At 65.8% G+C, this 52,059-nt stretch carries 50 protein-coding genes; 28 read left to right on the top strand and 22 right to left on the bottom strand.

Annotated features, from left to right (window positions below; all coding sequences use genetic code 11):
- Positions 1-54: 54 nt before the first annotated feature.
- The 4 genes from HX774_RS10500 to lspA all read right to left on the bottom strand — a co-directional run bounded on the left by HX774_RS10500 (position 55) and on the right by lspA (position 3,614).
- On the bottom strand, positions 55-1,989 hold the full coding sequence (locus HX774_RS10500) for a cytochrome c/FTR1 family iron permease (protein ID WP_178826592.1): 1,935 nt from the start codon (positions 1,987-1,989) through the stop codon (positions 55-57).
- 57 nt (positions 1,990-2,046) lie between these two features.
- Complete coding sequence (locus tag HX774_RS10495; RefSeq protein ID WP_178826590.1) at positions 2,047-2,481, bottom strand: helix-turn-helix domain-containing protein; 435 nt, start codon at positions 2,479-2,481, stop codon at positions 2,047-2,049.
- A 66-nt stretch (positions 2,482-2,547) separates the two neighbouring features.
- On the bottom strand, positions 2,548-3,033 hold the full coding sequence (locus HX774_RS10490; RefSeq protein ID WP_178826588.1) for an MAPEG family protein: 486 nt from the start codon (positions 3,031-3,033) through the stop codon (positions 2,548-2,550).
- Positions 3,034-3,086: 53 nt separating this feature from the next.
- Complete coding sequence (gene lspA / locus HX774_RS10485; protein WP_218650374.1) at positions 3,087-3,614, bottom strand: signal peptidase II; 528 nt, start codon at positions 3,612-3,614, stop codon at positions 3,087-3,089.
- Between the two features lie 397 nt (positions 3,615-4,011).
- Here lspA and HX774_RS10480 point away from each other — a divergent pair, with 397 nt between their 5' ends.
- From HX774_RS10480 to HX774_RS10460, 6 genes are all read left to right on the top strand, one after another.
- A complete protein-coding gene (locus tag HX774_RS10480; protein ID WP_003165001.1) occupies positions 4,012-4,629 on the top strand; it encodes a cation transporter in 618 nt (205 codons plus the stop codon).
- A 139-nt stretch (positions 4,630-4,768) separates the two neighbouring features.
- The gene (locus HX774_RS20405; RefSeq protein ID WP_003165000.1) at positions 4,769-5,056 is read left to right on the top strand and encodes a hypothetical protein; all 288 of its coding nucleotides are present in this window, start codon (positions 4,769-4,771) and stop codon (positions 5,054-5,056) included.
- Positions 5,053-5,454: a RadC family protein gene (locus HX774_RS10475; protein ID WP_370523477.1), complete on the top strand. Its 402-nt coding sequence runs from the start codon at positions 5,053-5,055 to the stop codon at positions 5,452-5,454. The genes HX774_RS20405 and HX774_RS10475 overlap by 4 nt, the downstream gene beginning before the upstream one ends.
- Before the next feature lie 688 nt (positions 5,455-6,142).
- Entirely contained in the window at positions 6,143-7,411 is a 1,269-nt protein-coding gene (locus HX774_RS10470) for a Swt1 family HEPN domain-containing protein (RefSeq protein WP_178826586.1), read from the top strand.
- A gap of 281 nt (positions 7,412-7,692) precedes the next feature.
- Positions 7,693-8,295, top strand: coding sequence for a DUF4433 domain-containing protein (locus tag HX774_RS10465; RefSeq protein WP_081461864.1), 603 nt, complete (start codon positions 7,693-7,695; stop codon positions 8,293-8,295).
- A 10-nt stretch (positions 8,296-8,305) separates the two neighbouring features.
- On the top strand, positions 8,306-9,355 hold the full coding sequence (locus tag HX774_RS10460; protein WP_003164995.1) for a macro domain-containing protein: 1,050 nt from the start codon (positions 8,306-8,308) through the stop codon (positions 9,353-9,355).
- A gap of 189 nt (positions 9,356-9,544) precedes the next feature.
- Here the strand turns inward: HX774_RS10460 and arsH are convergent, their stop codons facing one another.
- The 5 genes from arsH to HX774_RS10435 are packed head-to-tail and all read right to left on the bottom strand — an operon-like array spanning position 9,545 to position 12,578.
- Entirely contained in the window at positions 9,545-10,291 is a 747-nt protein-coding gene (gene arsH / locus HX774_RS10455; protein WP_040345443.1) for an arsenical resistance protein ArsH, read from the bottom strand.
- Complete coding sequence (arsN2, locus tag HX774_RS10450) at positions 10,288-10,728, bottom strand: arsenic resistance N-acetyltransferase ArsN2 (protein WP_178826584.1); 441 nt, start codon at positions 10,726-10,728, stop codon at positions 10,288-10,290. Before arsN2 ends, arsH begins: the two co-directional genes overlap by 4 nt.
- Positions 10,728-11,813, bottom strand: a complete 1,086-nt coding sequence (arsB, locus tag HX774_RS10445) for an ACR3 family arsenite efflux transporter (protein ID WP_178826582.1) — start codon at positions 11,811-11,813, stop codon at positions 10,728-10,730. Before arsB ends, arsN2 begins: the two co-directional genes overlap by 1 nt.
- On the bottom strand, positions 11,813-12,235 hold the full coding sequence (gene arsC, locus HX774_RS10440; protein WP_076222555.1) for an arsenate reductase (glutaredoxin): 423 nt from the start codon (positions 12,233-12,235) through the stop codon (positions 11,813-11,815). The genes arsB and arsC overlap by 1 nt, the downstream gene beginning before the upstream one ends.
- Before the next feature lie 7 nt (positions 12,236-12,242).
- Positions 12,243-12,578 (bottom strand): helix-turn-helix transcriptional regulator, encoded by a 336-nt coding sequence (locus tag HX774_RS10435; RefSeq protein WP_076222553.1) that lies wholly within the window; start codon positions 12,576-12,578, stop codon positions 12,243-12,245.
- A 282-nt stretch (positions 12,579-12,860) separates the two neighbouring features.
- Between HX774_RS10435 and HX774_RS10430 the strand changes: the two genes are divergently transcribed.
- A complete protein-coding gene (locus HX774_RS10430; protein WP_076222552.1) occupies positions 12,861-13,295 on the top strand; it encodes a CBS domain-containing protein in 435 nt (144 codons plus the stop codon).
- A gap of 47 nt (positions 13,296-13,342) precedes the next feature.
- On the opposite strand, the gene HX774_RS10425 is transcribed toward HX774_RS10430, so the two are convergent.
- Positions 13,343-14,521 carry an MFS transporter gene (locus HX774_RS10425; protein WP_255500363.1) on the bottom strand — a complete coding sequence of 393 codons (1,179 nt, stop codon included), beginning with the start codon at positions 14,519-14,521 and terminating at the stop codon, positions 13,343-13,345.
- Positions 14,522-14,848: 327 nt separating this feature from the next.
- Between HX774_RS10425 and HX774_RS10420 the strand changes: the two genes are divergently transcribed.
- Complete coding sequence (locus HX774_RS10420) at positions 14,849-15,511, top strand: isoprenylcysteine carboxylmethyltransferase family protein (RefSeq protein WP_178826580.1); 663 nt, start codon at positions 14,849-14,851, stop codon at positions 15,509-15,511.
- A gap of 295 nt (positions 15,512-15,806) precedes the next feature.
- A complete protein-coding gene (locus HX774_RS20085) occupies positions 15,807-15,935 on the top strand; it encodes a hypothetical protein (RefSeq protein WP_255370621.1) in 129 nt (42 codons plus the stop codon).
- 48 nt (positions 15,936-15,983) lie between these two features.
- On the opposite strand, the gene HX774_RS10415 is transcribed toward HX774_RS20085, so the two are convergent.
- The gene (locus tag HX774_RS10415; RefSeq protein WP_076222546.1) at positions 15,984-17,303 is read right to left on the bottom strand and encodes a HipA domain-containing protein; all 1,320 of its coding nucleotides are present in this window, start codon (positions 17,301-17,303) and stop codon (positions 15,984-15,986) included.
- Positions 17,296-17,889 carry a helix-turn-helix transcriptional regulator gene (locus tag HX774_RS20080; RefSeq protein ID WP_225910408.1) on the bottom strand — a complete coding sequence of 198 codons (594 nt, stop codon included), beginning with the start codon at positions 17,887-17,889 and terminating at the stop codon, positions 17,296-17,298. Before HX774_RS20080 ends, HX774_RS10415 begins: the two co-directional genes overlap by 8 nt.
- A 372-nt stretch (positions 17,890-18,261) precedes the next feature.
- On the opposite strand from HX774_RS20080, the gene HX774_RS10405 reads away from it, so the two are divergent.
- Both HX774_RS10405 and HX774_RS10400 read left to right on the top strand, forming a co-directional pair.
- Positions 18,262-19,194 (top strand): HEPN domain-containing protein, encoded by a 933-nt coding sequence (locus HX774_RS10405; RefSeq protein ID WP_076222544.1) that lies wholly within the window; start codon positions 18,262-18,264, stop codon positions 19,192-19,194.
- 122 nt (positions 19,195-19,316) lie between these two features.
- Positions 19,317-19,667: a DUF3147 family protein gene (locus HX774_RS10400; RefSeq protein WP_076222542.1), complete on the top strand. Its 351-nt coding sequence runs from the start codon at positions 19,317-19,319 to the stop codon at positions 19,665-19,667.
- 61 nt (positions 19,668-19,728) lie between these two features.
- Here the strand turns inward: HX774_RS10400 and HX774_RS10395 are convergent, their stop codons facing one another.
- Positions 19,729-20,151, bottom strand: coding sequence for a helix-turn-helix domain-containing protein (locus tag HX774_RS10395; protein WP_178826578.1), 423 nt, complete (start codon positions 20,149-20,151; stop codon positions 19,729-19,731).
- A 69-nt stretch (positions 20,152-20,220) separates the two neighbouring features.
- Between HX774_RS10395 and HX774_RS10390 the strand changes: the two genes are divergently transcribed.
- The 10 genes from HX774_RS10390 to HX774_RS10345 all read left to right on the top strand — a co-directional run bounded on the left by HX774_RS10390 (position 20,221) and on the right by HX774_RS10345 (position 33,392).
- Positions 20,221-22,368: a heavy metal translocating P-type ATPase gene (locus HX774_RS10390; RefSeq protein WP_370523475.1), complete on the top strand. Its 2,148-nt coding sequence runs from the start codon at positions 20,221-20,223 to the stop codon at positions 22,366-22,368.
- A 111-nt stretch (positions 22,369-22,479) separates the two neighbouring features.
- Positions 22,480-22,836, top strand: coding sequence for a hypothetical protein (locus HX774_RS10385; protein ID WP_178826576.1), 357 nt, complete (start codon positions 22,480-22,482; stop codon positions 22,834-22,836).
- A gap of 53 nt (positions 22,837-22,889) precedes the next feature.
- Positions 22,890-24,143 carry a TolC family protein gene (locus tag HX774_RS10380; RefSeq protein WP_178826574.1) on the top strand — a complete coding sequence of 418 codons (1,254 nt, stop codon included), beginning with the start codon at positions 22,890-22,892 and terminating at the stop codon, positions 24,141-24,143.
- Positions 24,140-25,321: an efflux RND transporter periplasmic adaptor subunit gene (locus tag HX774_RS10375; protein WP_370523474.1), complete on the top strand. Its 1,182-nt coding sequence runs from the start codon at positions 24,140-24,142 to the stop codon at positions 25,319-25,321. Before HX774_RS10380 ends, HX774_RS10375 begins: the two co-directional genes overlap by 4 nt.
- A gap of 12 nt (positions 25,322-25,333) precedes the next feature.
- The gene (locus tag HX774_RS10370; protein ID WP_178826572.1) at positions 25,334-28,555 is read left to right on the top strand and encodes an efflux RND transporter permease subunit; all 3,222 of its coding nucleotides are present in this window, start codon (positions 25,334-25,336) and stop codon (positions 28,553-28,555) included.
- Positions 28,552-29,154 carry a cation transporter gene (locus HX774_RS10365; RefSeq protein WP_178826570.1) on the top strand — a complete coding sequence of 201 codons (603 nt, stop codon included), beginning with the start codon at positions 28,552-28,554 and terminating at the stop codon, positions 29,152-29,154. Before HX774_RS10370 ends, HX774_RS10365 begins: the two co-directional genes overlap by 4 nt.
- A gap of 85 nt (positions 29,155-29,239) precedes the next feature.
- Entirely contained in the window at positions 29,240-29,839 is a 600-nt protein-coding gene (locus HX774_RS10360) for an isoprenylcysteine carboxylmethyltransferase family protein (protein WP_178826568.1), read from the top strand.
- Positions 29,840-29,984: 145 nt separating this feature from the next.
- Positions 29,985-32,531 (top strand): heavy metal translocating P-type ATPase, encoded by a 2,547-nt coding sequence (locus tag HX774_RS10355; RefSeq protein ID WP_178826566.1) that lies wholly within the window; start codon positions 29,985-29,987, stop codon positions 32,529-32,531.
- A gap of 23 nt (positions 32,532-32,554) precedes the next feature.
- Positions 32,555-32,971 carry a DUF305 domain-containing protein gene (locus HX774_RS10350; protein ID WP_225910412.1) on the top strand — a complete coding sequence of 139 codons (417 nt, stop codon included), beginning with the start codon at positions 32,555-32,557 and terminating at the stop codon, positions 32,969-32,971.
- Between the two features lie 4 nt (positions 32,972-32,975).
- Entirely contained in the window at positions 32,976-33,392 is a 417-nt protein-coding gene (locus HX774_RS10345; protein WP_178826562.1) for a hypothetical protein, read from the top strand.
- Between the two features lie 118 nt (positions 33,393-33,510).
- Here HX774_RS10345 and HX774_RS10340 read toward each other — a convergent pair whose 3' ends face one another.
- Complete coding sequence (locus tag HX774_RS10340) at positions 33,511-34,320, bottom strand: universal stress protein (protein WP_178826561.1); 810 nt, start codon at positions 34,318-34,320, stop codon at positions 33,511-33,513.
- Between the two features lie 333 nt (positions 34,321-34,653).
- On the opposite strand from HX774_RS10340, the gene HX774_RS10335 reads away from it, so the two are divergent.
- The 6 genes from HX774_RS10335 to HX774_RS10310 all read left to right on the top strand — a co-directional run bounded on the left by HX774_RS10335 (position 34,654) and on the right by HX774_RS10310 (position 42,455).
- Entirely contained in the window at positions 34,654-35,562 is a 909-nt protein-coding gene (locus HX774_RS10335; RefSeq protein WP_178826559.1) for a cation diffusion facilitator family transporter, read from the top strand.
- Between the two features lie 457 nt (positions 35,563-36,019).
- Positions 36,020-38,710 (top strand): TonB-dependent receptor, encoded by a 2,691-nt coding sequence (locus HX774_RS10330; RefSeq protein WP_255500358.1) that lies wholly within the window; start codon positions 36,020-36,022, stop codon positions 38,708-38,710.
- An 81-nt stretch (positions 38,711-38,791) separates the two neighbouring features.
- Positions 38,792-39,502, top strand: a complete 711-nt coding sequence (locus tag HX774_RS10325; RefSeq protein ID WP_178826557.1) for a PepSY domain-containing protein — start codon at positions 38,792-38,794, stop codon at positions 39,500-39,502.
- Between the two features lie 10 nt (positions 39,503-39,512).
- Positions 39,513-40,232 carry a PepSY domain-containing protein gene (locus HX774_RS10320; RefSeq protein ID WP_178826555.1) on the top strand — a complete coding sequence of 240 codons (720 nt, stop codon included), beginning with the start codon at positions 39,513-39,515 and terminating at the stop codon, positions 40,230-40,232.
- 111 nt (positions 40,233-40,343) lie between these two features.
- Positions 40,344-41,069: a histidine utilization repressor gene (gene hutC / locus HX774_RS10315; RefSeq protein WP_035285203.1), complete on the top strand. Its 726-nt coding sequence runs from the start codon at positions 40,344-40,346 to the stop codon at positions 41,067-41,069.
- Between the two features lie 159 nt (positions 41,070-41,228).
- Positions 41,229-42,455 (top strand): NAD(P)/FAD-dependent oxidoreductase, encoded by a 1,227-nt coding sequence (locus tag HX774_RS10310; RefSeq protein ID WP_178826553.1) that lies wholly within the window; start codon positions 41,229-41,231, stop codon positions 42,453-42,455.
- 54 nt (positions 42,456-42,509) lie between these two features.
- Here HX774_RS10310 and merA read toward each other — a convergent pair whose 3' ends face one another.
- The 3 genes from merA to HX774_RS10295 all read right to left on the bottom strand — a co-directional run bounded on the left by merA (position 42,510) and on the right by HX774_RS10295 (position 44,857).
- On the bottom strand, positions 42,510-43,886 hold the full coding sequence (gene merA, locus HX774_RS10305) for a mercury(II) reductase (RefSeq protein WP_280523757.1): 1,377 nt from the start codon (positions 43,884-43,886) through the stop codon (positions 42,510-42,512).
- Between the two features lie 238 nt (positions 43,887-44,124).
- A complete protein-coding gene (locus HX774_RS10300; protein WP_223850727.1) occupies positions 44,125-44,427 on the bottom strand; it encodes a heavy-metal-associated domain-containing protein in 303 nt (100 codons plus the stop codon).
- A gap of 19 nt (positions 44,428-44,446) precedes the next feature.
- Complete coding sequence (locus tag HX774_RS10295) at positions 44,447-44,857, bottom strand: mercuric transporter MerT family protein (RefSeq protein WP_003164984.1); 411 nt, start codon at positions 44,855-44,857, stop codon at positions 44,447-44,449.
- A 74-nt stretch (positions 44,858-44,931) separates the two neighbouring features.
- On the opposite strand from HX774_RS10295, the gene HX774_RS10290 reads away from it, so the two are divergent.
- Entirely contained in the window at positions 44,932-45,375 is a 444-nt protein-coding gene (locus tag HX774_RS10290) for a helix-turn-helix domain-containing protein (RefSeq protein ID WP_003164983.1), read from the top strand.
- Positions 45,376-45,836: 461 nt separating this feature from the next.
- Here the strand turns inward: HX774_RS10290 and HX774_RS10285 are convergent, their stop codons facing one another.
- The 5 genes from HX774_RS10285 to HX774_RS10265 form a co-directional block, all read right to left on the bottom strand.
- Entirely contained in the window at positions 45,837-46,484 is a 648-nt protein-coding gene (locus HX774_RS10285) for a hypothetical protein (RefSeq protein WP_003164981.1), read from the bottom strand.
- A 15-nt stretch (positions 46,485-46,499) separates the two neighbouring features.
- Complete coding sequence (locus HX774_RS10280; RefSeq protein WP_003164980.1) at positions 46,500-47,231, bottom strand: HupE/UreJ family protein; 732 nt, start codon at positions 47,229-47,231, stop codon at positions 46,500-46,502.
- Between the two features lie 77 nt (positions 47,232-47,308).
- Positions 47,309-50,512 carry an efflux RND transporter permease subunit gene (locus tag HX774_RS10275; RefSeq protein WP_178826551.1) on the bottom strand — a complete coding sequence of 1,068 codons (3,204 nt, stop codon included), beginning with the start codon at positions 50,510-50,512 and terminating at the stop codon, positions 47,309-47,311.
- A gap of 14 nt (positions 50,513-50,526) precedes the next feature.
- Complete coding sequence (locus HX774_RS10270; RefSeq protein ID WP_046652901.1) at positions 50,527-51,789, bottom strand: efflux RND transporter periplasmic adaptor subunit; 1,263 nt, start codon at positions 51,787-51,789, stop codon at positions 50,527-50,529.
- Positions 51,786-52,059, bottom strand: a 274-nt coding sequence (locus HX774_RS10265; RefSeq protein ID WP_178826549.1) for a TolC family protein, incomplete at its 5' end; no start/stop codon positions are given. The genes HX774_RS10270 and HX774_RS10265, both read right to left, overlap by 4 nt.

Here is a 52,059-nt window from a genome sequence, read left to right as displayed (position 1 = left end):
CCCCCCGAGTGAAGCCGCTGGTCCTCTCGGTCCGATACATTCGGAGATAACCAGCTAGGCCTTGGCCGAGCCCTGCCGTTTCGAACCGGAGGTACGCGCAAACCCGATTGCCAGCACGACGAGCGTTAGAAGCTGGACCCCGACGCCTTCCACGGTGGGGTAGAGGCCCAAAATCTCGATACGCGGCGCCCAGGTGATCGGGTGGACATCGAGCCAACCCGCTTCCTGAAGCGCCGCCACGCCTTTCCCGACAAGAACGACCGACAGGACGGCCATGAGGATTGAGCTCAGCGAGAAGAACCGACCGATCGGCAGATGTTTGCTGTAGGCGAGCAGCGCCCAGGCCGCGAACGCCAGGATCGCCACTGCGGTGAGCGCGCCGGCCAGCATGCCGACATGGCCGCCCTGGCTCCAGATCGCCGCATAGAAGAGGATCGTCTCGAAGACCTCCCGGTAGACCACGACGAAGGCCAACAGGAAGAGGAACCATGCCGATCGCTTCGAGAGCGCCTTGGAGAGCTTGGCGCGAATATAGGTCTGCCAGGCGTCGGCATGCGACTTGCCGTGCATCCAGATGCCGACGGAAACGAGCACGACCGCCGCCAGAAGCGAGCCAAACCCTTCAGTGAGCTCTCGGCTGGCCCCGCTGATGGAGATGAAGAAGGTCGCGGCCGCCCAGGTGGCGCCGCCGGCGACCAGAGCCGCCACCCATCCTCCGTGGACGTAACGCAACACCTCAGGCCGGTCGGCCTTCCTGAGGAAGGCGATCATCGCCACCACAATGAGCAGCGCCTCCAGTCCTTCGCGAAGCAGTATCGTGAAGGCGCCGATGAAGCTGGCGAGATTGTCCGCCTTCTGGGGCGCCAGGGCCCGCTCGGCGGTGTCGAACAGGGCGTTCAGACGAGCGATCCGGTCCGCGACCTCCGTCTCTGCCGCGCCCTTGCTGATCGACACGCGGAGATCGGTCATGGCCGTCTCGATGCGACGTAGAAGGGCGGTGTCTCGCGCGCCAAGCGCCGGCTCGACCGGCTCGACGCCGTCGAGATAGGCCGACAGCGCCAGGTCGGTCGCGGCCTTTCGGTCTCCCCGACGATAGGCGGCTTCACTCTCCGCCAGACGCGTCCGAGCCAGGGTGAGGGTCGATCCCTTGGGGCGAACCGCCGCCTCCGGGTGGCGGCGCAGATAGGCCGTCACCGCCCGCGCCTTCGTCTCGCCGATGCGGGCCGCCAACTCCGCCGGCGTCGCCTGCGTGACGGCAGCCAGATCCGGGTAGCCGGTGCGGATCGCCGGGTCGCTCTCCCAAAGACGCCGGCCTTCGACCGCTTCGGCGTCAGTGAAGGCGAAACGGCCGACGTAGAAGGCCAGAGCCCAGCGGTCCTCAGCCGGTAGATGGGAAAAGCTGGCCATCGCCGTGCCGTCGAGCCCCTGGTCGATCACCTGGTACAGGCCGAAGACGCTGCGTTGGCGGGCGCGCTCGACGTCTGCGAATGCAATAGGAGCAGGATCAAGTCCTTGCGCGCCCGCGCCGTCGGCGCGCCCTGTGGCGCCATGGCAGACAGCGCATTGCGCGTCATAGAGGGCGGCCCCCTTGGCCAGGTCGGGCGGGAATGACGGCGCCAGCGGACTTGGATAGGCCGCCAGAACCGCGGCGGCCAAGCTTTTGGCCTGGCCGGCGACGGTGCGCGGATCGCTCCTGTTCCGGATAGCGACTTGAAGAGCGAGAGCGTCCCGGACCAGATCGGCCTTGGTCTGCGTGGAGGGCAGGGCTTCCAGGCGGGTGAGGATCTGGCCGCTGAATTCGACCATCTCTCCGTATTCGGCGGGATTGGTCACCTGGCCGTTCTCTACCGCGCCGGCGTAGTCGACCGCCACGTAGTCGAGCAGCCGCCACGCGACCTGTGCCTCCGAGGCCGAGGCCGTCTGGGCCAGTGCGGGGGCGGTCAGGCCAAGGGTGAGCAGGAGGACGATCAGGCTGAGCAGAGGGCGCATCGGAAACCTAGTTGTGAGCCGTTCGCATTAGCATTCGAACGGCGCGTGTGTCGTGCATTATTGTGGGGCCGAATGATCGTGCAGGGCCTCAATCACCTTGCAAGCCGAGACCCGTCCGCCCGCGCATTCAGCGGTCATGCGCGAAAGCGCGCGCCGGAGGGCCTGCAACTGGGTGATCTTCTGCGTCACTTCGGCGAGATGACGTTCGGCTATGGTGTTGGCTTCGTCGCAGGCGCGGTCGGGATGATCGGAGAGATCCAGCAGGGACCGGATCGAATCCAGGTCGAAGCCAAGTTGGCGTGCATGCCGGATGAAGGTCAGCCTTTGTTCGGCGTCATCGTCATACATCCGGCGGTCGCTGGCGGTTCGGGGCGGCGCCGGCACCAATCCGATCTGCTCGTAGAATCTGATCGTCGGAATTTTTATGCCGGTGGCGGCGGCGAGTTTGCCGATGCTGCGAGGTCCGGACGAAGTGGGCGAGGGGCGTGTCATCGCTCAAACATGGGTCGAAGTCCTGGAGACTGGGGCGGAAAGACGGGCATGAGGCGCGCTCGGATACTACCGGCCGAGAATCAACAGGACGATGGCGATGACCATGGCGGCAAGCGTCGAGGCGCCGGTAAGCGCCATGCCGAAAGCGCGTGCGGCGGCGCCCTTGGCGTAGCCGATCGCGAACATTACACGACCGAGGAGATAAAGCGTCACCAGAGCGGGGATCAGGATCAACTCCTCGCCTCGCAAAACAACGGCGAGGATCAGATGTGCGCCGACGGCCAGGACGGTCTGCTCAAGGGAATTCTGCAACACGGCCGCAGGCACGGCGAGCCGAGCGCTGGGCGGGCCGTAGGCGGCTCCTGGTCGGTCCTCATCCGACCGATACCGAATGCTGGCGACAAGCCGCAGGCAGCCGGCGAGCCACACGAGCACCGGCAACTCCCACTTGAGGGCGTAGGCCAGGCGATCGGCCGTCGCCATGTCGGTCTCGACGCCGAATGGCGCGGGAGGAATCCACAGCCAGGTAGCCGTCAGGCTGCTTGCGGTCACGCCTATGGCCAGGGCGGAGCGAACGGCTATGGACTTTTTTTCGGGGGGCCCCGTCATCGAACGGTGGGTTCGATCGTGGGGGACGACGTCCCGGGTTCGGCCCCGCTTCGCGAAGCCAACAGAAGCAAGCCGATGCCGCAGACGATCGCTGCATCGGCAAGGTTGAAAGTGGGCCAGTGCGCATCGCCCCAGTGAAGATCTATGAAATCGGTCACGTGCCCGAAACGCAGGCGATCCAGCAGGTTCCCGAGCGCGCCGCCGACCATAAGGCTCAGGCCGGCGGCAAGAAGAGGTCTGCGTGTTCGCCAGGCCCAGATCGACAGCACGGCGATGATCAGCAGCGAGACGATGCTCAAAACCCAGCGCCCCATGTCCCCGGAGCCGGCGAAAAGGCCAAAGGTGACCCCTGGGTTGAACCCGAGGCGAAGCGCGATGAAGGATGTCAGATTGACCACGTCCTCAAGGTTCCCGCGGGCCATGGCCTTGGTGGCCTGGTCCACAACAATGACCGTCACGGCGAGGCCGATAGCCATCGCGCGGACGTTCAGCACCCTGGCGCCTCGGCGCTCCGTGAACACCATGATCGTGCGTTCTCCTGTTGATGCGACGATCTATGCATCCTCTAGCTACTGGAGGATCAAGCCCCTTCCGCAGGGGCAGGGCAAACGCTTTTCTCAATCCGGGGCTGGCTGAAGGAAAGGTGCGTTTGAGGCTGATGTGGTGGCTTTGGCGTTGGGATCTGACCAGGCAATGCCGGCGGCTGCGCGTCGTGGGATCCGGTGGGGCCTTGCGGCCGGTTTCGTCGCTTGGGCTCGTCGGTCTGGACGAGCGGCCGGTCGGATCTCAAGATCGTCGCATGGGCAGTCCGGCAAGACCGTGTTTCAATGACGGCTCCAATGTTTACCGCTGCCTGCCAATGCGCGCTGTCTTCCGAAACTAGTCAACGTGGGCGGCCGTGCCCGGAACAGGAGGGCGTCCATGAAGACATCGAACGCTGAGCATGACCGTCAGAGACGAACGCTGATGATCGTGCTGATCCTGAACGGTCTGTTGTTCGTCGGGCTCGGGCTCGGCGGATTGCTGGCCAACTCCAGCGCCTTGCTCGCCAATGCGCTGGATAACGCCTCCGACAGCCTTGTCTATTTGATCAGCTTTCTGGCGGTTGGCCGCGCTCTCGCCTGGAAGCTGCGCGCCGCGAGAACCTCGGGTGTGCTGTTGCTGATCTTCGCCGCAGGCGTTCTGATCGACGCCGGCCGCCGATGGTGGCTGGGAACGGAGCCTATTGGCTGGACCATGATCGGTTTGGCCGTCGTCGCAGCGGTGGTCAACCTGATCTGCCTAAAGCTACTGCGCGGCTTGAAGGGCGACGATGTAAACCTGCGCGCCGCCGAGACCTTCAGCTTCAACGATTTCGCCTCAAACGGGGGCATCCTCGTCGCCGGCGCCCTGGTCCTGTGGTTGAAGCAGTCCTGGCCTGACCTGGTGGTCGGCGTCATCGTCGCCGGAATCGCCGCGAAGGGCGGTCTCGAGATTCTCGAAGGCGCCCGAAAGATCAACATACAAAGGGCCTCTGACGGAGCGTCCCGGGGCGGCTAGCGTCAAGAGGCAATCCATGGGCGGAGAGTGAGCCGATCCAGTCAGCCGGCCCATCATTTGCGGCGCAATTCAAGGATTGGGGAGGGCGGGTTTCGGTCGACTTCCCATGAGGAGGCGGATAGCGACCGAGGAGTTCGCGATGCGATCGATCCCCAAACCCGACCTTGAACACGCCCGCGCCCTTGCTGCAGGCGCCGGCCTCCCGGCCATCGAGTTGATGGATGAGCGAACCTTGTTGGCCTTGATGCTCAAGCGGGCTTCGCTTCCGACCAACCCTCATCGTCTCGCCGGGGATCTCCTGGATCGCTTCGGCGCCCTGGCCGCGGTTGTCGCAGCGGACGCGTCAGAGCTGGCCCGAACGCCCGGCCTGGACGTCGCCGCCGTCGCGGACCTCTCAAGCTGCTGCGACAGGTTTGCGTTCATTTGATTAGATCCGATGTCGGCGCGCGGCCTTCGATCTCGTCCTGGACGGCCTTGCTGGCCTATGTCCGGGGGGCGCTGGCCCACGAGCCCCGGGAGCAGTTTCGCGTGCTCTACCTCGACAAGCGCAACATCCTGATGCGCGAGGAGCATCGGGCGGACGGCACCGTGGATCATGCCCCTGTCTACGTCCGGGAAGTGGTGCGGCGTGCGCTGGAGTTGTCCGCCTCGGCCATGATCCTCGTCCATAATCATCCCTCGGGCGATCCGACACCCTCGCGCGCGGACATCGAGATGACCCGCCGGGTCATCGAGGCCGCCCGGGTTTTCGACATCCAGGTCCATGATCATGTCGTGGTCGGCCGGGAGGGCGAACAGAGCTTTCGCGCCCTCGGTCTCATCTGAGGCCCCGCGTCATGTCGCTCCGGCTCATCGTCGCCGCCCTGGGCGGGGACATCCATTCCGGCGGGCGAAGCGCCAATGTGCCGGCCCCGGGCCACAGCCGCGCCGACCGGTCCGTCTCCCTTCTCCTCGACGGCGACCGGGTCGTGATCCACGGCTTCGGAGCGGCGGACTGGCGTGCGGTCCGTGAGCATCTGCAGGGGCTCGGCTTCATTGATCCCTGGGGGCGTCTGAATAGCCAGGGCGTCCAGCCACGCTTGCGAGGCGGCGATCCTGCCTTCCCTTGCGCCCGTCATCCGAGCGATGGTGGAAGACGCTATCCCTCGCTCCAACGCCGCCAGCGTAGCTGCTGCAGCCGCCATCGGAAGGGACCGCATCCGCCCGAGCTGGCGGCTCGTGTGGCCGCCTTGGTCCCAAACGGACGCCTCTCGCCTATCTCGATGTCCGAGGACATAGAGACGGCCGAAGGGTTCGCAGAGGCGTTGGCCCCTACGATCCGCGATTTTCTGTCGGAGCTGCACTAGCGATTGCCAGAGCTCTGGTCGCTCGGCGGGATCTGATTCTGATCAAGTCGGGCTGCTTCAGTGAACGCTGCACCCCCTAGGGATCAGCTTGCCCTGCGCCGATGTGGCGACGTCCGGCTCGAACCATGTCAGAGCTACATTCTCAACAGGTCTCATCTGGAGCTGCCATGTCCGACCCACTCCGCGACCTGATTGAGCGAGAGCGTGAACTCAGCCGGCTCATGAATCCGCTAACTGAAGTGGGCGCCAACCTGGGCGCCTATGAACGTTCAATCGTTCGGGCCGCCGCCGAACTGGACGTGATGAGCCTGATGAGGGATCGGGCGGATATTGAGGCGCGCGCGGCGGGCTTCCTGTCTCCCGACCAGCACCGCAACCTCGCTCTCGACCTTTTCCAGCGGATGCCGACAGGCTCTGAGCTCTTGATGCAGGAGATGCAGCGAGCCGATGCTCTCGCCCGGGAAGCCGCGGGCCTCCACGGCAGGAGCATCAGTGAGCTCGCCGTGGAAGCTGCGAGCCTCCATCAGCGCTGGGAAGAAGCTTTCCGGCTACCATCGGCAATGGAGACCGCGCGGCTCTATCAGGAACAGGTCGACGCCCTGCAGGGCCAATCGATGTTGTTCCATGACAAGCCGGGGCAAATCATGGCGGCCATGACGTCCATGACCAGGCCCTGGCTCAACGACGCCATGCTCGATCACTCCGTGCTCGGCATGATGGAGATGCAGACCATCGGCGCAGTGCTGCGTCACTCGGATCCGTTCGGTGCGGATATAGGCGACCTGCTCAGGCCGGCTTTAGGCGACTGGCGTGAGGTGGTCATGCCTACGGTGGATGTCCTGATGGATCCCGTGGCGCGTACTGCTCTCTACTATGACAAAGGCTACAGTCCTGACCTGACCGCTTTTCCACGCGGCGCCTTCGTCGAGGGCATGCATCATGCGGGTCTGGACCTGGACTCGTCCGAAGATCTTGATGACGACGAGGCCGATGCGGACGAAACGTTGGAAGCTTCGTTTGCAAGAAATCGATCGGCGTTTGACCAGCTGCAACGCTTTGAGGTGGCGTTGCGCCGTTTCATCGACGAGCGGATGACCGAGGCCTTCGGTCCCGACTGGTGCATCACCCAGGCGCCGGAAGGCACAAGCGACAATTGGCGTCAGAAGCAGGCGACGGACGCCAAGGCGACCGGAGCGATCAAGCCTCTGATCGAGTTCGCGGACTTCACGGATTACCGAGCGATCATTGAGAAGAAGCAGAACTGGAAAACCGTCTTCGCTCCGGTCTTCAACAGGTCCACAGATATTCAGGAATCCTTTCAGCGGCTTTATCCGGTGAGAATCGCCACCATGCATGCGCGAATGATTACCCAGGACGACGAGATGTTGCTCACCGTAGAAACGCGTCGGATTCTACGAGCCATCCGTAAGGCGTGACAGGCCGGTTCAGTCCGAACGGCGGAACTCGTTGCGACGAAGCAATGTTCGAAGCGGGCTGCCGGTCATGCGGCTCAGCTTGATGTGCGGTGGCGGTTTGTTGATCCTGATCGAGCGTCGTTTCCGAAGTTGCTGGGAATGGTGTTCTTGAAATGTTCCCGTTTCGGTTCTAGGTTGATCAGAGCCGTAGCGGTCCTGCAGCTTGGCTGGACAATGGAGGGCGGTTGATCGATTGAAGGAGCATGCCTGGAAACGTTCCTCAGCCGACGCCGATCATTCACATGACCCACATCGGCAACCTTGACGAGATTCTCGCAAAGGGCGCCTTGAGTTCTACCGCACGCCTGCAGGCTGCTGACGCGCGGTATAACAATATCGCCTACAGCTCGATCCAGGCGCAGCGTGCAGCGCGGCAGGTCCCGTGCGGTCCTGGCGGCTGTCTGCACGATTACGTGCCCTTCTATTTCACGACGCGCAGCCCGATGCTCTACACCATCCATCGTGGCAACGTGCCGTGCGAGGGAGGGCAGGGCGCGCTGGTGCACCTGGTGTCGACCGCCCAGAAGGTCGTGGAAGCCGGCCTGGGCTTCGCGTTTACCGACGGTCACGGAATCATGACCTACTCCAGCTTCTTTGACGATCTGGGGCGGCTGGGGGAGGTCGACTGGGATGTGGTCGGCAGTCGACAATGGGCTGATACGCTGGAGGACGGCGACCGCAAACGCCGCAAGCAGGCCGAGTTTCTCGTGCGGGACGCATTCCCGGTTACGCTTCTCAGCGGCTTGGCGGTGCAGTCCGCGGCTCGCAAAGCCGAAGTCGAGGCTCTTCTGGAGCGCCGAGGCGTTAGAATGAAAGTGGTGGAAAAATCCGCCTGGTACTACTAGGGAGCCGACGATGATCACCTTCTCGAAAGGCGACCTGCTCCAGTCCGGCGCCGAGGCCGTCATTAATACGGTCAACTGCGTCGGGGTGATGGGCAAGGGTATCGCCCTGCAGTTCAAGCAGGCCTTCCCCCGCAACTATGATGCGTACCGGCGCGCCTGCGACGCGGGCGAAGTACGTCTGGGCGAGATGTTCGTCTTCGATACCGGAAGCATGATCAATCCGCGCTGGATCATCAACTTTCCGACCAAGGGTCACTGGAAGGCGAAATCCCGCCTGTCCGACATCGAGACCGGCCTTGAGGATCTGAAGCGAGTGATCCTCGAGAATGGAATTCGCTCGATCGCCGTGCCGCCGCTCGGATGCGGCAATGGCGGTCTGGACTGGGCTGAGGTTGAGCCTGTGATCCGCCGCGCCCTGGGCGACCTCAATGAAGTGGATGTTCGGCTCTTCGCTCCTGGAGCAGCGCCGAAAGTCGATGAGATGAGAGTGGGTACGACCCGCCCCAACATGAGCCGTGGACGAGCGCTCGTGCTGACGCTTCTGGGTCTCTATGGGGCAGCGGGTTACCGCCATAGCCTCCTTGAGGTGCAGAAGCTGACCTACTTCCTGCAAGCGGCGGGCGAGGATCTCAAGCTGGGCTTCCAGAAGTACCAGTACGGCCCCTACGCCGAGAATCTCAATCACGTGCTTCAGCGGATCGAGGGGCACTTCATTCGAGGGTACGGCGATCGCAGCCAAGCGGCGGAGATCGCTGTACTGGAAGGCGGCCGTAGGGAAGCCGAGGCCTACCTCGCCGGCGATGAAGCCGCCCGGGATCGTCTCGACCGCGTGGCCGAGCTCATCGCGGGTTTCGAGACCCCCTACGGTCTCGAACTCCTGTCTACCGTCCACTGGGTCCTGGTTCATGACGCCGAAGCGTCCGGCGACCCGGATCGCGTGGTTCAGGCTGTGCACGCCTGGAATTCTCGGAAGGCCGCTGTGATGCGAGAGCCTCACATCCGCACGGCGCTCGATCATCTCCAGCGGAATGGTTGGGCGAACCGGGCGCACGCCGCCTGAGCCAGGACGGGACTCCGATCCGTGGCAGCGGATCGGAGTCGGTTCGTCAAATAGCGGGCGCAACGGGTCGTCTGCTTTAGCTCGAACCTAGTTCTTCGATGACGGCGCCGGATTTTGTCTTCGTCGCCACAGTTGGCGACGGTCTGCCGACGTGGCGAAGCCTCGGCCTCGGGGGCGCGTATGCTGGCGCTAAGCGGTCCTGATGGCGATCGCGGACAGGTCGTTGGCCGCATCGATTGGCACGCCCGAAGCCTTCCGCTCAGAGTAGCGGTCGACCAACTGACCGGCGTGGACGCGGGTCAGGACGGTGAAGCGCACCAGCTCCTCCATCACGTCGACGATGCGGTCGTAGTAGCTGGAGGGCTTCATGCGGCCGTTGTCGTCGAACTCCATGAAGGCCTTGGCGACGCTGGACTGGTTGGGGATGGTGATCATCCTCATCCACCGGCCCAGCAGGCGCAGGGTGTTGACCGCGTTGAAACTCTGAGAGCCGCCGGAGACCTGCATGACGGCCAGGGTGCGGCCCTGGGTCGGGCGCATGCCGCCCATGTTCAACGGCAGGTGGTCGATCTGGAGCTTCATGATCCCCGAAATCTGGCCGTGGCGCTCCGGGCTGCTCCAGACCATGCCTTCCGACCACAGGGCGTGTTCGCGCAGTTCATGGACGGCGGGGTGGTCGTCGTGGTCGACCTGGTCGGTCAGCGGCAGGTCGGACGGATCGAAGATGCGTGTCTCGCAGCCCATGAAGCGCAGCAGGCGCGCGGCCTCCTCAACGCACAGTCGGGAAAAGGACCGATCCCGCAGTGAGCCGTAGAGCAGCAGGATGCGGGGCGGATGGTCGTTCGGGCCGAGGCCGAGCGCCGGCTGGCTGGACAGGTAGGCCGGGTCGAGCGCGGGCATGTGGTCGGGATCGGGCAGGACGCGAAGGCGGGTCATTGGGGGCGCAACTCCTTGAACATGAAAGTCGCCGAGGCCGGGCACAGGGTGCTGAACTGCCGGGAGGCGGCTATGGCGGGCGGCGCCGCCGAACGGGGAAGGGCGGTGTAGCCGTGCCGCTGGAAGAAGGCGGTCGCCGAGGTCGTGAGCAGGTAGAGGGCGAACGCATTCTGCTCGGCCCCCATAGTTTCCAGCCAGGACAGGATTGCTGAGCCGTGGCCTTCGCCGCGACGGTCGTCGATGACAACGATGGAGCGGATCAGGGCGTCGGAGCCGACCTGCTCAAGCCCGCCGTAGCCAATCAGTCCGGCATCGTCCTCGAAGCGGTAGAAGCTGCGGCCGGGTTCGCGGAGATCATCTGTCGGCAGTCCCGCGGTCTCCAGCGCTGCGGTCAGGTCGGGAGTGGGGGCGGACAAAGCCACGCCGTTGAAGGCCATCAGCAGGCGTCCTTCTTCGGGGCGGTGTCGGGGAAGTAGCGGCGGCCCAGCCACAGGGCGACCGACACCAGCAGGATCAACACCGGCACCTCGACCAGCGGACCGATGACGGCGGCGAAAGCCACTGGCGAGGCCAGGCCGAAGGCGGCGATGGCGACGGCGATCGCCAGTTCGAAATTATTGGAGGCGGCGGTGAAGGCCAGGGCCGTGGTGCGCGGATAGTCCGCCTCGATCAGCCGCCCCATCAGGAAGCTGACCACGAACATGACGAAGAAGTAGATCGTCAGCGGGACGGCGATGCGTAGGGCGTCCAGCGGCAGGGCGACCACGTCGCCGCCCTTCAGGCTGAACATGGCGACGATGGTGAAGAGCAGGGCGATCAGGGTGATCGGGGCGATGCGCGGCAGGAAGCGCGTCTCGTACCAATCGCTCCCCTTCCTCGCGACCAGGGTGCGCCGGGTCAGGAAGCCGCCGAGGAAGGGCAGACCCAGATAGACCAGGACGGCGCCGGCGATGGTCCAGACGCTGACGTCGACCACGCTGCTCTCCAGCCCGAACAGGGGGGGCAGCACGGTCAGGAACAGCCAGGCGTAGAGGCTGAAGAAGGCGATCTGGAAGATCGAGTTGAAGGCGACCAGGCCCGCCACATACTGGTTGTCGCCGCGCGCTAACTGGTTCCAGACCAGCACCATGGCGATGCAGCGGGCCAGGCCGATCAGGATGACGCCGGTCATGTATTCCGGTTGATCGCGCAGGAAGATCACCGCCAGGGCGAACATCAGCACCGGCCCCAGCACCCAGTTCTGGAACAGGGACAGGGCAAGCACGCGCCTGTCGGCGAAGACGCGCGGCAGTTCCTCGTACTTTACCCGCGCCAGCGGCGGATACATCATCAGGATCAGGCCGACGGCGATCGGGATATTGGTCGTCCCGACCGACAGGCCGTCGATCCAGCCGGGCAGCGCCGGCACGACCGTACCCAGCAGCACACCCAGCGCCATGGCGACGAAAATCCACAGCGTTAGCCAGCGGTCGAGGAAGGCCAGGCGGCGCTTCGGTTGATCAGTGATGACGGCCTCGACCATCAGCGGACCCTCCGGCCCTCGGCGTCGATGACGACTTCGCCGTCCTCCTTGGTGAAGGGCTTGAGCCCTTCCGGCGGCAGAAGGTCGAGAACCGCCTCGGACGGCCGGCACAGCTTCACGCCCAGTGGGGACACGACGATGGGACGGTTCAGCAGAACCGGATGGGCTTCGATGGCGTCCAGCAGTTGATCGTCCGTCAAGGCGGGATCACCCAACCCAAGTTCAGCGAAGGGCGTACCCTTCTCGCGCAGCAGGCTGCGCAGCGGGACGCCCATGCGCTCGACCAGCCCCAGGATCATGGCGCGGCTGGGCGGCGTCTTCAGATACTCGACGACGTGCGGTTCGATCCCGGCGTGGCGGATGAGGGCCAGGGTGTTGCGCGACGTCCCGCAGGCGGGATTGTGATAGATGACGACGTCCATGATGACCTCAGGCGCGGCAGGGTGAGAGTTCGGCCAGCAGCGGCTCGCACAATTCGGCGCGGCCCTGGCAGCAATCCTTCAGCAGAAACAGGACCAGCGCCTGAAGGCGATCGAGGTCGGCCCGGTAGATGATCGAGCGGCTGCGGCGCTCCGAACTGATCAGTCCGGCGCGGGACAGAACCCCGAGGTGCGCTGACATGGTGTTGGCCGGCACCGCGAGGGCGTCCGCGATCTCGCCGGCGGGCAGGCCTTCGGGTTCGTGCCGGACCAGCAGGCGGAAGGTCTCAAGGCGCGTCGGCTGCGCCAGGGCGGCCAGAGCGAGGATGGCGGGTTCTGATTCCATAATTCCAAGATAATAGAATTAATGAGGCGTGCAAGTCCCGCGTCAGCGTACTGCGGCCACGACATTGGCGGGAAGGCTGCATGGCGCCGGAACCTGAGGCAGGTCTGGTCGGTTTCAATGTGGTCCTCAGGCCTTCCGAGGACTGTGGTTCCGACCATCAGATTTGACGCCCTCCCGGGCGTGGGTGGGTCGAGACTGCGCCAAGGGAAAAAGCACTGATCGTCCCTTGCGCTCGGGGGCTGTTCCCGAAGCGAGGCAAGGCGATCGACAAGGAGCCGGGTGATGAAAGTCAACGAATGCATGAGCACGGACGTGCAGGTCTGCGCGCCAGGCGACACCATGGCCGACGCCGCGCGGATGATGAAGAAGATTGACGCCGGCTTCCTGCCGGTCGGTGAGAATGATCGCCTGGTAGGGATGATCACGGATCGGGATCTGGCGGTTCGCGGGGTTGCGGAAGATCGGGGTCCGAACACGCCTGTACGGGATATCATGAGCGCCGAGGTCCTCTATTGTTTTGACGACGAGAGCCTCGACGACGTCGCCTCCCAGATGGGCGCCCAGCAAGTCCGCCGGCTCCCTGTCCTTAGTCGAAGCAAACGCCTTGTGGGGGTCATATCCCTGGGCGACATCAGCCAGGCCGGGGGAAACGGCTCTCAGGCCGCCGCAGCGCTGGCGGGGGTGACCGAACCGAGTGCGCGTCACAGTCAACATTGAACGCTCCGGTCCCGTTGCTTCTCGGACGCACCGCCCTTCCCCCTTGCTCAGGCGCCCGGCAGGCGTTGGGAGGGAGGAGGTTTTGATCGCCTCGCTCGCATATGAAGCGACGCCAGGCCGATCATGGCGACAAGACTGAAGACGGCGCCGGACAGGAAGGCCGCCTGCGGCCCTGCCAGGGACCAAAGGCCGCCTGCCAGGCTGCTCGCCGCCAGCAAGGCGACGCCGGTCGCGAGATTGAAAACGCCGAAGGCGGTTCCCCGCAGTCGAGCGGGGGCCGTGTCGGCGATCAAGGCGGCCAGCAGCCCCTGGGTCATGCCCATGTGGAGCCCCCAGAGCAGCACCCCGATCAGGACGACTCCAATTGAGGTAGCGAACGCCAGGGCCAGGTCGGCCAGCACCAGAACGCCCAGGCCCAGGACCAGCAGCATTCTCCGATCCAGATGGTCGGACAAGGCCCCGACGGGCGCGGCCACGGCGGCATAGACCACATTCATGACGATCATCACGGCGGGAACCAGGGCCATGGTGAGGCCGACGTCCTGAGCCCTCAGAACCAGGAAGGCTTCACTGAACCGAGCCATGGTGAACACGACGCCGACGGCCACGACCGACCAGAAGGGTCGCCCCATGGCCCTGACCTCGCTCCATCGGATGGGCGAGCGAGCAGCCCTGGCCTCGCCATGCTTCTTCGGCTCCTCGACGCCGAACACGAGCAGAAGCACGGCGATGACGCCCGGGACGACGGCCCAGGCGAACACGGCGCGAATGTTTCCGGCCAGGGCCAGCATGAGCAGAATGGCGATCACAGGACCCATGAAGGCGCCGATCGTGTCCAGCGACTGACGAAGCCCGAACGCGGCCCCTCGGGTCCCGGGCTCCGTAATGTCAGCCACGAGCGCATCGCGTGGGGCCCCTCTCACGCCCTTGCCGATCCGATCGGCGAAACGGGCGCCCAGCACCTCGAACGGCGTGACCGCCAGGGGGAAGAAGGGCTTGGACACGGCGCCGAGGCCATAGCCGAGAACCGCCAGCAGTTTGCGGTTGCCCAACCGGTCGCTGAGCCAGCCGGAGAAGACCTTGGTGATGGATGCGCTGGCTTCGGACACGCCTTCGATCACGCCGACCAGGGCAACGCTGGCGCCCAGGGTGGTGACGAGGAAGACGGGCAGCAGGCTGTGAATCATCTCCGAGGAGATGTCCATGAACAGGGATACGAACCCCAAAGCCCAGACGCCGCGAGGGACCGCTCGCAAACCTCGACCGATCATCAACATCCTTCCCGCGCTGAAGGGCCTCTCGAGCCCGACCAACGTCGCCTATTCGGCGGCTACGGTATTTATGTGCGGCAATGCGCGCCCTCTGGGTACGATGTGAATCCTGAGTCTGTCCTGGACGATCGACGGATTTAGTGTGGTCGCCGCCCTTGAGGCGGGGGTCCGCGAGAGGCGGCCAGCGGAACGATGGCCTCGTAGACGGGTTCCCTTGAAACCAACCCTTGATGATCAGGTATTGCTGATCATTGAGCAGGTCCGAGCAGAAGGGTGCGCCTGATGCCTGACCGTACCTATTGGGGAGTAGCGGCGATATCGATCGCCGTCGTCTCCTGGCTTCTTTACCACTACCTCGCGCCCCGCACGTGGAGAGAATGGACGCGCGCTGGTGTCCTCCAGGCCTTTCTCATCGCCTTCTACGCCGAGATGTATGGGTTTCCGCTCACCCTGTACGTGATCACCCGTGTCTTCGGTCTCGACGCGGGAGGTGGGCTTTGGCGCGGAAATCTTTGGGTTTACCTGACCGGCGTTCCCGAGATCATGTACGTGTCGATGATCGTGGGATACGGCGTTGCGGCCCTTGGGATCATGCTGATCATTGTCGCCTGGCGGCAACTGCACGCGGGGGTCAGGGAGGGTCGGCTCGTTACGCAGGGCGCATACGCCTATATGCGGCACCCCCAATACTCCGGACTGTTCATTGCGATCCTGGGCGAGGGGGTGATCCACTGGCCCACCGTCTTCTCCCTTGCGGCCTTTCCGGTGATTGTCATCGCCTACGCATGGCTCGCCAGGAGCGAGGAGCGCCAACTGCTCAGCCAGTACGGCGATGACTACAGGCGATATTGCAGCCAGACGCCGATGTTCATTCCGAGGGTCGCCGCATGGCGCTCGTTGATTCGATGGATCGCTTCACCCGGGCCGGGAGGAAAGGCCACCTAGGAGCCAGTCATGGATCAGAACTTCGTTATAACCATCATAGCCTTGATGCTGTTCATCTGCTGCGTGGCGCCCATGATCGTGAGGAGCCTTCGCCGAGGGAAGACGGACGCTCCGAAGCGTAAGATCGACCCCGACCCGAAACGCAAAGAATAGGCCCTCACTGAACGGCTGCTTCTCAACCCGATTCCGACCAGGGCGATGGGCGCCCTGAATGGGATCAGACGCTTAGATTTAAACGGCCGGTTGGACTGGTCCCCGCCGACAGAATGTCAGGACGCGAGCAATGATGAACTGCATGAACATGATGAGCGGCATGGGCGGCATGATGATGCTGGCGATGGGCGTCCAATGGCTCCTCGCCGTCGTGCTGGCTGTGCTGGGGATCGCGGCGCTGGTGAAGTACCTGCGGACGCCATCGAGATAGGTTCGGCTGCGGCCGAGCCCCGCATGGCCTGACGCGAATGTGTTCCGATCAGACGCCTTCGGCCGGAAAATAGTCTCGGGCCTCGACAGGGGTGGCGAGTTCCAATCGTTCCGTCAGTTCTTCCATCTCCCGTCCAAGGAGGTCGTTGAAGGATTTCAGTCCCGCCGATTTCAGCCGGGGCGAGGCCTTCTCGAGAGCCACGATCATGGGGGTGATCTCGCCCTCGAGCAGCAGGTCGAAATCGGCTTCTTCGACGCCCATTTCTACGAAGAAGGCGTTCAGGTCCTCGCCCGTCATCTCGTCGAAATGCTTCGCCGCGCCAATCTGGAAAGCCAGCTCATGGGTGAAGTGCCGGCTTAGCCGAATGGGCAGAAGGTCATAGAGGGGGGCGAAGCGAGGGGCGCCAGGCGCATCGTAAAGGATGGCGTGGTTCTTGGCGTGATTGTCCGTATTGCCGATGCAGAGATTGAAGATGGTGGTTCTGAGGAAGGCGAGGCGGCTGGCGGCGGGGTCGCGCGTCTGGTCCAGGACCGAGATGGCGGCGCTGACGTCGAACCAGCGGCCGGGTTGACCCCGTCTCTGGTACTTGAGCTCTGAAGGCAGGCCTAGCGCCTGGGCGAAATCCTCCTGATGGATTCGGGTGACGACCCCGTCGGCGACGTGGCGGTCGAACCTCTCGATCAGCAAGGCGTCGACATCGCCGATCCGGATCGCGGTAGGCACGGAGACATCCAGGCCAGCGGCCGAGGCCAGAATGGCGGCGGCCTCTTCATAACGTGCGTCCCGCGCGTCGCGGCGCGCCGGCACCTTCAGGATATGGGTCGTGGGCACGCGCGACCCGTATCTGGGCAGGGCGAAGGCGCCATTGGGCAGGAGGGTGACGGCGACCTTGCTTTGCACGCCGGCGACCGGAGACGGGTCTGTGACCTCCGTTGGAAGCCGCCGCTCGTCGCGTAGCGATTTGACGATCTTCAGCAGGGAGCTGTCGTCGAGGGGTTCATAGTCCTCGGCGAGGACGCCGGGACTCTTGATCGGCGGCATATCCAGCGGGAGGCAGGAGACGCTGCCGGCGCAATCCACGCCCAGATGCTTCAGGAGGCCTACTACATCGTCGCGGGCCAGCGCTTCGCGCTCCATGATCCGCTGCAGCTGCGTATTTTCCGGCAGCAGGTTGGCGAAAAAGGCGCGTGTCTCCACGTCGCCGAATGCTTCGTCCTCGACCGGCAGGGAGAGAGACAGGGGGGCGCCGCCGGCGGCGACATAGTCGGCGTCATAGAGGAAGGCCGTGTCGCCATGTGCGGTTCTTGCGAGCCGCCCCGCCGGGGTGGGAAAGCCGTCCATCCAGACGGCGAGGACGTCTTCAGCCATGAGAGTCCTGCGCTGTCAGCGTGAGGCCGAGCGCCTGACAGGCGGCCAGCGCCTTGCCGAGTTCGATCGTGGGCTTTCCGGCTTCCAGTTCGCTGACGAACCGGCGACCGACGCCAGCGTGTTCAGCCAACTGCTGCTGGGTGAGCTTGAGCGCCAGGCGCTTTGTGCGAACGAGGTTCCCGAGGGCGGCGCCGTCAAGCAGCGGTATGGGTTCGATCCGGGGCGGCAGCGGCCGGGCGGCGCCGCCCGCGGGTGGGCTTTCCAGTCCGGACGACTTCAGGGCGCTCAGGATCAGCGCAACGGCGCCGGCTGATGGCTTTGACCTTTCCGAAGGGGAGGGCTTTTCCACGCGAGAAACGCCTGGCTTGAGCATTTGCCCCGCCCGAGCTTTGAAGGTGATCCTCATCTCGCGGGCGCCGGTGTCGTCCAGCAGGGCTCTGAGCGCGTTCGACTGGGTGGGGTATCGAACAAGGCGCGAGGTCTTGCCTAATTTTCCGGGGCTGGACAGGCCGCCCACTCGCGAGCGCGCCTCCGTTGAGGCGGCGGCGAGGCCGACGGGGAGCTGGGGCGGTCTGGTCTTGCTCATGGTCAAATTCCCGTACGGGAACACATATAGAGCGTGGGGCGTCGGAATGCAAAGGCATGATCCCGATCGGGATCACATCTTGCTCCTGAGTGTGACGCGAAGCTGATGGGAGTGTTTTGCTTGCCTAGGGACGCCGTTCCGGTGACAGTAGCCTGTCCGCTCGGATGGCCGTCGCTATGTCCAGGCGAAAGCTAAAGGCGTCGGCGCGCGAGCTCTCGTGTTCTTAACAGCCCGGCGGACACCCTCCCTCATTGTGGCGCTTGGCGTGGCGGCGAGGTAGGCTTTTGCAGAAGTGATTTGAGGCGCGGATGCGAACGAACCTGGCAGGCATGATCGATCCGACGACGCTCCGATCGCAGGACGGGCAGTTCCATGCGGGCTGATCTCGACCATCTGCCGGCCAAACAGCAGCGCGAGCTGGAGCGCGTTCGTACGACCCTGCTGACCGAGTTCGACGCCGCAATAAAGAGCGGGGGCGGGGGCACCCAGTCTTGGCGGCGCGACGGCCGGGTGCTGAAGATCATCCTGTTTGGCTCCTACGCCCGCACCGACTGGGTCGACGAACCCGACAACGGCTACCTGTCCGACTTCGATCTGCTGGTGATCGTCAGCCACGAAAAGCTGACCGACATCGCCGACTATTGGTACGTCGCCGAGGACAAGATCCTGCGCGACCCCGCCGTGGGGCGGACGGTCAACATCATCGTCCACACCATGGCCGAGGTGAACCAGGCCCTGACCCGGGGCGAGTATTTCTGGACCGACATCCTGCGCGACGGCGTGGTGCTGTATGAGTTGCCGGGACATCCATTCGCTCAGCCGAAGCCGATGACGGCCATGGAAGCATGCGACGCCGCCCAGCGGCATTTCGCAAAGTGGATTGGGAGCGTCGACAGGTCCCTGGAGACCGCCAAGGGGCAACTGGCGAATGAATCCGATCTCGGGTGGAGAAGGGATGCTGCATTTTCACTCCATCAGGCGGTTGAACGTGCCTACGTCTGCTTCCTGCTGGTTCACACCTTCTACTTTCCGCGCTCCCACAACATCAAGTTCCTCCGGTCGTTGGCTGAGGACACCGACAAGCGACTGACCGGCGCTTGGCCGAGGGAGGAGCGTGCCGACAGACGGCGCTTTGAGCTTCTGAAGCGCGCCTATGTCGAAGCGCGCTATTCCGACGAGTACGACGTCAATGCTGAGGACTTGGCGCTCCAGTTCGAATCCGTGGTCCGGCTCCGAAACCTGGTCGCCGCAGCCAGCAATGAGCGGATCGCGGAGCTCGCGCGGGACGCGGAGGCCGGGGCCTGACCTCATCTCCATGGCGCGAGCGGGCGACGGTGACCTTCTCCGCCTGTCCGGGCGCTCAGTTCTGGATACGTCGGTGACCGACCCCATTGCGAACCTTGGCCGCTGAGGCGCAGGGTCGCCTCATGTTGTATTTCGTCCTCAAAGCCACGATCTCGGGCCTTCTGATCGCCGCTGTCTCGACGCTGGCCAAGCGCTATCCCGGGTTCGGCGCCCTGGTGGCCTCCCTGCCGCTTGTTTCAGTTCTAGGCATGATCTGGCTATGGCGGGACAGACCGGACGCCGGGAACATGGCGGCTCACGCCGAAGCGACCTTCTGGTATGTCCTGCCGTCGCTGCCGATGTTCCTTCTGATCCCGGCCCTCCTGCGGCAGGGAGTGTCATTCTGGATCGCGTTGGCGGCTGGATGCGCCCTGACCATCGTTCTCTACGTGGTGATGACCTTGGTCGCGTCGCGCTTCGGGCTTCAGTTGTAGGGCGAAAGGCAGGGGCGGATTCGAGGTCGGCTCGGTCGGGAGCAGGCCCGTCCTCAGGATCCTAGTGTCTGTCGTGCAGGCAGTTGCCATGGTCGCCGAGGGCCTCGATGACCCGGCATTTTGAAGATGTATCCTGGACGCATTGCGTCATGCGGGCGACCTCGGCTCTCAAGGCGGTGAGGCGCGCGATCTTGTGGTCGATATCGGCGAGGTGGGACCGGGCGATGGTGTCAGCCGAGTGGCAGGGGCGGCTCGGATCACCGGCCAGCGCCAGAAGCTCGCGGATCGGTTCGATCTCGAAACCGAGTTCACGCGCGTGTCGAATGAACCGCAGACGACGCAGATCGCCGTCGTCATAGAGGCGCCGGTTGCCTTCCGTGCGGGGGGGCGAAGGCAGGAGCTGGATCTGTTCATAGTAGCGGATCGTCGGCGCCTTGATCCCGCATTCCTTCGACGCCTGGCCGATCGTCACGCCCTGGTTCATTTTACCGCTTGCTCCTCTAGTCGCTAGAGGAAGTAGCGTCGGCTGGAGTTTGAAACAAGGAGCACGCTCGTGGCGGCGGAAACCCTGGAAACCCGATATCGCGTGACCGGCATGGATTGCTCAAGCTGCGGCTCCAAGGTCGATACGGCGGTGCGCAAACTTCCGGGCGTCATCGATGTTGCGGTGGCGGTCTCCTCCGGCGTCCTGAAGATTCAGCACGGCCCCGATTTCGCTGGGGACGATGCGATGCGACAGGTCCGCAATCTGGGTTACGGCGTCGAGACGCTCGCTCCGCCGACCTCGACGACGGGATCGGAGATCGTCTCTCCCGCCGACAACCCGCCTGCGGCGAAGGGGCCGTGGTGGTGGACCCGAAAGGCCAAGCTGACGGCGGCCTGCGGCGTCGCCCTGATGGCAGCCTATGTCTTGGGCTACCTGTTCCCCGCCGTCGAACGCGAGGCCTTTCTGGTCGCCCTGGCGGTCGGTCTTGTCCCGGTCGGCTGGCGTGCGATCACCGCCGCCCGGTTCGGGTCGCCGTTCTCGATCGAGATGCTGATGACGATCGCTGCGGTCGGGGCCGTGTTCATCGGGGCTCAGGAAGAGGCGGCGGTCGTCGTCCTTCTCTTCCTGGTCGGTGAAATGCTGGAGGGCGTCGCTGCAGGCCGTGCTCGCAAGAGCATCCAGGGGTTGACCGACCTGGTCCCCAAGACCGCCCTTGTCGAGGTCAATGGTCAGGTCAGCGAAGTTCCGGCTGAAGGCCTGGCGGTCGGCGTTGTCATCCTGGTGAGGCCCGGCGACCGCGTACCGGCGGATGGGGACATCGTTGAAGGCGAAGGCGAAATCGATGAAGCCCCGGTGACGGGGGAGAGCGTTCCCAAGCGGAAAATGGTCGGCGACCCTGTCTACGCCGGGACCATCAATGTAGGCGGCGTCCTGCGCGTCAGGGTCACCGCGGCCGCCGCCGACAACACCATTGCGCGGGTCGTGCGTCTGGTGGAGGAGGCGCAGGAATCCAAGTCGCCGACCGAGCGTTTCATCGACCGCTTCTCGAAGATCTATACGCCCCTGGTTCTCGTCGTCGGCGCCCTGGTCGCGACCGTGCCGCCGCTCGTGTTCGGGGCAGGGTGGGGCGAATGGATTTACAAGGGCCTGGCGATCCTGCTGATCGGCTGTCCCTGTTCCCTGGTGATCTCGACGCCGGCGGCCATCGCTGCAGGTTTGTCCGCCGGCGCACGGCGGGGGCTGCTGATGAAGGGCGGGGCCGTGCTCGAAACCCTCGGCAAGATCACCGCCGTCGCCTTCGACAAGACGGGAACGCTGACGTCCGGCAAGCCGCTGGTGACCGACATCGTGGCCGGCGCACGTCCGGAAGCCGAGATGCTCGCGCTGGCGGCGGCGCTGGAAACCGGATCGAGCCACCCCCTGGCCGTGGCCATACTCAATCGCGCCAAGGCCGAGGGCGTGTCCATCCTGCCCGCTTCGGCGGCCCGGGCGATCGCGGGGGAGGGCGTGGAAGGGACCGTGGGGGGCGAAGAGGTCTTCCTGGGCTCGCCTCAGGCCGCCGCGCGGCGGACTTTGCTCTCTGCGTCTCAGGATGAGGCGGTCGCGCGCTTCAATGCGCAGGGCAAGACCGTTTCGGTCGTCGTGATCGACGGCCGGGTCGTGGGCTTCCTGGCCATAAGGGACGAGGCGCGGTCCGACGCAGCGGCGGGCTTGGCTCGTCTGAAGGCCATGGGGGTTCGCTCTGTCATGCTGACGGGGGACAACCAGCGCACCGCCGAGGCGGTCGCCAGCGGCCTCGGCGTCGAAGCGCGCGCGGAACTGCTGCCGCAGGACAAGCAGAGGATCGTCAAGGAACTCCAGACCCAGGGCCTTGTCGTCGCCAAGGTCGGCGACGGCATCAATGACGCGCCAGCACTCGCCGCCGCCGACATCGGCATCGCCATGGGCGGCGGCGCCGACGTGGCGCTTGAGACGGCTGACGCGGCGGTGCTGCACGGTCGGGTCCAGGACATTCCCGACATGATCGTCCTGTCGAACGGGGTGATGGGCAACATCCGTCAGAACATCACCATCTCCCTGGGCCTGAAGGCCGTCTTCCTGGTCACGACCTTGATCGGCGTCACCGGTCTGTGGCCGGCCATCCTCGCCGATACCGGGGCGACCGTGCTGGTGACCGCCAACGCCATGCGTTTGCTGCGATGGAAGCCGAGGTGACCCGCGACGTTTCACGTCCGTCGACGATCGGTCCTGAAACAAGGCTGGGCTTGCGGCGTTTGATGCCTCGTTCTCGTTTGCCGCTCGCCTGCGTTGTGCTAGGAAGTGATCATGTTTGAATGGTCGAACAGGACACTTCTGGCGGGGGCGCTTCTTGCGCTCATCATCGTCGTGTTCGGTTTCCTGCCGGCCGCGGAGGCGGCGACCTGCGCGCCGGAAGCTCGGGCGGATGCCGCGGCCTCATCCTTTTCGGCCTCGCCCGAGCAGAACCAGGAACAGGGCAAGGGCGGCGACCTGAAACACGGCGGCTGCGCCCATGGTCACTGTCACCACGGCTCAACCGGCATACAGCCTTTGTCGATCGCTGTTCCGGCCAAGCTGGACAAGACTGGCGGCCCCAAGGCGCCGAAGTGCGACCAGATGGCGTCCCGAACGCCGGCCGGCCCGGACCGCCCACCCAGAGTCTGACTCGAATGCCGCGCCTTCGTGCGCCCATCCGTCAGAAATCTGGGAAATGAACCATGTCTTCCTCACATCGTCGGTCGCCGCTCCTGGCGGCCGGCTGCGCCGTGGTCGCCGTAGCGACAGCGGCCGCTGCACCTGCCTGGGCTGATCCTGCGCCAAGCTATGAAACCCTGCTCGGACGCATCGGCCAGACGCCGGTCAACGTCGAGGCCGGCGCCTTGCTCGACGCCGCCGAGGCGCGCGTTCGTCAGGCGCGCGTGCGCCCCAATCCTCAACTCGGCCTGAGCGTCGACGGCGTCCTGGGGAGCGGTCCCTATGACGGCTACAGCAATGCCGAGACCAGCCTGGCTGTGACCCAGGACCTTGAACTCTGGGGGCGTCGCAGCGCCAGGGTGGAGGTCGCGCGCGGGGAAGCCGGCGCAGCCGCTCTTCGCCGCGATCTCGCCGGCGTAGACGCTGCGGGTCGGCTGGCGCTGGTTTACGCCGAGGCCGAGGCGGCTGATCGTCGATTTCAACTGGCCAAGGAGGCCTTGACCATCACCCTGGCCGACGCTCGCGCCGCCCTGTTGCTGGTGGAAGAGGGGCGAGAACCCCTGTTGCGCGGCATTCAGGCGGAAACCGAGGCGGCCTCGGCGCGTGCTTCGCAAGACGAGGCCGGCGCTGAACGCGAGGCCGCTTTCGCGCGGTTGACGGCGACGGCGATGTTGCCGACGGCCGTCACCTCCATCGACGCAGGCGTTCTGGATCGCACGCCATCGGCGTCGGAGCCCTCCGGATCGATTTCGCCCGTCGTGCGCGTGGCGGAAGCGGAGCGCGACACGGCCGAACGGCGTATCCGGGTGGAGCGGATCAATGCTCGTCCCAACGTCAGCGCTTCGGTCGGGGTGAGGCGCTACGAAGCCGAAGACGCCACCGCATTGACGTTCGGCGTCAGCATGCCCCTGCCGCTGTTCGATCGAAATCGGGGCAATATCCAGGCGGCCCAGGCTGAGTTCCGGGCGGCGGAAGCCCGTCTCGACGGCGCTCGCCTCGAAGAAGCCGCCGATCGAAGCGCGGCTCTGGCGCGCCTCAACGCCTCCGTCAGTCGCGTGGGAGCGACGGACGCCGGCGTGACCTCGGCCGAGGAGGCCTATCGCCTTTCTCGGCTGGGTTTCGAAGCCGGACGCATCTCCCAGCTTGAACTGCGCGCATCCCGCGCCGCCCTGATCTCCGCCCGCACCGCCGCCGTTGACGCCCGCCTCGCGCGCGTCCGTGCGGAAATCGACCTCGCGCGCCTGCAAGGCCGCATCCCGTTTGGAGCCGCCCTGTGAACACCCTGATCAAGACCAGAAAGACCTGGCTGATGGCCGGCGCTGCCGCGGCGGTCGTCGTCATCGGCGGCGCGGCCTTCCTCATGACCCGCGACGGGCCTGCGCCCTCGCCGGCGGTTGAGGCGCCCGCAGAAGCCGGCCATGAAGGCGAAGCCGCGGGCGAAGCGGAGGAGGGCGTTATCAACCTGACCCCTGCGCAGATCGAAGCTTCAGGCATCACTGTTATGGCGGTCGGGCGCGGTGGAGGCGGGGAGACCCGCCTTGCCGGCCGTGTTGAACCCATGATCGATGCGCGCGCCGCCGTGGCCGCTTCAGTGGGCGGCCGGGTCGAGCGGGTTCTGGTGGCGCCGGGCCAGTCGGTACGCGCCGGCCAGGCCCTGGCGGTGCTGGTCAGCGGCGACGCCGCCACCTTCCGCGCCGACGCCGACGCCGCCGCTGCGGCGGCTGACGCGGCGCGGCGCGCCTATCAGAGGAACGACAGCCTGGCGTCCCAGGGCGTGGTGGCGCGCCAGGAGGTCGAAACCTCGCGCGCCCAATCGCTCAGCGCCGACGCCGCGGCCCGGGCCGCGCGCGCCCGCGCCTCTGCTGCAGGCGGGCCCAATGCCTCGGGGCGGATCAGCGTCTCCAGCCCGATCTCGGGCGTGGTGACTTCGGTTCTGGTCGGTCCGGGCGGGTTCGCGCCTCAGGGCGGCGTGGTCGCCGAGGTCACCAACCCGGCGCGTGTGGAACTGGTGTTCAATGCGCCGCCGGCCCTGGCCGCCCAGGTTCGGGCGGGATCGTCGTTGCGTGTTCAAGGTCCTGCCGGTGAATTCGATGCGATCGTCACGGGCGTAGCCGCGGGCGGCGCCGGCGAGAGCGGTGCGACGGTCATTCGCGCCCGGCCGGCCGGCGGAGCCTTGCCGCCGGCCGGTTCGCCGGTCAGCGGCGCCCTGGTGACGGGCGGCGAAGCCGACGGCGTGACTGTTCCTGCCGAGGCCGTCCAGACGGTCGATGGCGGTACTGTCGTCTTCGTCCAGGTTGAAGGCGGCTTCCGCGCCGTTCCGGTCATGGTCGGCCGCCAGGCCGGCGGCCGGACGGAGATCGTGCGGGGCCTGACCGGCGCCGAACGCATCGCCGGGGCCAAGGCCTTCCTGCTCAAGGCGGAGCTCGCCAAGGGCGAAGCCGAGCACGGCCACTAGGAGCGACGGAATATGTTTAAAGCTCTTATCGAAGCGTCCGTCCGTTTTCGCTGGTTCGTCGTCCTGGCCGTGGCGCTCGTCGCCGCGCTTGGCCTGTTCGAACTGACCAAACTGCCGATCGACGCCGTTCCCGACATCACCAATCGACAGGTCCAGATCACGACCGTCGCCCCGGCGCTGGCGCCCGAGCAGATCGAACGCCAGGTCACCTATCCGCTTGAGACGGCCATGGCCGGCATTCCGGGACTGCAGAGCACCCGCTCCCTGTCCCGCAACGGCTTCAGCCAGATCACCGTCGTCTTCACCGACCAGACCGACATCTATTTCGCCCGCCAGCAGGTGGCCGAGCGGATGCGGCAGGCGTCGGAGAAGCTGCCCGAAGGCGTCGAGCCCAATCTGTCGGCCATCACGACCGGCCTGGGCGAGGTGCTGATGTGGACGGTCGACTATGTCCCCTTCAGCCCCAAGACCACGGTCGCCAACGGCAAGCCCGGCTGGCAGGCCGACGGATCCTATCTGACGCCGGAAGGCGAGCGGCTGACCACGCCGCAGCAGCGCGCCACCTATCTGCGCACGGTTCAGGACTGGATCATCGCCCCGCAGATGCGCACGGCGCCCGGCCTGGCCGGGGTCGACGTCAACGGCGGCTATGTAAAGGAATATGCCGTCCGGCCTGACGCCGCCGCCCTGACCCGCTACGGCCTGGGCATGAATGATCTGGTGCAGGCGCTGGACCGGGCCAACACCCAGGCGGGCGCCGGCTATGTCCAGCGGGCAGGCGAGGCCCTGGTGGTCCGCACCGACGCCCTGGCCACGACGGTCGAGGACCTGGCCCAGGCGCCGGTCGTCAATCGCGGCGGTCTGGTGGTTCGTGTCGCCGATGTGGCGACGGTCGAGATCGGCCAGGCGCCGCGCCTCGGCGGGGCCAGCCGCGACGGGCATGAGGCGGTGCTGGGCACCGCCCTGATGCTGGCCGGCGAGAACAGCCGAACCGTGGCTCAGGCCGCGGCCGAGCGGCTGGAACAGGTGGCGGCCACCTTGCCGCCCAGCGTGGTCGCCGCGCCGGTGCTGAACCGCAGCGATCTGGTCAACTCGACCATTTCGACCGTGGCGCGCAACCTGATCGAAGGCGCCCTGTTCGTCATCGTCGTCCTGTTCCTGCTGCTCGGAAACTTCCGGGCGGCGGCGATCACGGCCCTGATGATCCCGCTGTCTTTCCTGTTCGCCGTCATTGGCATGAACCGGTTCGGCATCAGCGGAAACCTGATGAGCCTGGGCGCGCTCGACTTCGGCCTGATGGTCGACGGCGGCGTGGTGGTGATCGAAAACACCCTGCTGATGCTGACCCAGCGGCGGGGCGAACTGGGGCGGATGCTGACCCGTCACGAACGTCTCGGCGTGGCCATGCAGGCGGCGCGCCAGATGGTCAAACCGGCCGCCTTCGGCCAGCTGATCATCCTCCTGGTCTTCACGCCGCTGCTGATGCTGGAAGGGGTGGAGGGCAAGACCTTCGTGCCCATGGGGGCGACGGTCATGCTGGCCCTGGTCGGCGCCTTCATCTTCTCCTTCACCTTCGTGCCGGCGATGACGGCTCTCCTGGTGAGGGATCCCAAGACCGTCCATCTGGGACCGGACGGCAAGGCCGAGGAGCATGAGACCCGCATCCTGCGATTTGCTCGTCGGTGGATCCAGCCGGCCATCGGCGCGGCCGTCGCTCGTCCCAAGGTGGTCCTGATCGCCGCCCTGGCGATGCTGGGCGTGGGGGCCGTCTCCTTCATGAGCCTGGGCCGGGAGTTCATCCCGACCCTGGACGAGGGCGATATCGCCATGCAGTCGCTGCGCGTGCCTTCCGCCTCTTTGGAGCAATCCCTGGCCATGCAGATGGCCCTTGAACGCGCCATCAAGGCTCAGCCCGAGGTGGAGACCATGTTCTCCAGGACGGGCACGGCCGAGGCCGCTGTCGACCCCATGCCCGCCAACATCTCGGACGCGGTCATCATCCTCAAGGATCGCAAGGACTGGCCGAATCCCAAGCTGTCGAAGGAAGACCTGATCGCCCGGATTGAAGATGTCGCCAGCCAGCAGATCGGCAACAGCTTCGAGTTCAGCCAGCCGATCGAACTACGCTTCAACGAACTGATCTCGGGCGTCCGCACCGACCTCGCGGTCATGGTCTATGGCGACGATTTCGACACCCTGCAGAAGACGGCTGATGCGGTGGCCGCCAAGCTGCGGGCCACGCCCGGCGCGGCCGACGTGCGGGTGGAGCAGGCGTCCGGCCTGCCGACCCTGACCATCAGCGTCGATCGGTTCGCGGCGGCCAACTACGGGCTGTCGGCGGCCGACGTCTCGGAGGCGGTCTCGGCCGCCGTCGGGGGCGCCGAGGCGGGTCGTATCTTCGAGGGCGACCGTCGCTTCGATGTCGTCGTGCGTCTGCCGGATGACGCGCGAAACGATCCGGCGACCCTCGCCGCCCTGCCCATCGTCTCGAGCACGGGGGTGATCGTGCCCCTGTCGTCGGTCGCGCGTATCGAGACGGCTGAAGGACCGAACCAGATCAGCCGTGAGAACGGCAGCCGACGCATGGTGGTCCAGGCCAATGTGCGCGGTCGCGATCTCGGCGGCTTCGTGACCGACGCCCAGGCGGCGGTGGCCGACATCGCCCTTCCGGTCGGCTATCGCCTCGACTGGGGTGGACAGTTCGAGAACCTGAAACGGGCCGAACAGCGCCTGGGTCTGGTGATCCCGATCGTCTTCATCCTGATCGGCGTCCTGCTGTTCATGGCGCTGGGATCGTTTGCGGAGGCCGGCCTGGTCTTTGCCTGCGTGCCTCTGGCCCTGGTCGGCGGGGCGCTGGCGCTGTTGCTCAGGGGGATGCCCTTCTCGGTGTCGGCGGCGGTTGGCTTCATCGCCGTGTCGGGCGTTGCGACCCTGAACGGACTGGTGCTGATGCAGGCGATCCGGGAGCGGCTGCAGGCCGGACTTGAGCCTGTCGCGGCCGCCATCGAAGGGGCGTCCAGTCGCCTGCGAGCGGTGCTGACCACGGCCCTGGTGGCCATCGTCGGCTTCATTCCCATGGCGCTGGCGCACGGGGCGGGGGCCGAGGTGCAGAAGCCGCTGGCCACTGTGGTCATCGGCGGTCTGCTGACGGCGACAGCCCTGACGCTGCTGGTTCTGCCGACTTTCGCCGCCAAGGCGGTCAAGCATCGGAAATCGGAGGGGATCGAGGATTGATTGCTCGCAATCAGGACGACCGTCAGCAGCGTCGTACGCTGCTGACGGTTCTTGGTCTCAACGCCGGCCTGTCGGCAGGGCTCGGAATCGGCGGCTGGGCCGCCGATTCCAGCGCTCTGTTGGCCAATGCCGTGGACAACGCCTCCGACGCCGCAGTCTATCTGATCAGCTTTCTGGCGATCGGCCGCGCGGAGTCATGGAAGAGGGGGGCGGCGGGCCTTTCCGGCGTCATGCTTCTCGTCTTCGCAGGCGGCGTTCTCATCGACGCCGGGCGTCGGTTCCTGACCGGAACCGAACCGATGGGTCCCATCATGATCGGTCTTGCGGTCGTGGCGGCGGTGGTCAACCTCATCTGTCTGCAGATGATCCGTCGCCAGGCCAGCGGCGACGTGAACATGAAGGCGGCCGAGACCTTCAGCTTCAATGATTTTGCCTCGAACGGGGGCATTCTCATCGCCGGCCTTCTGGTCATGTGGCTCGGACAGGCCTGGCCGGACCTGCTTGTCGGCGTCCTCGTCGCCGCCATCGCTGCGAAGGGCGGAATCGACATTCTGGGCGAAGCCGGCCGGTCCGGAACGAACGGGGAGCCGCGCGAATGACGCTGCCCAACCCGCCCTGCGGCTTATCGCTTCCCCCTGGATCGAACGGGCGACAGCGCCCGCTCCAGAAGAGGATTTTGGATCAATGATCGACATTCAATCCGTGCAGCGATGGCGGAAGCTCTTCATCGCCGCCTGTCTTCTCGCGCTCCTGGCGTGGACGACGCTCGTGACGGCCGTGCCGGCGCTTGAACACCCGGTCGAACACCTCGGCCTCGTCGCCATCATGGCCTGCATCATCGGCCGCAGCTGGTGCTCTCTCTACATCGGCGGGCGCAAGAAGCAGGAGATCGTCGCCGCCGGACCCTATTCAATCTGTCGAAATCCCCTCTATGTCTTCAGCTTCATCGGCGCATTCGGCGTAGGGGCCCTGTCCGGCAGCCTCAGCGTCGCCTTCGTGTTCACCCTCATCTGCTGGCTCGTGTTCCGGATCGTGGTCGCCCGCGAGGAAGGCTATCTGACCGAGGCCTTTGGCGCGCCCTATCAAGCCTATTGCGCGCGGACCCCCCGTTTTCTGCCCAACCCCGCGCTTTGGCGGGATGAGGCGGAGGTGCTCATCCGTCCGGCCTTTTTTGTTCGGACGGTGCGCGACGGGCTGGTCTTTCTTCTGGCGCTTCCGCTGTTTGAGGCGCTCGAACGCCTGCAGCATCTCGGCTGGTTCGACGCCATTCTGCAACTGCCGTGAGACCGGGGAGAAGCGAGGTGATCAAACGAAACCGGACGGACTTTCACGCAACGGCTTTCGCTAGGGCGAACTGCACGACGGGCAGGGCGAATGGCCATCGATCGCCGCTTGATCACCTATTGTTCTCGACGCCTGGAGCTCGCCGATGACCAGGACCATAAGACTGACGCTTGCCCGCCTTTTGCCCGACGTGCCAAGGGGCTCTGACGCCTGCGTCGATCGCCTGATCACGTCCCTGCGCGAAAGGCAGGGCGTGTTCGAGGCTCATCTTGCCGATAGGGACGGTGTCCCTGTCCTCTGCATTCATTACGACCCCGACCTGGTGACCCTGCAGCAGGTGCGTCAGGCGGCTCTCAAGGCGGGTGTGGAGATCAGCGAGCGCTTCGGGCATGTCAGCGGCTGGTTGACGGGGCTGCGCCATGCACGCCACGCCCGAACCGTTCAAGACGCTCTTGCGGAGCAGGACGGGATTGTCGAGGCGGCGGTGGATGTGTCCGGCGCCTTCCATCTGGAGTTCGATCGGGGGCTGGCGAGCTGGTCGGAAATCGATCGCTTCATTCAGTCCCAGGGTCTGCGGGCTACGGATACGCCGTCGGAAACCTCGGCGCCGGCGCATCCCTCCAGGGAGGAAGGCTCCCATGAGCACGCCCATATGGAGGGCGAGAAGCATGACCATGCCCACGGCGGCTTGCTTGGGCCCAATACGGAGTTGATCTTCGCCCTGGCTTGCGGCGGTCTGCTGGGGCTGGGTTTCGCCATAGAGAAGCTGGCGGCCGGCGTCCCGGCGTGGATGCCTCTCGGTCTGTTCATCGCCGCCTACGGGTTCGGCGGCTTCTTCACCGTTCGCGAGGCGTTCGAGAACCTTCGCCGCAAGCGCTTCGAGATCGACACCCTCATGCTTGTCGCCGCCGCAGGCGCGGCGGCGCTCGGCGCCTGGGCCGAGGGCGCGCTGCTTCTGTTCCTGTTCAGCATCGGTCACGCCCTGGAGCACTACGCCATGGGGCGGGCCAAGCGCGCCATCGAGGCGCTTGCCGACCTGGCGCCCCGCACCGCCCGCGTGCGCCGAGGCGATCAGGTCGTCGAACTGCCGGTCGAAGAACTCCAGGTGGGCGACACCGTGGTGGTCCGGCCCAATGAACGCTTGCCGGCCGACGGCTTCGTGGTGGTCGGCACGACCAGCATCAACCAGGCGCCGGTGACCGGCGAGAGCATGCCGGTCGACAAGCAGCCGGTCGCAGACCTGGCTTCTGCACGCGCCCAGACCGCCCAGATCGGATCGGCGTCCATCGTCTTCGCAGGCACCATCAACGGCGCCGGCGCCATCGAGATCGAGACGACCCGCAAGTCCAGCGACACCACCCTTGCCAAGGTGGTCCGCATGGTCACCGAGGCGGAAACCCAGAAATCGCCGACCCAACGCTTCACGGACCGTTTCGAGCGGGTATTCGTGCCCCTGGTGCTCGCCTTCGCTTTTGTCCTGCTGTTCGCCTGGGTTGTGGTCGACGAGCCGTTCCGCGACAGCTTCTATCGGGCCATGGCGGTGCTGGTCGCCGCTAGCCCGTGCGCGCTGGCCATCGCCACGCCGAGCGCCGTCTTGTCCGGGGTTGCACGTGCGGCCCGGGCCGGCGTTTTGATCAAGGGCGGCGCGCCGCTTGAGAACCTCGGCTCGCTCAACGCCATCGCCTTTGACAAGACCGGCACTCTGACCGAAGGCCGCCCACGCATCACTGACATTATTCCCGTGCGCGGAACGCATGAAAGCGATCTCCTGGCCACCGCAGTCGCCGTGGAACGCCTGAGCGACCACCCGTTGGCGGAAGCCATCGCGAGGGACGGAGGGGAGCGCCTGGGGGAGGCGACGATCGCGGCTGCGTCTGACCTGAAGAGCCTGACCGGAAAAGGCGTAACGGCTCAGCTCGGAGGCGACACGATCTGGATCGGCAAGCCGGAGATGTTCGGCGCCGACGGCGTCGCGGGGCTGAGCGATGAAGCGGCCATGGTCGTCACGCAACTGCGCCTGCAAGGGCGAACCTTGATGGTGGTGCGCCGAGGCGCGCGGGACCTCGGCGTGATCGGCCTCCTCGACACGCCCCGAGCCGCCGCACGGTCGGCGATCACGGCGCTGAGGTCCCTGGGCGTCCAGCGCATGATCATGATTTCGGGTGATCACCAGAGGGCGGCTCAGGCGATCGCCGGACAGATCGGTCTGACCGAGGCATGGGGCGACCTCATGCCGGAGGACAAGGTCGACGCCATCAAACGTCTGCGCGCCGAAGCCAAGGTCGCCATGGTCGGCGACGGCGTGAACGACGCCCCCGCCATGGCGACGGCGACTGTGGGCATCGCCATGGGGGCCGCCGGCTCCGACGTGGCCCTCGAGACCGCCGACGTGGCTCTGATGGCCGACGATCTCTCGCACCTGCCTTTCACGATCGGGCTCAGTCGGCGAACCCGCAGGATCATTCTCCAGAACCTGGTCGTCAGCCTGGGCGTCGTCGCCTTCCTGGTGCCGGCCACAGTTCTCGGCCTGGGCATAGGTCCGGCGGTCGCCTTGCATGAAGGCTCGACATTGCTGGTGGTGATCAACGCCTTGCGTCTTCTCGGCTATCGTGACCCGATATCGGTGTTGAAACGGGATGAAAACCTCGGGGACGTCGCAGGCTCTCCCGTGCTTCAGGGGAAGTCCTCATGAAACGGATGAGGTGGGCGTCGGTCGTGGCCCTGTTTCTCGCCCTTTCGGCCTTTGCATTCGGCCTGTTTTCGCTGCCGTCGCGGACCCAGGTCGACACCCGGCCTGCGGTGGACGGCCGCTCGATCGATAACCATGCGGGCCATGCCGACGCGCCCTCCGACAGTGCCTCCACGCGCTCCTATCGCGAGGCGAGCGTCCGGATGTCCCAGAGCCTGGACATCGACTACACCGGCGACGCCGATGAGGACTTCCTGCGGGGATTGATCGCCCGTCACGAGGGCGCGGCCGCAATGGCGCGCATCGCCCTGGAATACGGCGACGACCCGGAGGTACGCGGGTTCGCCGAGGAGACGATCCGCAACCAGGAAGCCCAGATCCTGCGGATCAGGCTGCTGCTGGTGCGACGCGAGAGAGGGGCGGCGCCGGCCGCCCGGTCCTGAGGCCATGGCGAAGAACCGTTTCAAGGGCCGCGAACGCGGCCAGCGCTGGCGCGAGGGGCGTTACGGGAAGCGGAACCGCCGTCCCGGTTTCAAACGCCTCGAGAAGCCTCGGCCGGTGCTCGAGATCCTGGCGGCTGCGGTCGTCAGCCTCATCACGGCCGCCATCATGTTATGCGTGGCCGTCATCCTGCTCGGCGCCTACAAGGTTCCGCTGCACCTCGGGTACGGCGCCTTCATGGGCATGGCGGCGATCGGCTGTCTGATCGTGGGGCGGCGAGACCGCGTCGCCCTGATTTCGACGGCCTGCATTGGCCTGCTCGGGATCGTGGGAACAATTTGCTTCTATGCCGGTCGCGGAGAGATCCAGCTACGGACTCATGAGCATAGTGTCCCGACGGCGGCGGGAACCGCGAGGCCCTAGGATTCATGCCGATCGTTCGGCTAGGGTCTTTAACCGACCCACGGAAACGCCAGGCGATCTGTTTCCCGTCGCAGACGGAAGGCGGCGTTTCCCAGGCGAGTGGAGCGCATGGGTGGACCTAATGCGACATCAGCCACGATAGTTCGGCGTCGTCCTGAAGACCGCTCGTCATGCCGCCCCACATGCGCTGCGCCAGGGGACCGCGACCGAAGGCCCCCGTTACGATCAGGTCGGCGCCGAGACGGTGGGCTTCGGCGAGGAGGTCCGCGGCGCCCGTGGATCCCGCGGTCGCCGGTATATGGCGGACGGCGGCCGGCGCATCGTGCCGCTTCAGATGAGCGGCGACGTCTTCGAGCTGGCCTTGTTCGACCTCGTCGCCGACCCCGACCACGGTGACGGTCTGAGCCCGCCGGAGCAGCGGCAGAGCATCATGCAGGGCGCGTCTCGCCTGGGGCGCGTCCTTCCAGCCGATGACCGCATTCGAGAGATCGCCGCTTGCGGCCGCCGCTCCAAGACGGAGAACGGGGCCGCCGCCGTGCAGGGCGAGCTCTCCGGCGTTGGGAAGCGCACAGGCCATCGGCGGCGCCGACGAGGTGACGAGCAGATCGGCGGTGAGCAGATGATCGCGCAAGGGGGGACCGGGCTCCCCCATGCCGGAAAGCCAATCGGCGGTTTTCGAGCCGGAGCCGAACACCTGGAGGAAGGCGTCGTGGGCGCCGGCGAGGGCGGCGTCCATTCTTCGGGTCTCTTCCAGGACCGACAGGGGGTTGCTCGCCAGAGCCGTCCTGAGCACCGACGTCCGGGGCCAGGCGAAACACACCGCCTTCAGTCGGGCGTCGAACCCTGCGGCCAGGTCGCGCGCACGCTCCAGGGTCTGGACGAGACCGTCCCTTGGCGTAGCATCGACGATGATGTCGCGGTAGGTCATGGATGTTCTCCTTTCCAGTCCTTGCATGCCGGCGGCGCAGGGCGTCGAGCATGTCCGTCTAGCTTGCTCATTGGCGGCGCCGTTGCGTTGATCCAGATCACACATCCAGGGGCTGGATCATCAAGGCATCCCTGTCTCTGTTCCAACGACTCCGCAGCGTCTGTTCCCTGACGATCGGGACGTCGGTTCAGCTGTGCGTTTGACGTGTCTTCGATAGGGGCGAGGTCCATGAGGATAGAAGCCCGCAGGATCATGATTGTTGCGAGGCGAGGCGTGTTCGCCAATGATCATTTGAGGGCGAAGCTTGGAAGCCCTGACCAGGAGCAGACCGCTATGGCCGAAGGACATGCTCATGGGGCAGGGGCCAGCAGCAAACGCCTGATGTGGGCGCTCGTCCTGACGACGACCTTTCTGATCGCCGAAGTCGTCGGGGCCGTGGTGTTCAAGAGTTTGGCCCTGCTATCGGACGCCGCCCATATGTTCACCGATGTGGCTGCGCTGGCGATCGCGCTGGCGGCGATCAAGATTGGCGAGCGGCCGGCAGACTCCGTGCGGACCTTCGGCTATCGTCGGTTCGAAATCCTCGCCGCCGCCTTCAACGCCGTCCTGTTGTTTCTGGTGGCGGGCTACGTCCTCTATGAAGGCGTTCTGCGCCTTTTCGCGCCCGAACCCGTCGGCTCCGTCGGGATGCTGGTCGTGGCTTCCCTGGGCCTGGTCGTGAACCTGGTGTCGATGCGGCTGCTGGCCTCCGGTGCGAACGCCAGCCTGAATGTGAAGGGGGCCTATCTCGAGGTCTGGGCCGACATGCTGGGTTCCGTCGGGGTGATCGGCGGGGCCGTCCTCATCATGTTGACGGGCTGGGCCTGGATTGATCCGGTGGTCGCGATCGGCATCGGTCTGTGGGTGCTGCCGCGCACCTGGATGCTCTTGAAGAACACCACCCATATCCTGCTGGAAGGCGTGCCCAAGGACCTGTCCTTGGAGGCTGTGCGAGCGACGATCGCCGCCGTGCCGGGGGTGGCCGAGGTCCATGACCTGCACCTTTGGGGCGTCAGCAGCGATGATGTGAACGGCTCCGTTCACCTGGTTCTTGCCGAAGGCTGGGACGCTGAGCGGGTTCGTCGTGCGGTTCTGGCGCAGATGAACGACGTCCATGGCATCGATCACGCCGCCGTCCAGATCGAATCCGGGCCGGCCGGGGAGGGGGAGGCCTTGGGTCACGGGCGTATCGCTCATCCATAGGGTTGAACCGGTCCGTACATCTCCGACCTTGCGGACCCTCGTTCAGGACGCGGGGCAATGACCGACCCGAGCGCTGCGACGTCGACGGCCCGAGTCGCCAGCCTTCCAGAATAATCTCGCGCTCCTGAAATATTTTGAGGGTTCCGGTACGGAAATGCGTATTGGATCTTCCGGCGTCATCTTTGGATTTGTGCGACGCACAATGAGTTCATGCGTCATCATTTGGCGCGTTGGAAAATAGTCACGTCCAACCCACCCTCACCAACGAGGTGACGATTCTGTGTCTATTTTGAGTGGAATGCGTCATCTTTTTGCGCACATCTGTCGAATGCGGGCATGAAACATGACGGTTTGGCGGCATTCATATGTATATACATGACTTGACTCCCCTGACGCCCAACCGGAACGTGGCGATGCAGGACCGGTTCGTCTGGGCCGAAACGCGAGGGGAATGACCATGAACCGCATGAAAAAGAGGCTCTTGTTCGCAGGTGCGGTAATCTCCGCCACCATGTGCGGAATGCCCGCATTCGCGCAGGAAGCCGAGACGACCAACGTCGGCGAAATCGTCGTCACGGGCAGCCGGATCAAGCGCCAGGACATCAGCGGGGTCGGTCCCGCCACGGTCGTCACAGGCGAGGATATCGAGCGTACGGGGATCACGAACGTGGAGGCGCTGCTGCAGCGACTGCCGTCGTCCGCAGGGGCTGCCGGCAATCAGACCAACTCCTATTGGACCGGCAACGGCTACGGCACGGCGCAGGTCAATCTGCGAGGCCTCGGCATCAACCGGACCCTGACGCTGATCAACGGTCGGCGGATCGTCAACGGCGGCACGGGCGCCAACAGCGCTCCGGATCTGAACATGATCCCGACCGCCATTATCGGCCGAATGGACGTGCTGAAGGACGGCGCCTCCGCCATCTACGGCGCCGACGCCGTCGCGGGCGTGGTCAACATCGTCACCATCAACGATTTCGAGGGCCTCAAGCTCTCAAGCAAGTATGGCGTCACGGACGAAGGTGACGGCCAGGACCTCTCCTTCGACCTGTTGTGGGGCATGCGCGGCGACCGCGGCGGGGTCACCGCCGCCCTGACCTATCAGAAGACGGAAGCCGTCAACCTGGCGAGCCGCGCTCCCTGCGGGCTGGGCGAGATCAACGGAAAGCTGGCCTGCGTCGCGAGCGCCACGACGCTCGGGGGCCGGGCCGTGCTTCCCAACGGCCAGCAGATCAACTTCAACCAGATCCCGGGCGGCGACGGGGACTTCTTCGAACCCTACAACGCCGCCAAGCATAACTATAACGGCAACCCCTTCCTCAACGCCGTGTCGCCGATCGAGCGCCTCAGCACGGCCATCCTGGCCGACTACCAGCTGACCGACACCGTCAGCCTGTTCGGCGAAGTCTTCTTCACCCACAGGGAAAGCAACCAGCTCGCAGCGCCAGGGGCCCTGCGGAACCTGAAGATCGCGGCGTCCCATCCGACCAACCCGACGGGTCAGGACATCACCCTCATTGCACGGCGTCTCGCCGAACCGGGGCCGCGTCACTTCTTCCAGGAAACCGACACCTATCGGTTCGTCGGCGGCGCCCGGGGCGCCATCGCCGGCGACTGGACCTGGGAAGCCGCCGTCAACTGGGGACGCAACACCGGCGTCGACGGGATGACCAATATCGCCAACCTTCAACGGGTCGGCGAAACCCTGAACACCGCCGTCTGCAGCAACGCGGCGGGCGCGGCCATCCCCTGCGGTGACTATCTGGGCGCCGGAGACCTCAGCAAGGAGGTGCTCGACTATATCCTCTTCACCTCGCGCGACACCGGGGGGAATGAGCAGCGCAGCGTCACGCTCGACGTCACCGGCACGGTGCTCCAGCTCCCGTCCGGACCGCTCGCCGCCGCGGCGGGTCTCGTCTACCGCGAGGAAAAGGGCTGGCGCGATCCTGACGCCCTCACCGTTCTGGGTATCGCCAACACCAACCAGCAGGACCCCATCGCCGGCTCGACCAAGGCCAAGGAAGCCTATGTCGAACTGTCGGCGCCGCTCCTGTCCGACCTGCCGTTCATCCAAAGGCTCGAGCTCGACGCGGCCGTCCGCTATTCGGACTATGACCTGTTCGGCGGCAACACCACCTACAAGCTGGGCCTGAACTGGAGCGTCGTCGACAGTCTTCGCCTGCGGGCCACCTTCGGCACCGGCTTCCGGATTCCAAGCGTTCCCGAACTGTTCGGCGGCGTTGCAGAGGGCAATCTGACGACGACTGATCCGTGCAGCCGCTACAGCACCAGCGGAAACGCGACGCTGATCGCCAACTGCCAGGCTTCCGGCGTGCCGGCTAACTATGTGCAACTCGGCAACACGGTCCTGACCACGGTCGGCGGCAATCAGAAACTCTCGCCCGAAACGGCCGAGACCCTCACCCTGGGTCTGGTCTGGCAACCCGAGCAGGTCAAAGGCCTGTCCCTGACCGTCGACTATTTCGACATCAAGATCGAAGACGCGATCCGGTCCATCCCGGGGTCCACCAAGCTGGCCATCTGCTACGCCTCGCCGGGCATGAACCACCCCTTCTGCGGCCCGAACAACTTCACCCGCAGTCCCCTGACCGGCGAAGTGAACTTCCTCTCGGCCCAGCCGACCAACGCCGGCCTGGAAACCATGAAGGGCGTCGACATCGGGGCGCGCTACGCCTTTGATCTCGGCGACCGCCGCGCCAGCCTCGACTGGAACACCACCTATCTCGGCGAATATGTCGTGACGCCTTTCCTGGGCGCCGATCCGATCATCTTCGACGGCCATATCGGCGGCGGCAACGGCGGCTATCCCCACTGGCGATCGAACGTCAGCGCCTCGGTTGTCGATGATCGCTGGACGGCGACCTATTCGGTGCAACTGATCGGCAAGGCCACGGACTTCAACGCCGCGCCGGGCGACATCGGCTATGAGACGCCGAACCTCTTCTACCACAACGCCCAGTTCGCCTATCGCCTGGGTGAGAAGGCTGACATCGCCTTCGGCATCGACAACCTCTTCGACAAGAAGGCGCCGTTCATCCAGAGCTGGACCGACGGCAATACCGACACCATGACCTACGACCTGCTTGGCCGTCGCGGCTACGTCCGCCTGACCTATCAGTTCAACTAACCTGCCACTTCCAGAAACACCGGGCGGCCCCCCCATGGCTCCCGCCTGGTGTTTCAACGTCCCCCAAACAGTGAGTATCAAATGGTGCGCTGGCCTTCCGTAGCGCGAAAAGCCCACAAGTGGCTTGCGCTGATCATCGGCGTTCAGGCCCTCTTCTGGGTCGTGAGCGGCCTCTACATGACCGCCGTCCATATCGACATTATCCATGGCGATCATCTGGTGCGGACACCCGTCGCCGAACCGATTTCCATGGGCGGCCTGGTCGATCCTGCGGTCATTCTCAAGACTGCCGGCGGCGCTCAAAGCCTGCGTCTCGACCAGCAGCTGGGACAGCCTGTCTATATCGTCAGCCAGACGAGCGGCCGGTCCCTGTTCGACGCCCGGTCCGGTGAGAAGCTGCCCCTGATCGACGAAGCCGGCGCACGGCGGCGCGCCGAGCAGATCTACGCAGGGGATGGCGGTGTCCGCGAAATGGAGCTGCTGTACGAAATCCCCGGCGAGATCAGGGGGCGTCCAGCGCCGATCTGGCGGGTGCAGTTCGAAGGCCTGTGGCGGCCCACCCTCTATATCTCGCCCCAGACCGGCGAACTCGTGGCCAAGCGTCATGACCTGTGGCGCACGTTCGACTTCGTCTGGATGTTCCACATCATGGACTATGAGACCCGCGACAACGTCAACAACATCCTGCTCAAGGTCGCGACCTGGATGATGGTGGTGACCTCCCTCACCGGGGCCTGGCTCCTGCTCTACAGCTTCCGTCGCAAGCGCCGCGTGCGCAAAGCCGCAGCGTGAGGATCATCAGATGTTTCTAATCCGTAGACTGCACAAATGGTTCGGCCTGGTCCTGGGTCTTCAATTTCTGCTCTGGGCCATCAGCGGCGCCGCCATGGCGCTGATCGATCATCGCAAGGTGGCTGGTGAAGATTCCATCGTCCACTCTACGCCGTCGCCCACGCCCGCTGGGGTGCTGTCGCTGGCTCAGGTCGCCCAGGCGGTGGGCCAGCCGATTTCCCGGATCGAGCTGCGTCCCTTGCAAGACGCCTGGGTTTACGCCGCCACGACGCCCAGCGGCGTCCAACTGGTCGACCCCGTGGACGGTCGCCGCATCGTCATCGACGACGCCCGCGCCAAGACGCTGGCCGTCGCAGCCTTCAACGGCACAGCGCCGGTGACCTCCGTGGCTCTGGTCGAGAAGCCGACGCTGGAGACGCGAGATTTCGCGCTTCCGGCCTGGCGGGTCGAGTTCGCGGACAAGGAGAAGACGACCCTGATCCTGAACGCCGTCACCGGCGAGGTCGCGGGCGCCAAGACCAACACCTGGCGGCTCTGGGACTTCTTCTGGATGATCCACATCATGGACTACACGGATCGCCAGAGTTTCAACCATCCGCTGATCATCATCATCGCCACCGGGTGTCTGTGGTTGGCCCTGAGCGGTTTCATCATGTTGTTCAGCGCCTTCCGACGCCAGGATTTCGCCTATATCCATGACGGGATCGAATGGCTGCAGCGCCGCCGTTGAGACTGCGCCGGGGCGTTCTGCGCCCCGGCGCCTTCCTGTTGGATTGGCGGCCAATGCGGGCCAAGCTGAAGCTTGGCCCGATTAACGGACATGACGGGGAGGAACGACTCCATGGATCTCACGCTCCACCGACGCATCCGCTCCGACATCGCCGACCGCATCCTGTCGGGCGAATGGTCGCCCGGGTTCCGCATCCCCTTCGAGCATGAGCTGATGGAGGAGTATGGTTGTTCGCGCATGACCGTGAACAAGGCCCTCGCGCCGCTGGCGGAACGGGGCATGATCATACGCCGTCGACGCTTCGGGTCCTTTGTGGCGCGGCCGCGGATACATTCCTTCGTGCTGGATATCCCGGACATACAGGCCGAGATTCTCAATCGCGGCGAACCCTATGATTTCGAACTCCTGTCCCGGAAGGTCCGGGCCGCGCACAAGCGGGACGCGGAAGAACTTGCACTCGCCGCATCCGGCGAGGTGATCGAGTTGCGCTGCCTCCACCGCAGCAGCGGTCGTCCTTTCGCGCTCGAGGAACGGTTGATCAGCCTGGCCTCCGTGCCCCAGGCCCGGGACGCCGATTTTACCCAGGGTCCGCCCGGCACATGGCTGCTGGAGCGCGTTCCCTGGACGGAAGCCGAGCACAGAATCCGAGCCGTGAACGTGTCCCGCGCAACCGCGCTGACCCTAGGGATCGATCCTGCTGCGGCCTGCCTTTCCCTCGAACGCCGGACGTGGCGGCGAGCGGAGCGCATCACCTTCGTTCGACTGACCTTTCCAGGGGAAGCCTATGATCTCGGAGCGCGGTTCGCGCCCTCGGACCCTGCAGAGGCTTCGGACTAGGACGCCGACCCGGGCTCGACCGAGCCCTGGGCCTCTTGTTCCAGGAGATGGCGGCCCTGGCGGACGGACGGCGCGAGGCGGAGCCCTGCGCCATTTACAAAATTCGCTGCGACGGACGTCGCTTCTGACGAAAATGTGGAATCAGGAAGCAGGGGCTCAATGTCTGCAAACTCGACCAGGGTTCTGATTATCGGCGCGGGACACGCGGGGGGCTCGGCGGCGGCGCTGCTGAGGCAGTATGGCTTTGCGGGCGAGATCGTCCTGGCGGGCGAGGAGGCGGCGGCGCCCTATCAGCGACCGCCCTTGTCCAAGGCCTGGCTGAAGGGGGAGGCGGGTCTGGAGGACCTGCTGCTGCGCCCCGAGAGCTTCTACGCCGAGCAGCAGATCGACCTGCGCACCGGCGTCACCGCGACCGCCATCGACGCGGGAGCCAAGGCGGTGACCTTCGCTGACGGCGTGGTCGAAGCCTACGACGTGCTGATCCTGGCCACGGGCTCGATGGCGCGCAAGCTGGCCATCCCCGGAGCCGACCGCCCCGACCTCATGGAACTGCGCACGCTGAACGACGCCGAACGACTGAAATCTGCGCTCGCCCCCGGCAAGCGTCTGGCCGTGGTCGGCGGCGGCTATGTCGGGCTGGAGGCGGCAGCCTCGGCCCGCGCCCTCGGCGCCGAGGCGGTGGTGATCGAGCGCATGGACCGGGTGCTGGCGCGCGTGGCGTCGGAAACCCTGTCCGCCTTCTTCACCGACTATCACCGGGCGCGCGGCGTCGAGATTCTGACCGGCGCCGAGGTGTCGGGCTTTGAGGGCGGCGGCGTTCGCCCCGAAGGCGTCCGGCTGGCGGACGGAACCCTGATCGCTGCGGACGCGGTTCTGGTCGGCGTCGGCGCCCTGGCGCGCGAAGCCCTGGCGCGAACGGCGGGTCTGCCTTGTGAGAACGGCGTGGTCGTGGATGAGAACGCCCGCACGGCGGATCCCTCAATCTACGCCATCGGCGACGTCACCCATCGGCCCATCCCGGTCCACGGCGGGCGGATGCATCGGCTGGAAAGCGTTCCGAACTCCCTGGAACAGGCCAAGCAGGCCGCCGCCGCCATCGTCGGCCGAGCGCCCCCGGCGGCCGAAGTGCCCTGGTTCTGGTCGGACCAGTATGACGTCAAGCTTCAGATCGCCGGCCTTCCGTTTGACGCCGACCATCAGGTGGTGCGTGGCGATCCGGCCAGCGGCGCTTTCGCCGTCTTCCACCTGAATGGCGACCGCATCGTTTGCGTCGAAGCGGTCAACGCCCCGGCCGATTTCATGGGCGGACGGCTGCTGATCGGCAAGGCGACGCCAGTGGATCCGGTCCTGCTGGCGGACCCCTCTGTTTCGATGAAGAGCGTCTGATCCGGCGCGCAGCAGCCGATAGCCGTCGCAGCGGGAAGCATCGCGTCTTGGCCCTCAACCGGCGCAGCAAGAGAGTTTGGCGACGTCCTTGTTGAACGTCAGCGCCGCCAGTTTCAGGCCCTCGACGGTCGTGAGATAGGGGAAGATCGTGTCGCCCAACTGCTCCACCGTCATTCCGCACTTGATGGCCACCGCTGCGGTCTGGATGCTGTCGGCCCCTTCCGGAGCAAGAATGTGCGCGCCGAGGAGCCGCCGCGTGCCGCGATCCGCCACCAGCTTGATGAGCCCGCGCGTGTCTCTGGCCGCGAGCGCGCGCGGGACGTGATCCAGGGTGATCATCGAGGTTTGGACATCATGCCCGGCCGCCCGTGCGGCGGCTTCCGTGAGCCCGACCGTCGCCACCTGGGGATCGGTGAACACGACCGCCGGCATGGCGCTGTTGTCGTAGGACAGACTGTCGCCGTTGAGCGCGTTTCGAGCAGCGAGCCTGGCACCGTAGGCCGCCATATAGACGAACTGGTCACGCCCGGTGACGTCACCGACGGCGTAGACGCCGGGGCGGGTCGTGCGCATCCGGTCGTCCACGACGATTCCTCCGTTTTCGGAGACGCTGACCCCCGACTCGGCAAGACCCAGGCCGTCCGAGTTGGCGATCCGGCCTGTCGTCATGAGCACGCGCTCGGCGGTGAGCACCCTCCGGCTGTCGCCCTGCGTAAGGGTGAGCGACACGTCCGTTTCCGAATGGGCGATAGCCTCGTAGGTCGCCCCGACAACCACGGTGACGCCCTCGTCTGAGAGGTAGCGTTGCAGCGCCTCGCTGATCTCGGGTTCACCTTCCGGCAACAGACGTGACCGGCACACGAGCGTGACCTGCACGCCGGCCCGGCTGAACATCTGAGCCAATTCCGCGCCTATGTATCCACCACCGATCACCAGCAAGGACTGCGGCAGCGCCTCCAGTTCGAGCGCGGTCGTGCTGGTCAGATAGGGGACAGTGTCGATCCCAGCGATCGCCGGAATCGCCGGTCGCGATCCCGTCGCGATGATCACCTTGTCGGTGGTGAGCCGGACATCGCCGACCTCCACGCCGCCCAAGACGAGCCTGGCTGCGCCTTCGTGGTAGGCGATGGCGTCGTAGCCTTGCAGGACATCTTCGTATTTGGCCTGACGCAGAGCGTTCACCAGTTGGTCCTTCTGGCGGATCACCTCGGACCAGGCGCTGATTTCAGCAGTGGCTCTCACGCCGTCGAAACGGCTTGCGGCCCGCGCCTGGTGCAGGGGCTCCACCGCGCGGATCAACGCTTTCGACGGCACGCAGCCTATGTTCACGCAGGTCCCGCCAATCGTTCCGGCGCCGACGAGCGCTACCCGCGCTCCCTCTTCGGCTGCCGTAATGGCGGCGGAGAAGCCGGCTGAGCCAGCGCCGATCACGACCAGATCATAGGTCTCTGCGGCGTTCCGGGAGAGAGGGCGACAGTCACTCATACTGCTCGGTGCTTTCAAATCTTGTGTCCGCCGTTGGGCGGGCGGCCTGCAACCGGACAGGCCTGGCGGCCCGCTACGGCGCGACGACAGGGAAGGCCGGAACGGGTGGGCTCGTCAGGAAGTAGAACTGCATGGCGCCGCCGATGTTCGTGCCGATGACGCCCACTAGCGAAACCTGGTTCCGCTAGTGGCTGGCCCGAACACGCGCGGGATAGCCGGCGTTGGTCGAGGCCTGAGCCAGGACTGTCGGCGTCACTCGCACGTCGTCGTAGGTCACGGTCGCCACGGCCCGTCCGGCGTCGCCAGGGTTCACGGATACAGCCGTAACGCCCGGAACCCGCGAGATAGCGCGTCGAACGATAGGGGCGCACGTCACACAGGACACATTGGTGACATCCAGCGTCACCGTGCGTTCGGCCGCCTGCGCCGTTTCGGCAGTGAAAAGCGCCGCTGCAACTGCAAGGGCGGCGCGGATGGAAAGGGTCATGGCCTTGATCTCCAGGAACTCACGCGCCGAGTAGCAGCGGCGCAACATAGGGAAATGCGACGGCGATGGCGACGAGCACGGACGCCGCCCAAAGCGCGATCTTGACAAGGCGGGTGGAGCCCGGTCGAGCGCAGGTCTCGCCTTCGGCGCAGGCGGTGCGAGGACGACGATAGACGCGGAAGAATCCGACACCCAGGAAAGCCACCGCCGCAACGATGAAATAGGGTTGATAGGGCGCGAGGACCGTGACGTTGCCGATCCAGGCCCCGCTGACGCCGAGCGCGAACAACACCAGCGGCAGAACACAGCAGGACGACGCGCCGATCGCGGCAGCAAGGCCTGCAACCGCCAGCCACGCACGGCTGGACGACTTGTCGGCTGGGGCCGCGGCGTTTCCGTTGGGGTTCTCGATGCCGTCCGAGGCGGCCATTGCCCACTCCTTCTCTTGGTGATGAAGGCAAGATAGGGTCTGTAGCGACTACAGATACAAGGGCTTTATCTTCGATGGACAAATTCGCCCTGCGTGACACGACGCCGCAGTTCGCGATCGGCGTGCTGTCGCGCCGAACCGGCGTCAACATCGAGACCGTCCGCTACTATGAGCGGATCGGCTTGATCCCTGCGCCGGCTCGCAGCGACGGGGGGCACCGCCTCTACGGCGGGGGGCACCTCCTTCGGTTAAACTTCGTTCGGCGGGCTCGTGATCTCGGTTTCACGCTGAATGAGGTTCGAGCCCTGCTGGACTTGGCGGAACAGCGGGATCGACCCTGTACCGAGGTCCGCGAAGTGGCCGCCGTGCACCTGACTGATGTGCGCTCCAAGATCGTCAGCTTGCGGGCGATGGAGCGGGTTCTTTCCGACATGGTGGCCCGTTGCGCCGAAGGCTCGACGCCGGACTGCCCCATCATCGAGGCGCTGTTCGACACCGAAGCGGTGCACCCCGTTTGATGGGTTGCGAAATTTAAGTCGATGATTTCTACGCCGTCATAGGGTGTGGGTGGTGGCCGTCCTTCTGGCCTTCAGGAGCTACAACAACCTCGGCGACCTCGGTCGGCTTCGTCATATCGGCCTGTTTGTCGTCAGCGCCACCTTGCCGGCCCTCAGCCAGACGCGCGCGCCCCTTCCTCCGGCGGTTGACCGACGGCGTTGGTCTCTTCGCCCTGGCGCCGTGTCTGCGCGGACTGCTGGCGATCAGCCTGGCTGCTGCGGCGGGCGGGGCGATCCGCACCTGCAGGATCACGTGCAGGACAAGGGGACGGATGAGACTACGCATGCCGATCCCTATGTGATCGACGAGCGACACAGGCGCTGGCCGTGGTCCAGGCGGTGAGGCCGCTCGCTCTCCTGTCTCTGTCATTGACCGGCGGCGGAACCGCCGGCCGACGACGAAGGCGTGAACCCCCTGTGGATCAGACGACGCGTTTCACTTCGGTGTAGGCACCTTCGGTCTTGAGGGTGACTGTCACGGGTGCGCCCGTGCGATTGCGCCAGAACCAGCCGTGACTGCCGGTGAAGGCCGCCGTCAGTTCGCCGGTTTCGCTCTGGGACGAGCCCTTGCCGTAGCCGTGGTAGGAGACGCCGGGGCGATCCGCGTGGGTGTCGAAGTTCAGGCGTCCGCCGCTGCTCGTCCAGGTGAAGCGGGCCTTGGCGCCCTCCGTCATGACCAGTTTGATTTCGGCGCCCTGGTCGGGCGCCAGGGTCAGTATGGTTTCATCGGTGCGCTGGCCGGAGGCGGCGTCGGGCGCCGGGCTGGCGGCCGCGGATTGGGCGACCGCAGCGACGACGACGGGCGCTGGACTCGCCTCGATCGGAGCCGCGGCTGCAGCGGCGTCCATCGCCTCGTCCGCCTTGGCTTCCGCAGCCAGGGAGACCTTGATCCGGCCCATCTCGGTCAGGCCGAAGACCGTTCCCACCCGGGTCGGATCGACGCCGTACTCGGACGGCAGGACGACAGTGACGAGCAGGCCGGCGGCGACGACGGCGGCGATGCCGGTCGAGCGGAGCAACTGACCCGTGGTGGGCAGGTCGGACAGGCGGGGTTTGTCAGCGTTGTACATGGTTCAGGTCTCCGGTCAGGCGACGAAATAGCCGACGAGCTGGTAGCCCGTCAGAATGAAGCCGAGGGTCATGAGGACGACGTTGGCGAGATAGGCGTGTTTGAAAAAGCTCTCGCTGCGGCGCCAGAAACCCATGACGATGAGGATGGCGCCGAGCGCCAGAAGCTGGCCGATCTCCACGCCGATGTTGAAGGCGACGAGATTGACCAACAGGCCGTCGGGGGACAGCTGGAAGTCCTGCAGCTTGGTGGCCAGGCCGAAGCCGTGGAACAGGCCGAACACCAGGGTGGCGACCTTGGTGTTGGGCTGGAAGCCGAACCAGCGCTGGAAGGCGCCCAGGTTGTCGAGCGCCTTGTAGACGACCGACAGGCCGATGATCGCATCCACCAGGTAGCTGGAGACGCTGATGTTGGTCAGCACGCCGAGCAGCAGGGTCGTGGAGTGACCGATGGCGAACATGGTCACGTAGATGCTGATGTCTTTCAGCCGGTAGAGGAAGAAGATCACCCCGAACAGGAACAGCAGGTGGTCGTACCCGGTCACCATGTGCTTGGCGCCGAGATAGACGAACGGCCAGAAGACGATCCCGGAGGTTTCCTGGATATAGCCCTTGTCGCCCTCGGCCACGCCGTGGGCGAGCGCCTGGGCGGCGGCGCCGTCGATGATGAAGAAGATGAGGACGGCCAGAAGCGCCGTCGCTGGGGATTTCAGCCAGGACCAGGGGTCGTGGCGGGACGCGATTGTCATGTGAATCCTCTTGGGCGGAAATCGAGTGTGCGGGAGGAAGGGGGCGGCGCGGCCGAAGCCGCGCCGCCCGGACGCCCTCAGGGCCGGCGGCTGAAAGGCAGGAAGCGCCGGGGATCGAAGCGGGCCAGGCCGCCGGGTGCAGCGCCCGTGGTCCCGTCAGGCTTCGATCGCCCGTGCACCAGGCTGTAGAGGGCTGGCAGCACGAGCAGGGTGAGCAGGGTTGAGGAGATGATCCCCCCGATCACGACCGTGGCCAGCGGGCGCTGGACCTCGGCGCCGGCCCCGACGTTGAGCGCCATGGGCACGAAGCCGAGGCTGGCGACCAGGGCGGTCATCAGCACCGGCCGCAGCCGGGTCAGGGCGCCTTCGCGAAGGGCCTCGCCCAGGGGTTTGCCCTCGGCGATCAGGCTGCGGATGAAGGTGACCATGACCACCCCGTTCAGCACCGCCACCCCCGAGAGGGCGATGAAGCCGACGCCGGCGGAGATCGACAGCGGCAGGCCTCTGAGCATCAGGGCCGCGACCCCGCCGGTGAGCGCCAGGGGCACGCCGGAGAAGACGATGGCGCTGTCCTTGACCGAACGGAACAGGGCGAACAGCAGGCCGAAGATCAGCAGCAGCACCGCCGGCACCACCAGTTGGAGCCGTTTGGCCGCCGAGATCAGCTGTTCGAACGTACCGCCGTAGGTGACCCAGTAGCCGGCAGGGACGACCACGTCGGCTTCGATCCGCTTCTGCACCTCGCCGACGAAGGAGCCCAGATCGCGGTCGCGGACATTGGCTGTCACCACGATGCGGCGCTTGCCGTTTTCGCGGCTGATCTGGTTCGGCCCCTTGACGAGTTCGATCACGGCGACCTCGCTCAGGGGAATGAACCGGCGCGCCTGGCCCTCGGCGGCCGGCAGGGGAATCTGCAGGCGGCCGATGGCGTTGACGTCCGAGCGCAGGTCTTCCGGCAGGCGGACCACCACGTCGAAGCGACGGTCGCCCTCGAAGATCTGGCCCGCGGTCGTGCCGCCCATGGAGGTCGAGATGACCGACTGGACGTCGTCGAGGCTCAGGCCCAGGCGCGCCATGGCGGTGCGATCAGGCGTGATCTGCAGCACCGGCAGGCCGGTGATCTGCTCGGTCTGGGGATCGGCCGATCCCTCGACTGAAGCGACGACGGCCTCGACCTCGGCGCCCAGCCGCAGGAGTTCGTCCAGATCGTCGCCATAGATCTTGACGGCGACGTCGGCGCGAACGCCGGACAGCAGTTCGTTGAACCGCATCTGGATGGGCTGGGTGAACTCGTATTTGCTGCCGGGAATCTCGCTGACGGCGGCTTCCATCTCCGCGACCAGGTCCCCGCGCGACTTGCGGGGATCAGGCCAGTCCCTGCGGTCCTTCAGCATGATGAAAGTGTCGGCGACCGACGGCGGAACGGGATCGGTGGCGACTTCGGCGGTGCCGATCTTGGCCACGACCCGCTCGACCTCGGGGAATTTCGCCAGACGGGCCTCCAGCGCGGTCTGCATCTGGACGGCCTGGGTCAGGCTGGTGCCCGGAATGCGCAGGGCGTGCATGGCGATGTCGCCTTCGTCGAGATTGGGCACGAACTCCGAGCCCATTCTTGAAGCGCCGAAGCCGGCGATGACGACGAGGACTACGGCCAGCCCCACCATCAGCCTGCGGCTCCTGAGGGCGAAGTCGAGCGCGGGCTGATAGCCGATCCGCGCCCAGCGCATGAGGAAGCTGTCCTTCTCCTCCACCTTGCCCGTGACGAACATGGCGACGGCGGCGGGAACAAAGGTCAGGGACAGCAGCAGGGCCGCCGTCAGGGCGATGACCACGGTGATGGCCATCGGATGGAAGGTTTTGCCCTCGACCCCGGTCAGGGCGAAGATCGGCACATAGACGAGGGTGATGATCATCACCCCGAACAGGGAGGGGCGGATCACTTCGCTGGAGGCGGAGCCCGCCAGTTCGAACCTTTCCTCTCGGGTCAGGATGCGCCCCAGACGATGCTGGGCCTCACCAAAGCGACGCAGGCAGTTCTCGACGATGATGACGGCGCCGTCGACGATCAGGCCGAAGTCCAGCGCCCCCAGGCTCATCAGATTGCCCGAGGTGCCGGTGCGCACCATGCCCGTGATCGTCATCAGCATGGTGATGGGGATGACCGCCGCCGTGATCAGGGCGGCGCGGATGTTTCCGAGCAGGAGGAAGAGGACGACGATGACGAGCAGGGCGCCTTCGACCAGGTTCTTCTCGACCGTCTTGACGGCCCGCTCGACGAGGTCGGTCCGGTCATAGACCGGCGACGCCTTCACCCCCTTGGGCAGGGCCTTGGCGGCTTCCTCCAGGCTGGCCGCGGCGGCCTGGGCCACGACGCGGCTGTTCTCGCCCGCCAGCATCAGGACGGTGGCCAGCACCGTCTCCTTGCCGTTCTCGGTCGCGGCCCCCGTCCGTAGCTCCTCGCCCATGTCGACGTCCGCGACGTCGGCGACGCGGATCGGCACGCCGCCGCGCGTAGCGATGACCACGGCGCCGAGATCCTCGCGGCTGGTCGCCTGGCCCGGCACCCGGATCAGATACTGTTCGCCGTAGCGTTCGACATAGCCCGCGCCGACGTTGGCGTTGTTCTTCTCCAGCGCCTCGACGATCTCGGCCATGGTCACGCCATAGGCGGACAACCGCTCTGGTCGCGGGGTGACGTGGTACTGCCGCTCATAGCCGCCGATGGTGTTGACCTCGGTGACCCCACGGGTGTTGCGAAGCTGGGGCCGGATGACCCAATCCTGCAGGGTGCGCAGGTCCTCGGTCGAATAGGGCTGGCCGTCGGGCCTCCGGGTGCCGGGCTCGGCTTCGACCGTATACATGAAGATCTCGCCCAGCCCCGTGGCGATGGGACCCAGCTCCGGTGTGATCCCCGGCGGAAGCTGGCCGAGCGCGCCTTGCAGCCGTTCGTTCACCAGCTGGCGAGCGAAATAGATGTCGGTGCCGTCGTCGAAGATGACGGTCACCTGGCTCAGGCCGTAGCGCGAGACCGAGCGGGTGTATTGCAGTCCCGGCACGCCGGCGACGGCCGTCTCGACGGGGAAGGTGATGCGTTGTTCGGCTTCCAGCGGGGAATAGCCCGGCGCCTCCGTATTGATCTGGATCTGGACGTTGGTGATGTCGGGGGTGGCGTCGATCGGCAGGCGCTGGAAACTCCAGACGCCGACGACGCAGGCCGTGAGGACCAGCCCCATGACGAGCCATCGGAAGCGGATCGACAGGGCGATGATGCGATCAAGCATGATGCGCGCGCCCCCTAGTGGTCATGGCTCGCGCCGGACTTTTCGATGTCCGCGCGAATGAGGAAGGCGCCGTCGACGACATATTCGGTCCCGGGCTCCAGGCCGCCGAGGACCTCGGTCCATTCGTCGGTGCGGCGGCCCAGTTCGAGCATCCTCACCTCATAGGTGTTTCCGACCCTGGCGTAGACGACGGTGAAGTCACGGAAGGGCTGGAGGGCTTTGGTCCGCACCGCGAGCGGCGCCTCGCCTTCGCCGACCTGGACCGATCCCTGGACGCCCAGACCCGGACGCCAGACGCCGTTCTGATAGGGCAGCTCGACATGGGCGACCAGGGTCTGGCTCAGGACGTCATCCGACGGCAGGATGGCTTCGATCACGCCGCTGGCCCGGTGTTCGCCGGCCAGGCTCGTCACCTCCACCCTCTGGCCGACACGCACGCGTTCGGCGTCGCGCGGATAGAGGAAGAACTCGGCGTGAAGCCGGGTCGGATCGCCGATGACCAGCATGGGCGCGCCGTTGCCGGTGATGGCGCCGGGGTTGGCGTTCTTGGCCAGGATGACGCCGGAGATCGGCGCCGTGACGGCGTAGGTCTGCAGGCTTTCGCTGGATTCCACGCGCGCCAGGACCTGGCCGCGCGTGACGCGTTGGCCGAGCTGGACGTTCATGGCCACGACCCGACCGGGGTAGCGGGCGTGGACCTCGCTCTGGCCTTCCGGCGTGATCTCGACGCGCCCGCTGAGCGGCAGGCTTTCCCCGAGGACGGCGGGGCCGGCCGTCTGGGTCGTGACCCCGCCGGCCTGGGCGGCCGTCGGGGTGATGACCGTGCGGCCTTCATAGGACTGATAGGTCCAGGTCGAGCGCTTGGCGGCCTGGGTCGCGTTCACGGCCACGTCGAAGGAGTGGGGCTCGAACACGACGCCGGGGCTGGCGAGATAGTCCTTTTCCGGGGTGAACTGGAAACGGTCGACCTTGGGGCCCAGGCGGGTGAGCGCGATGTCGGCCGACACAAGGGCGGGATCGAGGGGCTTGTCCTTGAGGTAGGGGTAGAGGCGGAACAGGGGCTCGGGACCTTCCTCATAGATGGTGATCTCGAGCGAGAAGTCGCCGTCGCGCAGCAGGCGGCCGTTGTGGGGGCCGCGTTCATAGTCGGCGGCGGCGGCCGCTTCGGCCTCGCCGCCCTCGGCCGGCTTGGCGCGCTCGCCGCAGCTGGAGAGGGCCAGGGCGCAGGCGGCCATGGCCGCCCCGCCGAGAAGGCGGGCGGAGATGGAGCGGATCATGGTTGGATCTCCGGGCCGATCAGATCGGCATGGGCGCCGGTCAGCCGGTCAAGGCGGGCGCGATCAAGATGGAAGGCCTGAAGCGCCGTCACGCGGCGCGCCCGGGTCTGCAACAGGGCCGTGTGGGCGCTCATGACGTCGTTGTAGGTGAAGCCGCCGCGCGCGAAGCCGTCCCGGACCAGGGTCACGGCGCGTTGCGCTTGCGGCAGGGTTTCCTCGGCGATGCGTCGGGCTTCGTTCGCCCGCGCCAGCAGTTGGACCTGCAGGCGG

Source organism: Brevundimonas sp. P7753, assembly GCF_013386595.1.
GTDB lineage: Bacteria > Pseudomonadota > Alphaproteobacteria > Caulobacterales > Caulobacteraceae > Brevundimonas > Brevundimonas bullata.
The sequence above is the reverse complement of the archived record's forward strand: the minus strand, read 5'-3'. Positions and strand labels throughout refer to the sequence as shown.

Bases quoted from the DNA above. Each gene is read 5' to 3' on its own strand.
- HX774_RS10500 (WP_178826592.1), bottom strand. From the start codon at position 1,989: ATGCGCCCTCTGCTCAGCCTGATCGTCCTCCTGCTCACCCTTGGCCTG.
- HX774_RS10495 (WP_178826590.1), bottom strand. From the start codon at position 2,481: ATGACACGCCCCTCGCCCACTTCGTCCGGACCTCGCAGCATCGGCAAA.
- lspA (WP_218650374.1), bottom strand. From the start codon at position 3,614: ATGGTGTTCACGGAGCGCCGAGGCGCCAGGGTGCTGAACGTCCGCGCG.
- HX774_RS10480 (WP_003165001.1), top strand. From the start codon at position 4,012: ATGAAGACATCGAACGCTGAGCATGACCGTCAGAGACGAACGCTGATG.
- HX774_RS20405 (WP_003165000.1), top strand. From the start codon at position 4,769: ATGCGATCGATCCCCAAACCCGACCTTGAACACGCCCGCGCCCTTGCT.
- HX774_RS10470 (WP_178826586.1), top strand. From the start codon at position 6,143: ATGTCCGACCCACTCCGCGACCTGATTGAGCGAGAGCGTGAACTCAGC.
- HX774_RS10465 (WP_081461864.1), top strand. From the start codon at position 7,693: ATGACCCACATCGGCAACCTTGACGAGATTCTCGCAAAGGGCGCCTTG.
- HX774_RS10460 (WP_003164995.1), top strand. From the start codon at position 8,306: ATGATCACCTTCTCGAAAGGCGACCTGCTCCAGTCCGGCGCCGAGGCC.
- arsH (WP_040345443.1), bottom strand. From the start codon at position 10,291: ATGACCCGCCTTCGCGTCCTGCCCGATCCCGACCACATGCCCGCGCTC.
- arsN2 (WP_178826584.1), bottom strand. From the start codon at position 10,728: ATGGCCTTCAACGGCGTGGCTTTGTCCGCCCCCACTCCCGACCTGACC.
- arsB (WP_178826582.1), bottom strand. From the start codon at position 11,813: ATGGTCGAGGCCGTCATCACTGATCAACCGAAGCGCCGCCTGGCCTTC.
- arsC (WP_076222555.1), bottom strand. From the start codon at position 12,235: ATGGACGTCGTCATCTATCACAATCCCGCCTGCGGGACGTCGCGCAAC.
- HX774_RS10435 (WP_076222553.1), bottom strand. From the start codon at position 12,578: ATGGAATCAGAACCCGCCATCCTCGCTCTGGCCGCCCTGGCGCAGCCG.
- HX774_RS10430 (WP_076222552.1), top strand. From the start codon at position 12,861: ATGAAAGTCAACGAATGCATGAGCACGGACGTGCAGGTCTGCGCGCCA.
- HX774_RS10420 (WP_178826580.1), top strand. From the start codon at position 14,849: ATGCCTGACCGTACCTATTGGGGAGTAGCGGCGATATCGATCGCCGTC.
- HX774_RS20085 (WP_255370621.1), top strand. From the start codon at position 15,807: ATGAACATGATGAGCGGCATGGGCGGCATGATGATGCTGGCGATGGGC.
- HX774_RS10415 (WP_076222546.1), bottom strand. From the start codon at position 17,303: ATGGCTGAAGACGTCCTCGCCGTCTGGATGGACGGCTTTCCCACCCCG.
- HX774_RS20080 (WP_225910408.1), bottom strand. From the start codon at position 17,889: ATGAGCAAGACCAGACCGCCCCAGCTCCCCGTCGGCCTCGCCGCCGCC.
- HX774_RS10405 (WP_076222544.1), top strand. From the start codon at position 18,262: ATGCGGGCTGATCTCGACCATCTGCCGGCCAAACAGCAGCGCGAGCTG.
- HX774_RS10400 (WP_076222542.1), top strand. From the start codon at position 19,317: ATGTTGTATTTCGTCCTCAAAGCCACGATCTCGGGCCTTCTGATCGCC.
- HX774_RS10395 (WP_178826578.1), bottom strand. From the start codon at position 20,151: ATGAACCAGGGCGTGACGATCGGCCAGGCGTCGAAGGAATGCGGGATC.
- HX774_RS10385 (WP_178826576.1), top strand. From the start codon at position 22,480: ATGTTTGAATGGTCGAACAGGACACTTCTGGCGGGGGCGCTTCTTGCG.
- HX774_RS10380 (WP_178826574.1), top strand. From the start codon at position 22,890: ATGTCTTCCTCACATCGTCGGTCGCCGCTCCTGGCGGCCGGCTGCGCC.
- HX774_RS10370 (WP_178826572.1), top strand. From the start codon at position 25,334: ATGTTTAAAGCTCTTATCGAAGCGTCCGTCCGTTTTCGCTGGTTCGTC.
- HX774_RS10360 (WP_178826568.1), top strand. From the start codon at position 29,240: ATGATCGACATTCAATCCGTGCAGCGATGGCGGAAGCTCTTCATCGCC.
- HX774_RS10355 (WP_178826566.1), top strand. From the start codon at position 29,985: ATGACCAGGACCATAAGACTGACGCTTGCCCGCCTTTTGCCCGACGTG.
- HX774_RS10345 (WP_178826562.1), top strand. From the start codon at position 32,976: ATGGCGAAGAACCGTTTCAAGGGCCGCGAACGCGGCCAGCGCTGGCGC.
- HX774_RS10340 (WP_178826561.1), bottom strand. From the start codon at position 34,320: ATGACCTACCGCGACATCATCGTCGATGCTACGCCAAGGGACGGTCTC.
- HX774_RS10335 (WP_178826559.1), top strand. From the start codon at position 34,654: ATGGCCGAAGGACATGCTCATGGGGCAGGGGCCAGCAGCAAACGCCTG.
- HX774_RS10330 (WP_255500358.1), top strand. From the start codon at position 36,020: ATGAACCGCATGAAAAAGAGGCTCTTGTTCGCAGGTGCGGTAATCTCC.
- HX774_RS10325 (WP_178826557.1), top strand. From the start codon at position 38,792: ATGGTGCGCTGGCCTTCCGTAGCGCGAAAAGCCCACAAGTGGCTTGCG.
- HX774_RS10320 (WP_178826555.1), top strand. From the start codon at position 39,513: ATGTTTCTAATCCGTAGACTGCACAAATGGTTCGGCCTGGTCCTGGGT.
- hutC (WP_035285203.1), top strand. From the start codon at position 40,344: ATGGATCTCACGCTCCACCGACGCATCCGCTCCGACATCGCCGACCGC.
- HX774_RS10310 (WP_178826553.1), top strand. From the start codon at position 41,229: ATGTCTGCAAACTCGACCAGGGTTCTGATTATCGGCGCGGGACACGCG.
- HX774_RS10300 (WP_223850727.1), bottom strand. From the start codon at position 44,427: ATGACCCTTTCCATCCGCGCCGCCCTTGCAGTTGCAGCGGCGCTTTTC.
- HX774_RS10295 (WP_003164984.1), bottom strand. From the start codon at position 44,857: ATGGCCGCCTCGGACGGCATCGAGAACCCCAACGGAAACGCCGCGGCC.
- HX774_RS10290 (WP_003164983.1), top strand. From the start codon at position 44,932: ATGGACAAATTCGCCCTGCGTGACACGACGCCGCAGTTCGCGATCGGC.
- HX774_RS10285 (WP_003164981.1), bottom strand. From the start codon at position 46,484: ATGTACAACGCTGACAAACCCCGCCTGTCCGACCTGCCCACCACGGGT.
- HX774_RS10280 (WP_003164980.1), bottom strand. From the start codon at position 47,231: ATGACAATCGCGTCCCGCCACGACCCCTGGTCCTGGCTGAAATCCCCA.
- HX774_RS10275 (WP_178826551.1), bottom strand. From the start codon at position 50,512: ATGCTTGATCGCATCATCGCCCTGTCGATCCGCTTCCGATGGCTCGTC.
- HX774_RS10270 (WP_046652901.1), bottom strand. From the start codon at position 51,789: ATGATCCGCTCCATCTCCGCCCGCCTTCTCGGCGGGGCGGCCATGGCC.